This is a genomic window from Micromonospora sp. AMSO1212t, from assembly GCF_008868145.1.
Lineage (GTDB): Bacteria > Actinomycetota > Actinomycetes > Mycobacteriales > Micromonosporaceae > Micromonospora > Micromonospora tulbaghiae.
The window spans coordinates 1-45,461 of record NZ_WBKS01000037.1 but is presented as its reverse complement, the minus strand read 5'-3'; the positions used below and the strand labels follow the sequence as shown (position 1 = coordinate 45,461).

General features: G+C 70.8%; 48 protein-coding genes, 1 tRNA gene and 1 pseudogene. 29 read left to right on the top strand and 21 right to left on the bottom strand.

Annotated elements, in window-relative coordinates; translation table 11 throughout:
• Positions 1–353, top strand: a 353-nt coding sequence (locus F8279_RS12775; protein ID WP_192580687.1) for a cellulose binding domain-containing protein, incomplete at its 5' end; no start/stop codon positions are given.
• 53 nt (positions 354–406) lie between these two features.
• Here F8279_RS12775 and F8279_RS12770 read toward each other — a convergent pair.
• From F8279_RS12770 to F8279_RS12760, 3 genes are all read right to left on the bottom strand, one after another.
• Positions 407–1,081 (bottom strand): NADPH-dependent F420 reductase, encoded by a 675-nt coding sequence (locus tag F8279_RS12770; protein WP_151500042.1) that lies wholly within the window; start codon positions 1,079–1,081, stop codon positions 407–409.
• Positions 1,082–1,093: 12 nt separating this feature from the next.
• Positions 1,094–1,492, bottom strand: a complete 399-nt coding sequence (locus tag F8279_RS12765) for an ester cyclase (RefSeq protein WP_151500041.1) — start codon at positions 1,490–1,492, stop codon at positions 1,094–1,096.
• A gap of 70 nt (positions 1,493–1,562) precedes the next feature.
• A complete protein-coding gene (locus tag F8279_RS12760) occupies positions 1,563–2,249 on the bottom strand; it encodes an SDR family NAD(P)-dependent oxidoreductase (protein ID WP_151500040.1) in 687 nt (228 codons plus the stop codon).
• A 116-nt stretch (positions 2,250–2,365) separates the two neighbouring features.
• Between F8279_RS12760 and F8279_RS12755 the strand changes: the two genes are divergently transcribed.
• Complete coding sequence (locus F8279_RS12755; RefSeq protein WP_151500039.1) at positions 2,366–3,001, top strand: TetR/AcrR family transcriptional regulator; 636 nt, start codon at positions 2,366–2,368, stop codon at positions 2,999–3,001.
• Positions 3,002–3,029: 28 nt separating this feature from the next.
• On the opposite strand, the gene F8279_RS12750 is transcribed toward F8279_RS12755, so the two are convergent.
• Both F8279_RS12750 and F8279_RS12745 read right to left on the bottom strand, forming a co-directional pair.
• On the bottom strand, positions 3,030–3,329 hold the full coding sequence (locus F8279_RS12750) for a hypothetical protein (RefSeq protein ID WP_151500038.1): 300 nt from the start codon (positions 3,327–3,329) through the stop codon (positions 3,030–3,032).
• Positions 3,326–4,048: a CHAT domain-containing protein gene (locus F8279_RS12745; protein WP_192580686.1), complete on the bottom strand. Its 723-nt coding sequence runs from the start codon at positions 4,046–4,048 to the stop codon at positions 3,326–3,328. The genes F8279_RS12750 and F8279_RS12745 overlap by 4 nt, the downstream gene beginning before the upstream one ends.
• 190 nt (positions 4,049–4,238) lie before the next feature.
• Here F8279_RS12745 and F8279_RS12740 point away from each other — a divergent pair, with 190 nt between their 5' ends.
• The 9 genes and pseudogenes from F8279_RS12740 to F8279_RS12700 all read left to right on the top strand — a co-directional run bounded on the left by F8279_RS12740 (position 4,239) and on the right by F8279_RS12700 (position 13,866).
• Entirely contained in the window at positions 4,239–4,880 is a 642-nt protein-coding gene (locus tag F8279_RS12740; RefSeq protein ID WP_151500036.1) for a hypothetical protein, read from the top strand.
• A gap of 22 nt (positions 4,881–4,902) precedes the next feature.
• Positions 4,903–5,628 (top strand): hypothetical protein, encoded by a 726-nt coding sequence (locus F8279_RS12735; RefSeq protein WP_151500035.1) that lies wholly within the window; start codon positions 4,903–4,905, stop codon positions 5,626–5,628.
• A gap of 70 nt (positions 5,629–5,698) precedes the next feature.
• Positions 5,699–6,415, top strand: coding sequence for a VWA domain-containing protein (locus F8279_RS12730; RefSeq protein ID WP_151500034.1), 717 nt, complete (start codon positions 5,699–5,701; stop codon positions 6,413–6,415).
• A complete protein-coding gene (locus tag F8279_RS12725; RefSeq protein WP_175438604.1) occupies positions 6,405–7,292 on the top strand; it encodes a protein phosphatase 2C domain-containing protein in 888 nt (295 codons plus the stop codon). The genes F8279_RS12730 and F8279_RS12725 overlap by 11 nt, the downstream gene beginning before the upstream one ends.
• Positions 7,289–8,803, top strand: a complete 1,515-nt coding sequence (locus F8279_RS12720; RefSeq protein ID WP_091414947.1) for a hypothetical protein — start codon at positions 7,289–7,291, stop codon at positions 8,801–8,803. The genes F8279_RS12725 and F8279_RS12720 overlap by 4 nt, the downstream gene beginning before the upstream one ends.
• Before the next feature lie 22 nt (positions 8,804–8,825).
• A complete protein-coding gene (locus F8279_RS12715) occupies positions 8,826–10,307 on the top strand; it encodes a DUF4407 domain-containing protein (RefSeq protein ID WP_151500033.1) in 1,482 nt (493 codons plus the stop codon).
• A gap of 11 nt (positions 10,308–10,318) precedes the next feature.
• A complete protein-coding gene (locus F8279_RS12710; protein ID WP_151500032.1) occupies positions 10,319–11,896 on the top strand; it encodes a hypothetical protein in 1,578 nt (525 codons plus the stop codon).
• 142 nt (positions 11,897–12,038) lie between these two features.
• Positions 12,039–12,689, top strand: a pseudogene (locus F8279_RS12705) (sporulation protein); the annotation flags it as partial.
• A gap of 244 nt (positions 12,690–12,933) precedes the next feature.
• A complete protein-coding gene (locus tag F8279_RS12700) occupies positions 12,934–13,866 on the top strand; it encodes a cation diffusion facilitator family transporter (protein ID WP_091414957.1) in 933 nt (310 codons plus the stop codon).
• A gap of 99 nt (positions 13,867–13,965) precedes the next feature.
• On the opposite strand, the gene F8279_RS12695 is transcribed toward F8279_RS12700, so the two are convergent.
• Entirely contained in the window at positions 13,966–14,523 is a 558-nt protein-coding gene (locus F8279_RS12695) for a MarR family winged helix-turn-helix transcriptional regulator (protein WP_091414961.1), read from the bottom strand.
• A gap of 133 nt (positions 14,524–14,656) precedes the next feature.
• Here F8279_RS12695 and F8279_RS12690 point away from each other — a divergent pair, with 133 nt between their 5' ends.
• Both F8279_RS12690 and F8279_RS12685 read left to right on the top strand, forming a co-directional pair.
• The gene (locus F8279_RS12690) at positions 14,657–15,589 is read left to right on the top strand and encodes an NADP-dependent oxidoreductase (protein ID WP_091414965.1); all 933 of its coding nucleotides are present in this window, start codon (positions 14,657–14,659) and stop codon (positions 15,587–15,589) included.
• A 63-nt stretch (positions 15,590–15,652) separates the two neighbouring features.
• The gene (locus F8279_RS12685; RefSeq protein ID WP_151500031.1) at positions 15,653–16,741 is read left to right on the top strand and encodes an alkene reductase; all 1,089 of its coding nucleotides are present in this window, start codon (positions 15,653–15,655) and stop codon (positions 16,739–16,741) included.
• A gap of 70 nt (positions 16,742–16,811) precedes the next feature.
• Here F8279_RS12685 and F8279_RS12680 read toward each other — a convergent pair whose 3' ends face one another.
• Positions 16,812–17,648: an LLM class flavin-dependent oxidoreductase gene (locus F8279_RS12680; protein WP_151500030.1), complete on the bottom strand. Its 837-nt coding sequence runs from the start codon at positions 17,646–17,648 to the stop codon at positions 16,812–16,814.
• A 919-nt stretch (positions 17,649–18,567) separates the two neighbouring features.
• Between F8279_RS12680 and F8279_RS12675 the strand changes: the two genes are divergently transcribed.
• From F8279_RS12675 to F8279_RS12665, 3 genes are all read left to right on the top strand, one after another.
• Positions 18,568–18,864 (top strand): helix-turn-helix domain-containing protein, encoded by a 297-nt coding sequence (locus F8279_RS12675; protein ID WP_091414976.1) that lies wholly within the window; start codon positions 18,568–18,570, stop codon positions 18,862–18,864.
• Between the two features lie 365 nt (positions 18,865–19,229).
• Positions 19,230–19,433 carry a cold-shock protein gene (locus F8279_RS12670; protein WP_043326981.1) on the top strand — a complete coding sequence of 68 codons (204 nt, stop codon included), beginning with the start codon at positions 19,230–19,232 and terminating at the stop codon, positions 19,431–19,433.
• 355 nt (positions 19,434–19,788) lie between these two features.
• A tRNA-Arg gene (locus F8279_RS12665) sits at positions 19,789–19,864 on the top strand.
• Between the two features lie 263 nt (positions 19,865–20,127).
• Here F8279_RS12665 and F8279_RS12660 read toward each other — a convergent pair.
• From F8279_RS12660 to F8279_RS12650, 4 genes are all read right to left on the bottom strand, one after another.
• The gene (locus tag F8279_RS12660; RefSeq protein WP_192580685.1) at positions 20,128–21,366 is read right to left on the bottom strand and encodes a Clp protease N-terminal domain-containing protein; all 1,239 of its coding nucleotides are present in this window, start codon (positions 21,364–21,366) and stop codon (positions 20,128–20,130) included.
• Between the two features lie 277 nt (positions 21,367–21,643).
• A complete protein-coding gene (locus tag F8279_RS12655) occupies positions 21,644–22,306 on the bottom strand; it encodes a DUF6882 domain-containing protein (protein ID WP_091414982.1) in 663 nt (220 codons plus the stop codon).
• Positions 22,307–22,415: 109 nt separating this feature from the next.
• Entirely contained in the window at positions 22,416–22,589 is a 174-nt protein-coding gene (locus F8279_RS30275; protein WP_013283846.1) for a hypothetical protein, read from the bottom strand.
• A 288-nt stretch (positions 22,590–22,877) separates the two neighbouring features.
• Positions 22,878–23,963 (bottom strand): family 43 glycosylhydrolase, encoded by a 1,086-nt coding sequence (locus tag F8279_RS12650; protein ID WP_225853251.1) that lies wholly within the window; start codon positions 23,961–23,963, stop codon positions 22,878–22,880.
• A gap of 229 nt (positions 23,964–24,192) precedes the next feature.
• Between F8279_RS12650 and F8279_RS12645 the strand changes: the two genes are divergently transcribed.
• Complete coding sequence (locus F8279_RS12645; RefSeq protein ID WP_091414991.1) at positions 24,193–24,969, top strand: HAD-IIB family hydrolase; 777 nt, start codon at positions 24,193–24,195, stop codon at positions 24,967–24,969.
• Between the two features lie 120 nt (positions 24,970–25,089).
• Positions 25,090–26,877, top strand: a complete 1,788-nt coding sequence (locus F8279_RS12640) for an adenylyl cyclase (protein WP_151500028.1) — start codon at positions 25,090–25,092, stop codon at positions 26,875–26,877.
• Positions 26,878–26,924: 47 nt separating this feature from the next.
• On the opposite strand, the gene F8279_RS12635 is transcribed toward F8279_RS12640, so the two are convergent.
• Both F8279_RS12635 and F8279_RS12630 read right to left on the bottom strand, forming a co-directional pair.
• Positions 26,925–27,515 carry an ATP-dependent Clp protease proteolytic subunit gene (locus F8279_RS12635; protein WP_018788935.1) on the bottom strand — a complete coding sequence of 197 codons (591 nt, stop codon included), beginning with the start codon at positions 27,513–27,515 and terminating at the stop codon, positions 26,925–26,927.
• Between the two features lie 126 nt (positions 27,516–27,641).
• Positions 27,642–28,283 (bottom strand): helix-turn-helix domain-containing protein, encoded by a 642-nt coding sequence (locus F8279_RS12630; RefSeq protein WP_091414998.1) that lies wholly within the window; start codon positions 28,281–28,283, stop codon positions 27,642–27,644.
• A gap of 155 nt (positions 28,284–28,438) precedes the next feature.
• Here F8279_RS12630 and F8279_RS12625 point away from each other — a divergent pair, with 155 nt between their 5' ends.
• Positions 28,439–29,452, top strand: a complete 1,014-nt coding sequence (locus F8279_RS12625) for a TrkA family potassium uptake protein (RefSeq protein WP_151500027.1) — start codon at positions 28,439–28,441, stop codon at positions 29,450–29,452.
• Positions 29,453–29,477: 25 nt separating this feature from the next.
• Here the strand turns inward: F8279_RS12625 and F8279_RS12620 are convergent, their stop codons facing one another.
• Positions 29,478–29,960 (bottom strand): MarR family winged helix-turn-helix transcriptional regulator, encoded by a 483-nt coding sequence (locus F8279_RS12620; RefSeq protein WP_192580684.1) that lies wholly within the window; start codon positions 29,958–29,960, stop codon positions 29,478–29,480.
• Between the two features lie 86 nt (positions 29,961–30,046).
• Here F8279_RS12620 and F8279_RS12615 point away from each other — a divergent pair, with 86 nt between their 5' ends.
• Positions 30,047–30,694 (top strand): FMN-dependent NADH-azoreductase, encoded by a 648-nt coding sequence (locus tag F8279_RS12615; protein ID WP_151500025.1) that lies wholly within the window; start codon positions 30,047–30,049, stop codon positions 30,692–30,694.
• Between the two features lie 80 nt (positions 30,695–30,774).
• Here the strand turns inward: F8279_RS12615 and F8279_RS12610 are convergent, their stop codons facing one another.
• From F8279_RS12610 to F8279_RS12600, 3 genes are all read right to left on the bottom strand, one after another.
• On the bottom strand, positions 30,775–31,809 hold the full coding sequence (locus F8279_RS12610) for a 2-oxoacid:ferredoxin oxidoreductase subunit beta (protein ID WP_151500024.1): 1,035 nt from the start codon (positions 31,807–31,809) through the stop codon (positions 30,775–30,777).
• Positions 31,802–33,649 (bottom strand): 2-oxoacid:acceptor oxidoreductase subunit alpha, encoded by a 1,848-nt coding sequence (locus F8279_RS12605; protein ID WP_151500023.1) that lies wholly within the window; start codon positions 33,647–33,649, stop codon positions 31,802–31,804. The genes F8279_RS12610 and F8279_RS12605 overlap by 8 nt, the downstream gene beginning before the upstream one ends.
• A gap of 196 nt (positions 33,650–33,845) precedes the next feature.
• On the bottom strand, positions 33,846–35,258 hold the full coding sequence (locus F8279_RS12600; protein WP_151500022.1) for a hypothetical protein: 1,413 nt from the start codon (positions 35,256–35,258) through the stop codon (positions 33,846–33,848).
• A gap of 125 nt (positions 35,259–35,383) precedes the next feature.
• Here F8279_RS12600 and F8279_RS12595 point away from each other — a divergent pair, with 125 nt between their 5' ends.
• Positions 35,384–35,761, top strand: coding sequence for an NADH-quinone oxidoreductase subunit A (locus tag F8279_RS12595; protein ID WP_030501070.1), 378 nt, complete (start codon positions 35,384–35,386; stop codon positions 35,759–35,761).
• Positions 35,762–35,778: 17 nt separating this feature from the next.
• On the opposite strand, the gene folP is transcribed toward F8279_RS12595, so the two are convergent.
• Positions 35,779–36,648: a dihydropteroate synthase gene (gene folP, locus F8279_RS12590; RefSeq protein WP_151500021.1), complete on the bottom strand. Its 870-nt coding sequence runs from the start codon at positions 36,646–36,648 to the stop codon at positions 35,779–35,781.
• 152 nt (positions 36,649–36,800) lie between these two features.
• Between folP and F8279_RS12585 the strand changes: the two genes are divergently transcribed.
• The 4 genes from F8279_RS12585 to F8279_RS12570 are packed head-to-tail and all read left to right on the top strand — an operon-like array spanning position 36,801 to position 39,217.
• Positions 36,801–37,439 (top strand): DivIVA domain-containing protein, encoded by a 639-nt coding sequence (locus tag F8279_RS12585; RefSeq protein WP_151500020.1) that lies wholly within the window; start codon positions 36,801–36,803, stop codon positions 37,437–37,439.
• Complete coding sequence (locus tag F8279_RS12580) at positions 37,436–37,936, top strand: SRPBCC family protein (RefSeq protein WP_091415024.1); 501 nt, start codon at positions 37,436–37,438, stop codon at positions 37,934–37,936. Before F8279_RS12585 ends, F8279_RS12580 begins: the two co-directional genes overlap by 4 nt.
• Before the next feature lie 36 nt (positions 37,937–37,972).
• A complete protein-coding gene (locus tag F8279_RS12575) occupies positions 37,973–38,557 on the top strand; it encodes a DNA-3-methyladenine glycosylase I (protein ID WP_151500019.1) in 585 nt (194 codons plus the stop codon).
• 36 nt (positions 38,558–38,593) lie between these two features.
• Complete coding sequence (locus tag F8279_RS12570; protein ID WP_151500018.1) at positions 38,594–39,217, top strand: hypothetical protein; 624 nt, start codon at positions 38,594–38,596, stop codon at positions 39,215–39,217.
• 22 nt (positions 39,218–39,239) lie between these two features.
• Here the strand turns inward: F8279_RS12570 and F8279_RS12565 are convergent, their stop codons facing one another.
• On the bottom strand, positions 39,240–40,031 hold the full coding sequence (locus F8279_RS12565) for an enoyl-CoA hydratase/isomerase family protein (protein ID WP_151500017.1): 792 nt from the start codon (positions 40,029–40,031) through the stop codon (positions 39,240–39,242).
• Positions 40,032–40,034: 3 nt separating this feature from the next.
• On the bottom strand, positions 40,035–40,853 hold the full coding sequence (locus tag F8279_RS12560; protein ID WP_151500016.1) for a PaaX family transcriptional regulator C-terminal domain-containing protein: 819 nt from the start codon (positions 40,851–40,853) through the stop codon (positions 40,035–40,037).
• Positions 40,854–41,043: 190 nt separating this feature from the next.
• Here F8279_RS12560 and F8279_RS12555 point away from each other — a divergent pair, with 190 nt between their 5' ends.
• On the top strand, positions 41,044–41,211 hold the full coding sequence (locus tag F8279_RS12555; protein WP_013283866.1) for a DUF3117 domain-containing protein: 168 nt from the start codon (positions 41,044–41,046) through the stop codon (positions 41,209–41,211).
• 145 nt (positions 41,212–41,356) lie between these two features.
• The gene (locus tag F8279_RS12550; RefSeq protein ID WP_151500015.1) at positions 41,357–42,835 is read left to right on the top strand and encodes a M17 family metallopeptidase; all 1,479 of its coding nucleotides are present in this window, start codon (positions 41,357–41,359) and stop codon (positions 42,833–42,835) included.
• A gap of 33 nt (positions 42,836–42,868) precedes the next feature.
• On the opposite strand, the gene F8279_RS12545 is transcribed toward F8279_RS12550, so the two are convergent.
• Complete coding sequence (locus tag F8279_RS12545) at positions 42,869–43,519, bottom strand: O-methyltransferase (protein WP_151500014.1); 651 nt, start codon at positions 43,517–43,519, stop codon at positions 42,869–42,871.
• A gap of 212 nt (positions 43,520–43,731) precedes the next feature.
• Between F8279_RS12545 and F8279_RS12540 the strand changes: the two genes are divergently transcribed.
• Together F8279_RS12540 and F8279_RS12535 are read left to right on the top strand one after the other, a co-directional pair.
• A complete protein-coding gene (locus F8279_RS12540; protein WP_192580683.1) occupies positions 43,732–45,030 on the top strand; it encodes a S1C family serine protease in 1,299 nt (432 codons plus the stop codon).
• Between the two features lie 72 nt (positions 45,031–45,102).
• A partial coding sequence (locus F8279_RS12535; protein WP_151500012.1) for a preprotein translocase subunit TatB occupies positions 45,103–45,461 on the top strand: 359 nt, incomplete at its 3' end.

Genomic DNA, 45,461 nt, shown 5'->3' with positions numbered 1-45,461 from the left:
CCACCGCGCCGCCGACGACTGCGCCGCCCACCACGGCCCCGCCGACCACGCCGCCGCCGACCGGTAACGGCTGTTCCGCGTCGGTCGCGATCAACCAGTGGAACGGCGGCTTCACCGCGAGCGTGAACGTCACCGCGGGCTCCGCGGCCATCAACGGCTGGACCGTGACCGTCGCGCTGCCCGGCGGCGCCGCGATCACCAGCACCTGGAACGCCCAGGCCAGCGGCACCAGCGGCACCGTCCGGTTCACGAACGTGGGCTACAACGGGCAGGTCGGTGCCGGCCAGACGACCAACTTCGGCTTCCAGGGCACCGGCACCGGCCAGGGCGCGACCGCGACCTGCGCCGCCTGACCGGACCCGACGCCGGGGCCCGGCGCGGAGGAACGCCCTCCGCGCCGGGCCTCTCACTTCCCCGCTGCTGTCCGCAACGGAGTCACGGACCGCCGCGCCCTCCTCAGGTTGAGCGCCAGCTCCTCGCGGTTCTGGTGCGCGTGGCGGATCCACGCCGGCTGGCCCGGGCCGGTGCGCCAGGACTCGCTCAGCGGACTGTTGTCCACAGTGTCGAAGCCGAACCGGTCGTACAGCCGCGTCACCAGTTCGACCGCCTCCGGGTGGTCGCTGGAGACGGACAGCGCCAGCCGGTCGGGCGCGCCGGCAGGCCGGGCCGAGGTGAGCAGCCGGGGCGCCTGGATATGGGTGAACGCCTTGGCGACCTTCGACGTGGGGAGCTGTTCCTGGCGCAGCTCGTGGACCGTCTTCTCACCCGAGTCGAGGACCGGGATGTTCCCGTCCCGCCAGACCATGTAGTTGTTCGTGTCCAGCACGACCTTGCCGGCCAGCTCCTCGACCGGCATGTCGTTCACGACCTTGAGCGGCACGGCGACGATCGCGAAGTCGCCCGCTGCCGCCGCCTCCGCGGCGTACGCCGCCCGCGCCGACGGCCCGAGTTCGGCCACGAGGTCAGTCAGCGTGTGCGGCCCCCGGGAGTTGGCGATCACGACCGCGTATCCGGCCGCTACCGCCGCGCGGGCGAGCTGGCTGCCGACCTCACCCGCGCCGATGATGCCGATGGTTGTCATCGTCGGTGTCCGTCAGCGGGCGGCGGTGAGCTGCCGGAGCATCTCGGCCGAGTCGTGCAGGGCGGTCATCTGCACGAACCGCCCGTCGCTGACCTTGTAGATGGCGTACTCGACGATCTCGAACGAGGCGCCGGAGGGCGGTACGCCCAGCCACTCCTTGACCGGCGTGCCGTAGTTGATCGCGCGGACGGCGATCCGGTCGCGGTCGAACAGCAGTTCCTCGACCTCCCAGCGGAGGTCCGGAACGGCGTCCACGTCATGCTTCTGCACCGCGATCACGTCGTCCCGGGTGCCCGGCTTGCCGTTCAGCATCACCTTGTCGTTGATGAACTCGTCCATGCCGTCGAACTCGTGGGCGTTGAGCGCGGCGACGTAGCGCAGGTACCAGTTGCGGAGATCGTTCTGAGTCATGTCACTGTCCTCTGATGTGCGGATGATGCGCGGATGATGTGCGGCCCTCGGCCGAGGTCGCGGCGGACGGCTACCAGCTCAGGGGCCCGGAGTCGTCCTGGAGGGTTCCGGTCGGGCCGTCGGGGGGAAGCGTCGCCAGGCGTACGACAGTCCTGGCGCTCTCCGCCGGGGTCCTGCCGCCGCCGATCGCGGCGGTCAGGTCGGTGGCCGTGTAACCCGGCTCGACCGCGTTGAACTTGATCCCCGGCTGGGACTTGGCGTACTGGACGGTGATCATCGTGGCGGCGGACTTCGACGCCGAGTAGAGCGGCGACGTCAGGGTGAACTCCGGCCGGTCGGGGTTGCTGACCGCCCAGAAGGAGCCGGCGCTGCTCGACACCGTGACCACGGTCGGATTGGACGACCTGCGCAGCAACGGCAGCGCCGCCTCCGTGACGCGGACGATCCCGACCACGTTGGTGTCGAAGACGCGCAGGGCGGTCGGCCCGTCGACGACGCCGTTCTCGGCGATGCCCGCGTTGTGGACGAGGACGTCCAGCCGCCCCTCGTCGGCGTCGACTGTGGCCAGCGCCTTGGCCACCGAGGCGTCGTCGGTCACGTCGAGCGGCACGAATCGTGCTCCCAGGGCCGAGGCGGCCTCCTCGCCTCGCCCGGTGTCGCGCGCTCCGACGTAGACGACGTGCCCCAGGTCGAGAAGCTGTCTGGCGGTCGCGAAACCGATGCCCTTGTTCGCGCCGGTGATCAACGTGACGGTCATGATCTTCCCTCGTGTCGCAGTTTTGTACTGATCGGTTCGTGGATCACCGTAGCAGCTTTCTGTACCGATCGGTTCGTGGCTTGGGTCACTTCTGTACCGAGCGGTATAGTCGAGGCATGGGCACTGAGACTCCGACCCCGGGACGGCCGCGGGCCTTCGACGAGCAGACGGTCCTCGACCGGGCCGCCGAGGTCTTCTGGCAGCAGGGCTACGAGGGCGCGTCGCTGAGCTCACTCACCAAGGCGATGGGCATCAACCGGCCGAGCCTGTACGCCGCGTTCGGCAGCAAGGAAGAGCTGTTCAAGCGGGCCTTCGACCGCTACCACGAAACCAACCTCGCGAACGCGCGCGCCGCCCTCGAACAACCGACCGCGTACGCCGCGATCGAAGCCTTCCTGCGTGCCAGCGCCGACAACCTGACCGCGGGCGGCCACCCCGCCGGCTGCCTCTCCATCCAGGGCGGCCTGGCCTGCTCCCCGGAGAACGCCCGCATCTCCGAGATCCTCGCCGCCGGCCGCGCGGCCACCGAGGCCGCGCTCGAAGCGCGGCTGTCCCGCGCGGCGAAGGAGGGGGATCTCCCGGACGGCCTGGACAGCCGGGCGCTCGCCCGTTTCGTGATGGCGCTCAGCGAGGGGCACGCCGTCCACGCCGCGGCCGGCGCGAGCCGCGAGGACCTTCAAGCCTCCGTCGACGTCGCCATGCGGGCCGTCGCGGCACTCCACCCCGGTTCCGCGCCGGCGGCGTCCGCGTAGTCGATGTCGGCCTAAGTTCTGGGTGGACTCAGAAGCGACGGCGGACCCATCTGCCGATCATTCCTAGCGTGAACAGCAGCATGAACAGGAACGTGCCTGCGCGCCAGTTGTCGCCGCTGGTGTTCCGCCCGGTGTAAGCCGACATCCCGTAGAAGAAAAAGATCACGTTGGCCGGCAGGACGACCAGTAGCGCCTTGGTGTCGAGGTGCGGCCCGCGCTTCTGCGCAAGGTTGTTGTTGATGTTGATGTTTCCGGTCTGCGTGGCGTAGACGTTGCCCGAGTTGGTGTTGATGTTCTGGCCCGGGGTTCCCTGCTGACCGGAACTCATTGCGACCTCACCATCAGGTGCGGTGCGGCGCCCGGTCGTGCCACCAGTTCGGCGATGCGCGGATCGGCGGCGCCGTTCACGCCCAGCATGGCGGCCGCCTGCTTGAACGCCTGCGGAACGGTTCGGCCGAACCCCAGAGCGGAATAGAAGGAAGCGGCGAATGCGATGGCATCGTCGTCGGGGACGGCCGCGTTCATGCCGACGACGTAGTCGACGTATCGACTGATGGCCTGTACTGCGGTGGCGGAGTGACAGGCGTTGACGACGACGACCCGAAGGTTGTCGCTCGTGGCGTGGAAGAGCTCCGCGAGAGAGGCGAGGCTGACCGATCGGGCGATGCCGTCGTCTGCAGACAGCAGGATCTCCCCGCTGCGATCACCGTGACCGCTGAAGTGGACGATGTGCGGGCGGTGCTGATTGAGGTACTGAAGGAGATCCATCGGACGGACCGCCCAGCAGGTGATGAGTTCGAACACCTCCCGGTCACGGGAGAGGCGTAGGCGCTCCGTGATCTGCCGCGCCTCCTCGTCGATGGCCAGCCGGGCGGTGGCCAGGGGATTCGCGGCGAGCATGAGGATCCGGATCCGGATCCGGTCGTCGGGAGACGCCGTTTCGTGAATGTTGACGTCGCCGGTCTGCGTGGCATGGACGGAACCGCTGTTGGTGCTGACGTGCTGGTGCCAGCCGGTGCCGGCGACCGACTTCTTCGCGTCCCTCATGCGCTGCCACTCCATCATGATCTGTCGACGTCGGATGACGGCGACGTGCCGTCGGCGGCTGTGGGCAGCCCACCGCCCTGGCTGTCCCTACGGCTACTACTGACGGACAGCCGTCCGTCAGTAGTAGCCGTGCGATGCCTGTCAGGTCCGACGCCGACGCCGCCTGCCGGCCCTCATTTGGAGCTATGCCATGGCTGAAGTGCGCCGCAGGATCTACGTGACCTCGCCCGGCTACGACGACATCGGGCGGGTGTTGAAGTCGATGGGCGTCGGATACCAGAGCTTTTCGGGTTCGTACGACTGTTCACTCTTGTTCGTCAACTGCGGCACCCCCGACGCGGTGGATCCCCGCAAGCTGGCCGAGTTCGTCGACGCCGGCGGCTGTCTTTACGCGTCCGACCTCGCCGGCGACTTGTTGGGGCTCGCGTTCCCGGAGCTCTTCGTCTTCGCCGGACGCGGCGGTGGGACTGGCGAGATAGACGCCCTCGTTGTCGATCGGGAACTGCGCGAGATATCCGGTCGCATGATCAGGATCAGGTTCGACATGGGCAGCTGGAAGGTCCTGCGCCACTGCCAGGGCCACGCCATCATCCGGTCGGCCAACCCGGGCGAGTACGCCGATCTCCCGATCATGGTTTCGGTTCGCTGTGGTCGCGGGACGATTTTCTACACCTGCTTCCACAACCGGTCCCAGCAGTCGGTCGAGGAACAGCGCATCCTCCAGTTGCTGGTGCTCAAGCAGATCGGCCTCACCGAGGGTTCCAGTGTTGAGCAGGTCGGCCGATCGCTCGGTGTTCAGGTCAACGAGTTTCGTCGCGACTTCAGGAGCTGATGCGGCGGTGGGGAGGAGGGAGATGTCTCAGGCGGTCGAAGGGCAGGTCGTGATGCCCTTCTACGTCCTCTGCGACGTGTCGGGTTCGATGTGGGCCGACATGCCGGCACTGAACGCCGGCCTTGCCCAACTGCGTCAGGCCATCATGCGCGACCCGGTGGTCGACGACCTGGCGATGATGAGCGTCATCGCCTTCGCTGACACGGCTCATACAGTCGTACCGCTGAGCTTCCCCAGCCAGGTGGAGTCGCCGACCCTCGTATCCGGGGGTCTCACCAACTTCGGGCCGGCCTTCCGCGAGTTTCACCGGGCCTTCGAAGCGGATCGGATCCGCTTGAAGAGCGAAGGGAAACGGATCTTCCGTCCGTGCGTGTTCTTCCTCACCGACGGTGAGCCGACCGACGGCGATTACGCGCAGGTCTTCTCGTCGCTGCTGCGCTATGACGTGGTCACCAAGCAGGGCAACCCGCGGTATCCGTATGTGACCGCCTTCGGCTTCCGCGAGGCAACGGCGGAGACCATGCAGACCCTGACGTACCCGGACTTCGGCGAGAAGCGTGGCCGCTACTTCCTGGCCCGGGAGGGCGCCGTGGTCTCGGAGATCCTGAGCGCGATCGCCGGCGCGATCGCCGGCGCGATCGCCACCTCGGTCGTCGGCTCAGCGCTGAGTACCGGCAGTGGCAAAGCCCAGTACATGCCGCCCGCGAAGGACTCTGTCGGCGGCATGAAGGGCAGCCTCATCCGCTGAGGGGCGGGCTGTCCGTCAGGGAGGAGCAGGCGGGATTCCGCCGTCCCCCAAGACCATCGGAGGAGAAGCCATGTCCGAGCGGGCCACCGAGGGGCAGGTAGTGATGCCCTTCTACATCGTCTGTGACGTGTCCGGATCCATGTGCGGCGACATGGCCGATCTGAACGCAGGAGTCACCGGTCTGCGCCAGGAGATCATGAAGGACCCCGTCGCCGACGACCTGGCGATGCTCAGTGTCATCGCGTTCGACGACACCGCCCGCACCGTGATGCCCCTCAACTTCCCGAGCGCGATGGAACTGCAGACCCTGAACTGTGGTGGCCTGACCAACTACACAGCTGCCTTTCAGGAGTTCCACCGGGCATTCGAGGCCGATCGGGTCCGGCTGAAGAGCGAAGGCAAGAGGGTCTTCCGTCCGTGCGTCTTCTTCCTCACCGACGGCGAGCCGACGAGCAGGGACCACCTGCAGGTCTTTCAGCAGCTGCTCGGGTACGACCCGGTCACGAAGCAGGGGAACCCCCGCTACCCGTACGTCACGCCGTTCGGATTCCGTAGCGCGACGGAGGAGTCGATGAAGGCCCTCGCCTACCCCAACTTCGGTGAGAAGAAGGGACGCTACTTCCTGGCGAAGCAGGGCGCATCGGTCCCGAGCCTGCTCAAGGCCATCTCCGGAATGATCGGCACCTCGGTGCTCTCCTCCAGCCTGAGCGGCACTGTCGGGACGTTCCAGTACACCCCGCCGGCCACCGACGCGTCGCCGGAACTGGAGGGCAGCTTTGTCGACTGACGTGTGGCGGCGCACCGAGACGCCCGGGGCGAAGCCGTACGTGATCGGCGATCCGGGCCGTGCCGCCACCCAGCTGGAACCCGGCCCGCCCACACGCTTCCCGGACTCGGCCGATCATGAGCTGAGCGAGTGTCGAGTGCCAGGCGCACAGGTCCGTGCCGCCAGCGTACGAGGAATCCTGCACCGCTATCGCAATCAGCCGCGGCAGGACCGCTTCTCCGTGGTCTTCGACCCGCCCACGATGACGCTGGTCGTTACCGTCTGCGACGGCGTCGGGCAGTTCCCCCTGTCGCAGGAGGCGGCCGGGTTCGCGGCGGCCGACGTACCTCGCGCCTACCTCCGTCACGGTGACTGGCAGATCGCCGTGACCGAGGTCAACGAGCGTCTCAAGGACTTCGTGGCGACGGCAGGGAGCCGTCCGCACCTCGATCACGTCCCTGATGGCGTCCGGATGGCGACAACCCTCGTGGCTGCGGCGATATGTCTCGATCCGGACGCACGGCACGTCTCCGTCGCCTGGACCGACGACTCGTCGGCCTGGTTACTGGCCGACGGCCGGTGGCGGAATCTGACGCACGATCCGGCCGCCGGCGATGACGACAACGGCTTGCACTCCGGCCGGGTCAGGGCACTGCCGCACGCGGATCCCCGGCTCAGGACGGCCGAGCACCTCCTCGGCGACGGACCGATCTTCCTCATGACCGATGGCGTCGGCGTCCCGCTCGAGGGCTCCGTGCAGGTGCGTGAGACCCTCGCCGGCTGGTGGGCCACCGCCCCCGACGTCTTCACCTTCGCTCAGCAGGTCGGCTTCGCGCGGAAAGGCCACATGGACGACCGCACCGTCGTCGGTGTCTGGTTCGAGGCGAGCCGGCCGTGATCCGCATCGACAAACGCCGGTTGGGCACACTCAAGCCGCTCGGCCAGGGCGGGATGGCACAGGTGTATCTCGTCGGTGACCACATTCCTGAGGTGCCGGGCAGGCTCGCGTTCAAGGAGCTGTTGCCGTCCGTCGACGCGAAGAACCGTGGACCGATGCTCAGCACGATGCGGCAGGCTGTTGCGCTGCGTGACGCGATGAGCCCGGCGGAGCAGGCCGAACTCGACCTCCTCACCGTGTGGCCGCTGGCCATGGTTCATGAGAGGGGCACCGACGTGGGCATGCTCATGCGGTGCCTCCCCGACGACTTCTTCATCGACGCCAATGGCGGACGCCGGGTCTTCGAGTTCCAGTTGCTCGGCGCCGACCCGAGCCAGGCCAAGGCAAACGGCTTCGACAAGAGCCGCGCGCCGGCCGACAAGGACCTGGTCCGCCTGGCGTTGATGGCCCGCCTCGCGTACGCGATCGAAGTGATTCACCGGCCACGCGGTGGCCGGCATCTCGTCTACGGCGACATGAACCTGCGCAACGCCGCCGTGGCCACCGATCCGCCACGCATCCTGCTGATGGACTGCGACGGGGTGGCCGACGCCGCCGACGCCAACCGGATCCAGCCGCACACACCGTTCTTCGTGCCACCGGAGGTGCGGAAGAAGCAGCAGAAGCTGCAGGACCAGCTCACCGACGTCTACAAACTCGCACTGTGCGTGATCCGGGGCCTCGCCACCGGGCGCGGCTCAACCCAGCTGGACGACCCGGCCAGCCCGCTCGTGCCCGCGGGCCTGCTCGACCAGATCGGCATCGACCTGCTCAACCGCGCGCTCAGCGAAGACCGTGCCCAGCGGCCGACCGCGCAGGAGATCAAGGAATACCTCGTCGGCCGGGTGCTCGATCTCGCTGACCCACCGACACTGCTGTCCGCGGCGCTCAGCACCGACGTGACGCTGCGTGGTTCCGAGGTCTTCGTCCGCTGGCAGCACAAGGGCGGGAAATCGGTCCGCATATTCAGCGATGTCAACAACTTCTCCGTCGGGGATCTCGACCCCGACGGCTACCCGAACGGCTATCCGATCAAGCCTCCTACGGCGTGCGAGATCCGGGTCGCAGTCGTCAACGACCACGGCGAGGACGAAGGACCGGCGGGCCGGCTGCACTACTACGAGATGCCACCGGTGCAGGTCTCGGTCAACCCGCCGGCAGTCGTGCTGCCGGACCTGCCCGTGATGCGGCTGCCTCGTACACACGCAGAGCTTCCGCCGTATCCACTGCCCGCGGCGGACGTCGTTCCGCTGCCACCGTTGCACTGGCCGCAGGTGCCGCCGGTTGACCTCGCGCCGGCTGTGCCTGAGGCGCATACATCGAAGCAGCTACGGGACGTGATCGGGAGCGCCTACCGCGCCGCCGACGTCGGGGTCGACGCCGCGATCCGCGAAATGCTGCGGCGCACAGCACAGAAGCTTCGTGCGGATTCCAAGCAGAAGGCCTCTGCCAACGCTTTCCCTCCCCCGTGAAGACCTTGAAGGACTGATACAGATGCAGAGATCCAGCACATTTCTGGCTCGCCTCGGCGGTGCCGACCCGGGCGTGCTCGCCCGCGCCAAGCAGATCAGCCGAGGCGGCGTGGCCAAGGACCAGGCCCGCTTCGTGGCGCTGGGACTCGTGCTGCTCGCCACTGCCGGCCTGGCCGTGGTGTCGATGGCCTTCGCGATGACCGACGGGCTGCGCGTCGGTGTGGCCGGCGCGGTGCTCATCGGCATCTTCTGGGGCGTGATCATCCTGGTCGTCGACCGTGCGCTGATCCTCAGTCTGAAGCCGACCGGCAGCAAGTGGTTGCTTTTCTGGATGGTCCTGCCGCGGATTCTCATGGCGGCTCTGCTCGGCCTGGTCATCTCGACTCCGCTGACGCTGCGCATCTTCGCCGACGAGATCGAACAGCAGATGACCCTCGACAACATCAGGAAGGCGGAGGGTGCGTCGATCGTACTGGCCGAGGGAAACCGCCAGAAGGAACTGGCGGATCTCAAAGGGGAGATCACGAAGTACGAGCGATACCTCGCCGGCGAGGTCGCAGTCAGCTCACCCGTCCTGGCCGCCGCCGAGGCGGAGCACAAGCAGGCTACGACCGACTACCAGACGAAACAGGCGAGCGCAGAGAAGGCGTGGGCTGCCTGGCGGTGCGAACTCGACGGCGAGCTCTGTGAAGCCGGCAGCGGCAAACGGGGCGACGGCCCGCGCGCCAGTGCGCTGCGGCGGGAGTACGACCGCAAGGAGAAGGACGCGACAGCGGCCCGGAAGCTCGTCCAGACGAAGCTCGCAGCCCTGGAGAAGGCCCGGGCGGAGTTGCGCCAGGACAGCAGTCGGACGGTCTCCGAGGCGCAGGACGAGGCCAAACGAGTGCTTCCGGGCCTGCGCCAGCAGCGCGACATCCTTCAAGCTGCGATCCAGAGTGACTTGGACACGAGCAACAAGGAAGCCGCCGACAACACCGGGCTGCTGGCACGCCTGGCCGCGTTGGCTCACCTGGGGGACGAGAACGGCTGGGCAAAGCTGGCTCATCTGCTGGTAGCCGCACTGTTCTTCATGATCGAGCTACTGCCTGTCGCGATCAAGTCGCTGTCCATTCTCGGTCCACCCAGTGCCTATGACCAGATCGACGAACTCGACACCAAGGAGGTCGTCAAGGCAGCAGGACGGCAGGAGTACATCGACAAGGATCTGGAGAAGCGCAAGAAGCGGATTGCTGAGGCGGTCCATGACGAGGTCGAAGCGGTGATGCTCGAACTCGCCACTGACCAGGTCGAAGCGTGGAAGCAGAAGGTGAGACAGATGTCTGTCCAGCCGCCCCGGAGCACCGGCAAGGGCAGTGGCCTCCTCTGGCCCGGCAACGGCCAGCCTGCACAGGCCACCGGATCGGGCGCGCCGTCGGCCCGGGCCACCGTCACGGGTCGACGTTCGGCGGCAGCGAGGGTCGCTGCCGCGCTGAACCTGCCCCCGTCGGCCAAGCGCCCGTCATGAGCTCCGTCGGCATGACCCCGTACTGGCCCGCGGAGGAGGACTGGGCCGGCTTCCTGGTGGTGATCGTTCCCGTCGGTCCGCTGCCGCTGCCCGCCGACGAACTGTGCCGGCAGGTGCAGGCGCAGATCGATGCCGACCCCGTACTCTACGACCTGGTCACGGTGCGGCTCGCTCCCCGTTTCAAGCTCACACCGGAGTGGGACCGCGCCTTCGTGAGGACTGTGGTCGAGGCAGCGATGCCGGCAGGCCACTTCTTCGCGCCGCGGGGCGTCATCGGGTTGGTTGTGGTGTCCGACGACCGGGAGAAGCTCCGCAACGTCTTCGACAGCCTGCGTGATCTGCCACCCAGCAGACGTCTGTGGGCGCGGATCTTCGGCACCGGCGTACGGGACTCCCGCAACGGCAGCTCGCCGACCGCCGCCGGAAGAGTCGCGAGCACTGTCAACACACTCATCGAGATGTACGACGAGCAGCCGCAGATCGCCCTGAACGAGTCAACGTTCCTCGGTCGGGTCGGCGCTCTGATCGAAGAGGGTTACCTGAGCCCTTCGGCGCTCGGTCCCGAGCCGTCCCCGGCCTCGGCTTCGGCTGCGGGGCCGGTGTCGGCTCGAGAGCGACCGGGGCCGGTCGTCGAGTCGCCGCGCGCCACCGCGTCGGCACCCGTAGTCGAACGGCGGCCAAGTGTCGTACCGGCTCCCGACCCGGTGCCGGCGGATGTGCGAACCCCGGCCGCCCGGAACGCGGGGGCGGCGAAGAAGCCCATGCTGGAAGCGGTGATGTACGACGGCTCCGAGATCGTGGCCGTGGACCAGCGCACACCGATCCAACGCCTGACCGGTCGGCAGCAGACGGATGCCGCCTGCATGGACGAGCTTCATCGGGGCGGAACGGCGGTCGGGCTCGTCCATCTCGTCTTCGTTCCGGACGACGGTGTCGTGCCCAGGCGGGTGACGAAGCGGCGCAACGAGGTTGCTCTGGAGCTCGATCAGCTGTTGGATTCCGTCGAGCTCGACGTGGCGAGCGGCCAGCCGAGCCGCATAGCAGTCGAAGTCCTCTCGGCGACCAATCCGTTGCAGAAACACGGCGTACTGCGCGTTGCGGGCACCATCACCGAAGTCGCGCTGCCAAAGGTGAAGATCGAGTACTTCTCGATGGCCGACATCGTCGAGCCGCTGCTCGACGCGGCGGGCCGAACCTCACGTGCACTACACGCCCGCGGAGTGCAGGTCGTCAGCCAACACTTCGTCTTCCTGGCTGCGATGAGGTTCCCGGCCGACGAGGCGACCGAGGACGACTGGGTCAGACTGCTCGACCACGGCCGAGTCACATGGGTCGACTTCAGCCCGACCGGAGGACGTCAGGCGCTGCACCCGATGCCGCCGTCGCCGTTCGGCCTGCATGTGCTGACCGACAAGGAGGACGTACTGGCGGTGATCAAGGAGCAGTCCGGAGTCATGTACCGGTATGCGCAACGGCTACCCACTCAGGCGGCTCCGCGCGACACGTCTGAGCGCGACGGACACGAGCCGATCGCCTCGACGGCCAGTGGCCGGCGCTGGTGGCGATTCGGCAAACGGCCGGGTGAATGAGGACCTTCCTCAACACTCGTGCCTGAGAGTCACCCCGTGAACGCACTCAGCTACTTCCCAGGTGGTGTTGGTAGCTTCCCGGGTTGACGGCCTCCATTATGGACGTCGTTGATCCCGTTGCGACACAAGGGATTCGCGTGACGGGCAGCATCTGCACGGCATGACGACGGGCCTGCGCACCGAGGTGGCGATCCGCGGCGCGGTCGACAAGGGCGACCTGGACCCGGTGTACGTGCACCCGCTGCCGGTGCAGGAGCGCATCCTCGAGGCGTTCGGCCGGCTCGGCTTCGGGTTCAAGGGCGCGGACCTGGAACGCGGGCACATCTCCGGGCTGCATCAGAGCCTGCCGTTCTACCAGGAGGTCGAGTACTACGCCGCCCCGCAGTACGCCCACGGCGTCAACGAGGTCGAGCTGACATTCGTCGCGAACGAGCACGGCGTCGACGTGGTGCTGGAGTTCGACAAGCGCGGCGGCCTGTTCGCCGGAGGCCACGACTCGTACGGCCGCTACCACGCCGCACACGCCGACGCCGATCGCGTCGACTGGGCCGCGCAGGTCGACAACTGGGTCCGCCAGGCCCTCGACGGCTACCCCGGATACGGGAACGCCGCGTACGGCCACCTCGGCGGGCACCACAAGGAGCACCACCGGGAGCATCACGGCGGCCCGGGCATGGGTGCGGTCGCCGCGGGCGTGGTCGGTGGTGCCGCCCTGGGCTTCGCCGGGGGCATGGTCGCCGACGAGGTCTTCGACCACTTCGGCGACGACGAGGGCGGCGACGAGGAGGCGTGAGCGGTGCCCGCCCGTGACCCGTACTTCCGCACCGCCAACGCCCTGGTCGCCCAGACCGGCACCAAGTAGCACCACCGCCGGCGGCCCGGGAGACTCCTCCGGGCCGCCGGACGTCGGCTCCAGCCGGTGTGGTTGGTTCCGGACGCTTCCGGGCAAGGGCTCGTCGGCACCTGTGTCGGCGGCCCGCCGGGACGCTGGCACACGAACCACCCACACCGCGACGTACGACGAGGGGAAACAGCCGATGGCGGCGGAGGGGAGCACCAAGGCCGTGGTGACGGCGCTGGTCGCGAACCTGGGTATCGCGGTGAGCAAGTTCGTGGCCGCCGGCATCACCGGGTCGGCGTCGATGCTTGCCGAGGGCGTGCACTCGGTGGCGGACTCCACGAACCAGGCCCTGCTGCTGGTCGGCGGCAAGCGCGCCCGCCGCGCCCCGACCGCGCTGCACCCGTTCGGCTACGCCCGCGAGCGCTACGTCTACTCGTTCATCGTCGCGATCATCCTGTTCACCCTCGGCGGGTTGTACGCCCTCTACGAGGGCTACCACAAGATCAGCGACCCGCACGAGCTGTCCTCGCCGCTGATCGCCGTCGCCGTCCTGCTGATCGCGATCGCCCTGGAGGGCTTCGCCCTGCGGACCGCGGTGAAGGAGGCGAACAAGGTACGCGGCAAGCGCAGCTGGGTCTCCTTCGTCCGCCACGCCCGCGCCCCGGAACTGCCGGTGATCCTGCTGGAGGACGCCGGCGCCCTGCTCGGCCTGCTGTTCGCCCTGTCCGGCGTGGGCCTGAGCGTGCTCACCGGGAACGCCCTCTTCGACGGCATCGGCACCCTGTGCATCGGCGTCCTGCTGGTCGTCATCGCCGTCGTCCTCGCCGTCGAGACCAAGAGCCTGCTCATCGGCGAGGCGGCCCTGCCCGAAGAGGTCACCGCGATCCACACCGAACTGGTCTCCACCCCCGGCGTCGACCGGGTCATCCACCTGCGCACCCTGCACCTCGGGCCGGAGGAACTCCTGGTCGCGGCGAAGATCGCCATCAGCACCTCCGACCGGGGAGCCGACGTCGCCGCCACCATCGACGACGCCGAGGCGCGGATCCGCCGGGCGCTGCCCACCGCCACGGCCATCTACCTCGAACCCGACATCGATCGGCAGCCCGCCCGCACCAGCGCCACCTGACCCGGAGGTTCGGGTCCGTGCCCGGGTCAGCGACGTCGGCGTAGCGCCGAGGGAAGCGGCGGGGACTGCACTGCCTTTGCGGGCTGACGGCGGAGCGGGTCAGTCGGCCTGGGCCGGTGTGTCCGGCGTGGACCTGGGGCGGCGCTTGCGTGGTGCGGCCGAGCGGGGCGGCAGCGCGCGCATGTGGTCGCGTACCCGGGTCATGATGTCGCCGAGGTGGCGCACGTCGTCGTCGGAGAGCGGGTTGAACAGCAGCAGCCGCGACACCTCGATGTGGCCGGGCAGGATCCGGCGGAACAGGGCGGCGCCCGCGTCGGTCAGGGCGACGAGGGTGGCTCGTTCGTCGCCGGGAGAGCTGCTGCGAGTGATCAGGCCGGCCTTCTCCAGCAGTCCGGCCTGATATGTCAGCCCGCTGCGGCTGTAGACCACGCCGTCGGCGAGCTGGGTCATGGTCAGCGGCGTCTCGGACCGCGCGAGGTTGGCCAGCAGTTGGAACTGCACGTAGCTGATGCCGCCCTCGGTGCGTAGCTGCTGCTCGACGTGGTGTTGCAGCAGGCTGACGGCCTCCAGGAGCGCGAAGTAGGTCTGCAGCTGTTCGGGGTGCAGCGGCGGCACCCCGTCGTCGCTGCCGTCCCCCGCCGTGCGGGTGGATGTCATGTGCGCACCTTACCTGCTTCGAACTCGCAGCATTGTGAGTGGTGTCACGCCTCGTCCGGCTTTGCTTCGAACTCGAAGCGACCTAGAGTCGAGTCATGCTTCGAGTTCGAAGCGATCACCCGAGGAGGACATCATGAAGGCAGTGCGCTACCACTCCCACGGCGGCAGCGACGTGCTCACCTATGAGGACACCGAACGGCCGGTGGCGGGAGCCGGAGAGGTGGTCGTCCAGGTGGCCGGCACCTCGTTCAACCCGGTGGACGTGGCGATCCGCGCCGGCTACCTGCGGGACGTCTTCCCGCTGACCTTCCCCCACACGCCGAACTTCGACGTCGCCGGAACCATCACCGAGGTAGGCAAGGGCGCCGGCAACTGGAACGTCGGTGACGCGGTCCTGGCGTTTCTGCCGATGGCCGCTCCGGGAGCGGCCGCCGAGTACGCGGTCGTCCCCGCCGATGCGCTTGCCGCCGCGCCGCGTACCGGCGAACTGGCCGACGCCGCGGCCCTGCCCTCCGCCGGCCTGACGGCCTGGCAGTCGCTGTTCGAACACGCCGGCCTGACCAGCGGGCAGCGCATCGTCGTCAACGGTGCGGGTGGCGCGGTCGGCGGATACGCCGTCCAGTTGGCCAAGCAGGCCGGTGCCGAGGTGACCGCAACCGCCAGCGCGCGCAGCCGCGACCGGCTGCTCTCCTACGGTGCCGACCGGATCGTCGACCACACCACCACCGCGCTCACCGACGTCGTGGCGGGCGAACGGTTCGACGTGGTGCTGAACCTGGCGCCCGTCACTCCCGAACAGGGCGTCGAGCTCGTGGATCTGGTCGCCGACGGCGGCGCCTTCGTGAGCACCACCGCTCCGGGCCCGGAGCAGCCCGGACGCGGCATCCGCACGGTACGGGTGTTCGTCCGCAGCGACGCCGCCCAACTCGCCCAGCTGGTGGCCCGCGTCGACGCCGGTGACCTGCGCATCGACGTCGGCCAGCGGCGGGCCCTGCGCGAGCTGGCCGCCGTGCACGACGAGTCCGAGGCCGGTCGGCTGGCCGGCAAGACCGTCCTCATTCCCTGAGTCACCCGCCCCCTTCGCGGGGCGTCTGCCACAACCCACCCCCTGTACGGAGGACAGATCACGATGACGACGGCATTCGAACCCGTCAGCCTCGCCGGCACCAAGCTGAGCAACCGGATCGCGATGGCGCCGATGACCCGCAGCCGCGCCTACGGCCCGGGCGCCGCGCCGACCGCCGACACCGCCACCTACTACGCCCAGCGCGCCTCCGCCGGCCTGATCATCACCGAGGGCATCCAGCCCTCGGTGATCGGCCAGGGCTACCCCAGTACGCCGGGCCTGCACAGTGCCGAACAGGTCGCGGCGTGGCGTCAGGTCACCGGCGCCGTCCACGCCCAGGGCGGGGTCATCTTCGCCCAGCTCATGCACACCGGCCGGATCGGTCACCCCAGCCTGCTGCCCGAGGGCCTCGTCCCGGTCGGTGCGTCACCGGTCGCCGCCGCCGGAAAGGTGTTCACCGCGCAGGGTCCACAGGACTTCGTCACCCCCCGCGAGCTGACCGACGCGGAGATCCTCACGACCATCGGCGATTTCGCCGCCGCTGCCCGCAACGCCGTTGCCGCCGGGTTCGACGGCGTGGAGGTGCACGGCGCCAACGGCTACCTGCTGCACCAGTTCCTCTCCACCAACGCCAACCAGCGCAGCGACCGCTGGGGCGGCACGGTCACCGGCCGAATCCGGCTGACCGTCGAAGTCGTCCGCGCGGTCGCCGACGCGATCGGCGCCCACCGGACCGGACTGAGGATCTCTCCCGCCAACCCGTTCAACGACATCACCGAGGACGAACACCGGCACACCTACACCGCGCTGGCCGACACTCTCGACCCGCTCGGCCCGGCCTACCTGCACATCGCCGAGGCCGACGACCGCGACCTCACCCGTGAGCTGCGCCGCCGGTGGGACGGCCCGCTGATCCTCAACCCGTTCACGCCCGGAACGGTCACCGGCCCCGAGCAGCTCGCGCTGATCGAGGAGGGCACCGCCGACCTGATCAGCTTCGGCGGCCTGTTCCTCGCCAACCCGGACCTGCCCGCCCGGCTCGCCGCCGCCGGGCCCTACAACACACCCGATCCGGCCACCTTCTACGGCGGCGACGCCCGCGGCTACATCGACTACCCCACGCTCGACGGCAGCCCGAGCGCGGTGAGCTGACCACCGCCGCCCGCAAGGCCTGCCCCGCCGGACGCTGCGGGCAGGCCTTGCCCGGAGCGACATCGGCCGGCTACCGCACCAGTGGACCGACCTGCTGTGCGGTGAACCGGACGAAGCCCTCGAGGTCGGGTTCGTCAGCGGTGGGCTGCAGGATCACGGCGTCGGCTCCGGCGTCCCGGTAGCGGTTCACGACAGCGGCGACGGCGGCTGCGTCGCCGGCCGCTGTGGCGTCCCAGCCGTCCGACTCGTCCCAGGACTCCAGCTCGCGTGCCATGCGTGCCTCGGCGTCGGGGCCGGTCGCCGCATGGACGTACACGGTGACGGCCTTGGCCGTCGACCTGACGGCGGCCACCTCCTGCGGAGGCGTGCCGGCGGTCAGCAGGATCCCGTCGGCGACCTCGCAGGCGAGAGCACGCGTCTTCGGCCCGGTCGCGCCGGCGTAGATCCGGGCCGGGCCCAGCGGCGGGTAGTCCAGCTTGACCTTGTCGAGCTTGACGTACCGACCCGACATCGTGACCGTCTCGCCGTCCAGCAGCGCCTTCAACGCCTCGACGTGCTCGCGCAGCAGCGTCAGCGGCGAGCCCACCCGCGCGCCGACCTGCTCCATCCAGTCCTGGACGCCGTGGCCCACGGTGAGCAGCACCCGGTCGGGGAAGAGCCGGTGCAACGTGGCGGCCTCCATCGCGAGTGCCGCGACGTTGCGGAACGGCACCGGCAGCAGCCCGATGCCCACCGCCAGCCGGTCGGTCCAGGCCAGTGCCGCGGCGGCGGTGGCGATGCCGCTTTCGAGGAAACAGTCCTCCCAGAGCCACAACTGGTCGAGGCCGGCTTCGTCGGCAGCGCGTGCGACGGAGCGGAGGCGTTCGGGTGGATTCTGGGGCCGGAACACCACACCGAGAGTCGTCATGACGGCCAAGCCTAGCCGCGGAGCGGCCCCGCCACCTGTGCTCGCTCGCGCTCACGGTCCGGCGCAGCCAGTGGCTGACCCGGAGGCGGATCAGTTCTGCGAGATCGAGAAGCCGAGAACCACCGTGGCCGACACCACCACGTGTCCGGGAGCGAGTGCGTGGGGCCGTACCCGCCGCGAGGGCCTCCGGAGAGCTGCGTCGTGGGCGGTGGACGCGACCAACGCGGGCCCGGGTACGTCGTCGACCGTGCGGCGGCCTTCATGGGCCGGTAGGTGGCATCGCATCGGGTCGTCGTCGCCACGGCTCGCGCCCTGCGACTCGGCGGACCAGTCATCCTGATGACCGTCGGCCAAGAAATCTAGGTTGGAACGACTAGACATCTTCCGGACTGTGGCATACTCTTCTTCGAGTCGAGAGGAAAGATCCGTCAAGACGCAGACGGACCGTCCGGCCGTGAGGACACGACGGGCGGCTAGGAGAGGAACATGCTTCACCGTTCCTCCCGAGAGCAGTAAGAGCACGTCAGTCCCGGCGTGACATACGCCGGGGTGCAGGTGGGGCCAAGGCTCTTTCAGGGCTCCAGCTGATGTTCGCCGCACGTGTCGGGGCTGTGAAGTCGCGTGGGCTCCGGCGCCGGCAGACCGTACGACAGCAAGGGAAAGAAGTAGCAGAGGAAAGGGAGGGCCATACACCGTTGGATCGCCCGCCGTCGGCCGTCATGTCAGGCCGGGCGGACACCGCAGTTTCCATCGAACGAGAGGTGGTCTCCGGTCACGCATATGCGATCCTCGCGCCCGAAGCCGTCAATGACGGCTGGTGCGGATACGACAAGCCGACGTTCCGGTCGGTAGATGGTGTTCTGACCCGTAACCCTGGGCCCCGGCGCTTGTGCGCCGGGGCCCTCGACGTGGAGGTGACATGGGGCTAAACCCCGAAGACATGTTCGGCGATGAGAACTACCCGGCCTACACCATCGGGCAGGCCGCGGAGATGCTCGGCACCACGCAGGACTTTCTGCGTCGCCTGGACGAGGCGAAGTTGATCAACCCGCACCGCTCCAGCGGCGGGCACCGCCGCTACTCCCGCTACCAGCTGCGCCTGGCCGCCCGGGCCCGCGAGATGGTCGACGGCGGCACCGCCCTGGAGGCCGCCTGCCGGATCATCATTCTCGAAGACCAACTCGAGGAAGCGCTCCGGCAGAACGAGAAGGAGTAGCCGGGGCCGCGGCGACAGGACTGACCAGCCCCACTTTTCGTCCGAGGTCGCCGGTGAGCGAGGAGCGGGCCGGCCACCAGGCGAACGTCTGGGTTCCCGCCTCGGTCCGGGCAGCCCGTCGAGGACGGTGAGGAAGTCGAGCTCAATGGCCAGGTCCACCCACCGCCATCGAACCGACGGCGGATCATGTGCTACGGTAGCCGAGTTGCAGTTTTGATTTCCGTAGACGTTTTCCGGCGCCTGGTGGGACATCTGAAACCCATTCAGGCGCTTTTCGTTTTTCGTGTCGTTTCGACGCGGGTGATCAACGCGGCGGCGTAAGGGTCCGCACAGTGCGGTCTCTAACAGCCTGCGAAGGAGCAGACATGACTACAGGTACCGTGAAGTGGTTCAACGCCGACAAGGGCTTCGGCTTCATCAGCCCGGACGACGGCGGCGCCGACGTCTTCGCCCACTTCTCCGCGATCTCGGCGAGCGGCTTCCGCAGCCTCGACGAGAACCAGAAGGTGGAGTTCGACGTCACCCAGGGCCAGAAGGGCCCGCAGGCGGAGAACATCCGCCCGCTCTGATCCAGATTTTCTGAACGGCGGCCCAACTGGTTCAGTGGGCCGCCGTTCGGCGTTTCATGCGCTCACCACGCCATCGCGAAAATCCTCTGATCGGCAGAAGGCCGGCCATCTCGGTGTGGAGCCGGCCCAGCACGAGCCGAGTGCCGCACCGCCGCCCTGGCGGTCGAGGCATGTACGGTCACAGCCAACCCAGGTCAACCGGCGCCAACGCGGGTCACTGCGGGGACCGCGGGTCGCAAACCGGGTCTCGTGTGCTCGGGCTGTGTTCCTGGGCTGGGAGAACGGCGGTCCGGTGAACGTGGGCCACTCCCTGCCACCTCAGGCGACCCCCCAGGTCGCTAGACTGTGCCCTCGCGCCCTCGTAGCTCAGGGGATAGAGCATCGGTTTCCTAAACCGTGTGTCGCAGGTTCGAATCCTGCCGGGGGCACCAGGTCAGAGCCTTGATCACCGCTGTTCCGCCTTTCCGAGCTTGCGTGCCCGATCGCCTCGCCACCTTCGCTCGGCTCGCGTCCAGGTGCTGGGCGACCTCAGCGTCCCGACCGTCGACGGCGCGGGCGTAGTGGCGAGTCGTCACGCTGGCGTTGGCGTGCCCGAGCCGGCGAGCAGCCACCAGGACGCCATGCGAGTCCGCGACCCATCTCGCGTACGTGGCCCGCAATCGCGAGGCGTCACGTCGACCAGCCGACGCTGGTGTCACTGGCCGGCCGGTGACTGCCAAGCCGCGGGTGCAGCACGAAGGTCTTGCTCGACCCGCGCTCGTACCGCCTCCGGGTTGACGTTGAGGTGGCGCAGAATGGCGGCGCCGTCGCCGGCATCGTCCTCGATCAGCGCAAGCAAGAGGTGACTGGTACCCGTGTCGGGGTGCCGGTAGGCAAGCGAGATCTCCATGGCCCGTGCCATCGCGGTGACGACGTCGGTGCCCGTGAACGGGTCGCCTGGGCGCTGACTGCTCAGTTGCTTGGTGAGCACCTCGGCCGGTGGCTCCTCGGGCCCGCCTCCCGATGCGGCCAGCGCACGGAGGCGGTCGGCATCGACACCGTGGGTGCGTAGGACGCCCGCACCTCGGTTTCGGCTGGAGTGAGTGGCCGGCACCCGGAGTCGGGCCGCTGCGAGCGTGGCGTCATGGGTGAGCATCGCGAGCAGGATGTGCAGTGGGCCGATCACGTCATGGCCGAGCCGGACTGCTTGGCGTCTCGCCTCGACGTCGACCCCCACGAGGATCGGGCCGAGGCGGCTGAGTCGAGACGCGCGCGCGAGAATCCGTCCCGCGACTCGGCCGAGTAGCGACCCAGAACCCGGCCGGATCGCCGACCTCTCGTCGTCGAGGTCCGGATAGGACTCGTCTGTCCTGCGCAGCGTCGGCTCGGTGCGCAACCGGTCAATGGCCGACAGCCGCGCGTACTCATAGGGGAAAACGTATTGGGTCCCGTCGCAGCCAGGCAGCTGCAGCATGCCGAGCACGAGATGGGACAGGCCGGCGAACGGTACACGGTTGTCGCGCGCGACGTACAGTGCGCCGGCCAGGGCCATACGAACGCCTGGCGTCCATCGTGGGCGAGGGCCCGCGTCCTGCACGTCAGAATTTCTGAGCCTCCTGTCCGGCTGGCGGTGAATTCTCCACTCGACCTCGCGCAGAGTCGCTCGCACTTCCTGGTCGAACTCGCTGACCGGCTCGGACACCAGCTCTCTGACTGTTCGCCTGGCTGGAATGCGGCGCGGATCGGCAACCATCCGCGTGAGGTTCGCACCGTTTGAGCCCGCAAGCAGCCACGGCGGGACCGACTTGGCGTACAGCGCCACCCGACACAGCAGGTCGAGGGTGCCGACGCTGCTCGCCCCACGCCGGACCGCCGCTGAATACGCCTGTAGCAACACCCTCATCGGCATCGCTCCCAGCGCGACAAACGGCGGCTGCACCTCTTGCGGCGGCATCGCTCCTCCATACCCGGGGACGCGATGGCGCGTCCACAACTGAAGGACGTGATGTTCCCTCTGCCACGGAATGTAGAACGGGCCCGCTATCAGCCCGGTGAAGGGGTGGCAGAGCTTCCGATTGAGCGCCTGACCCCGCTCTACGTCCGCCATCCAGCTCGTGCCCCTCGCGTGCAAGATCTGGCGGATGCAGCGGGCGAACGAACCTCAAGCCCGCGCGGCTCACGTCCGGTGGAACCGCGGAAGCGCTTGGCTTGTAGCTGGCACCAGATCCCGCCTACGGGCTGACCGTTCCCGACAGGTTGCTGACCCGGCCCATCGCGTCGAAGTCGACACGCAAGACCGAGCCGCCACGATCCTGTGCCGTCACCGACATGGGCGCCCGATCCAACCGCCACCCCTGCTGGTGCAGGAACGACTCGACGGCGACGCGGTGCTCCACCGGGAAGGACTGAAGCACCTGCGTCAGTACGGTCAGCACCCGCTCCGGCCGGACCGGCGCGGTGATCTGTGGCGGGGCGTCGTCGAGGTGGAAGAAGACCGCGCCGCCGTCGTACGGTCCGCGGTAGTAGCAGCGGCCGGTCAGGCCGGACGCCAGCAGGGCGAGGCGGTGTCCGTCGGCGCGCTGGAGCGGGAACGTGGGCGCGGTGAGTTCGGCGACGCCCTGGCGGTGTCCGTACTCGCGGACCCAGCCGGCGAGATGGAGCAGCGCCGGCGGGAGGTTGCTGGCCTCGTTGGCCCAGGCCCACAGCCAGGTGCCGTCGTCGTGGCTCTCGGTGCCGAGGAGCTGGATGCGGTACCGCAGGTCGTTCCCGAACGTCGCTGTGCCGTCGGGCAGGTCGAGTTGCCAGTCACGTTCGCCGAGCAGGTCGGCCAGCGCCAGTTGGCGGGCCAGGCCGGTGCCGACATGTTCGGCGAAGAGTCGTTCAAACGTCGGCATCGCCGCAGTGTGCCAGACCTTTCAGCGCGGGACGGCCCCGCGTCTGGCCAGGCCTTTCCGGACGGGACGGCCCCGCGTCCGGCCGGAGCCGGAGCGCGGGGCCGGCGGGTCAGCGGACCAGCGCTGCCACCAGCGTCCCGATGCAGGCGACGACGGCGGCGATGATCGGACTGAGCGTCTTGATGTACGCCAGGATGAGCCGGTGCCGGTCGGTCGGCTCGGCAACGGTTTCGTCCTCGTCCTCTGGTGTCTCGAAGTCTGACCCGTGAGGGATTACAGTCAACGTGACTCCTTCCGTTGCAGCGGTGGAGTCGAATGCGGCGTCCGGTGGCAGCCGGGCGCCGCCCTCTGTGTGAGGCGGCGCGTTACCGTTCGACGGTTCGAGCATCCTCCCGGCGGACAGCTAGCACAAGAGTGGGCATTTCACTGTCGGGTACCTGACAAGCAGATGCATCGCATCGAGAAAATTTCGGTGACATCTCTTGCCAAATGCAATTTTCCGTGAAGCAGTTCAACCGAGCGTGACCACGTCGAAGCGCATGGTGAGCAGGTGTGTCGTCAGGCGCGCCGGCTACGAGACGAGGAAGCCGGTGGACGGGCGGGTCAGGACGCCGGTCATCGGGAAGCGGGTGGAGCCGTTCCACCAGTGCCACACCACGCGCTCGCTGCCGTCGGCGGCGGCGAAGACGTCCATCCCGCCGGGGCCCTGGTGGTTGCCGGGCAGGCCGCGGATCGGGTTGAGTCCGGCGCTGCCGGTGAACCCGAAGAAGGGCCGGGACACGCCCTCGCGGATGGGGGTGCAGCGGGAGCCGGGCAGGGGAGTGGCGCCGCAGCGGGCGATGCCGGTGGCGTAGCGCGCGCTGTCCCAGTTGTTGCCCGAGTACATCAGATACCAGTCGCCGTCGGCGGCCTTCCACATCGACGGGTTCTCGACCACGTGGGTACCGCCGCTGGTCTTGGCGGTGTCCCAGGTGATGTCGGTGCTCTTGAGCATGTCCCGGCGGGTGTCCCAGATCGCGCGGCCCTCGCCGTCGGTGCGGACGGTGGAGATGCCGGTCTCGGCGCCGGAGGCGATGGCGTCGTCCCGGTAGGTGACGTACAGGTTCCCGCCGGCCACGAAGGGGTTGGCGTCGAGCGCCCACCGGCCGGCGTCCGGGCAGGCCCATTCGCCCTGGTTCTGGAAGGGGCCGCGGGCGCTGTCGGAGATGGCGCGACCGATGCACTTCTGGCCGGTGCCCTTGCGGGAGGCGGTGTAGAACATGAAGAACCGGCTGCCGAAGCGCGCGACGCCCGGTGCCCAGATCGCGCCGCCCGGCTCGGCCCAGGCGCCCGGGCCGGACGGCAGGGCGTCGTGCGAGGCGCAGTCGGCCATGCCGACGCTGTTGCCGGAGCCGTGGACGAGGACCGGTACGTACAGCCTGCCGGTGGCGCCGCAGCGCGCGCCGGTCCCGGCGCCGACCGTGGTGCCGTAGGTGACGTACGAGCCGTCCTTCGCCAGCAGGGTGTCCGGGTCGGCGAGCGGGAAGGTGGACGAGCTGGCCAGCGTGGACAGGTCACCGGCGGGTGTGGCCCCGGCGGGCGCCACCGCCGTCGCGGTCGCTACCAGGGCGGTGGCGGCGAGAGTGACGAGCCCTCCGCGCATGCGTAAGAATCTCACCGGCGCTCCTTCATCGATGAAAGTAATTGTCGGCCGAAGGCTATCGACGGTCGACAATCCCGTCAACGGGGGGAGCGGTGACGCCGAGAGCGGGAAGCGGGGCCGCCCGGAGACCTGCCGCGTTACGCTCCGTCGAGGGAACGTGTCACCCGCCGGGCCCTCAGGCCGGTGCCAGGACTCGTCGGTACCCTGGCAGGTCCTGGCCTGTCCGCGACGACATGAGGTATTCGTGAACGATCTTCGAGTGGTGGCGTTCGATCTCGACGACACCCTGGCGATTTCCAAGTCCCAGATCGATCGTCGGATGGCGGAGTTGCTCGGCCACCTGCTCACCGAGGTGGACGTACTGGTCATCTCCGGTGGCCGGTTCGAGCAGTTCCAGTCGCAGGTGCTCGCCCACCTCGACCTCACCGAGGAGCAGCGCGACCGGCTGCACCTGATGCCGACCTGCGGCACCCGCTACTACCGCTGGTCCGACGGGGACTGGCGGCAGGTCTACGCCGAGGATCTGACCGAGGCCGACAAGGCCCGTGTCGTCGCCGCGCTGACCGAGTCGGCACAGGCGCTGGGTCTGTGGGAGGCGAAGACCTGGGGCGACATCATCGAGGACCGGGGCAGCCAGATCACGTTCTCCGCGCTCGGGCAGTCCGCCCCGCCGGCCGAGAAGTACGGCTGGGACCCGGACGGCGACAAGAAGCGGCGACTGCGGGACGCGGTCGCGGCGAAGCTGCCCGACCTGGAGGTCCGCGGCGGCGGTTCGACCTCGATCGACGTCACCCGCAAGGGCGTGGACAAGGCGTACGGCATGCGGAAGCTGCTGGAACACCTGGACCTGAAGACCGACAACGTGCTCTTCGTGGGTGACCGCCTGGACGTGGGCGGCAACGACTACCCGGTCAAGGCGATGGGCATCCGCTCCGTCGCGGTCACCCGCTGGGAGGAGACCGCCGACTACGTCGAGAAGCTCGTCGACGACCTGGTGAAGCAGCGCGCCGAGCGCGCCTGAGCACAGCCCGACCCAGAGCCCGCCGGTTCCGGAACCGGCGGGCTCTGGCGGTATCGACGGTGATGAGGTAGGAACAGCCGAGAGAGCGCTCTCCCGTCCCATCACCGAACAGGCAGGCAGATGCGATCACCCGACCCCTCCCGCCGCCGTTTCCTCACGCTCACCGCCTCCGCGGCCTCGCTCACCGCCCTCGGCCTCCCGGCCGGCGCCGCGGCCGCGTCCCCGGCCGCGCGCCCCGCCCGCGAGCCCGACTTCGGCCCGAACGTCTTCGTGTACGACCCCAGCACGCCGGTCGAGGAGATCCAGTCCACGCTGGACCGGTTGTTCACCGCGCAGGAACGCAACGAGATGGGCTTCGACAGGTATGCCGTGCTGTTCAAGCCCGGCCGCTACGAGGTGGACGCCCGGCTCGGCTACTACACGACGGTGGCCGGTCTCGGCGCCCACCCGGACGACGTGGAGATCCACGGCGCGGTCCGGGTGGTCGGCCAGCCGGACCCGAACTCGCCCGCCGGCATCTCCGCGCTCACCAACTTCTGGCGCTCGGCGGAGAACCTCGCCGTCACCCCGACGGACTGGTCGAACCAATGGGCCGTCTCGCAGGCGTCACCGATGCGCCGGGTGCACGTCAAGGGCGTGCTGTGGCTGGAACCCGGCAACGGCGGCTACTCCAGTGGCGGCTACATCGCCGACTCCAAGGTGGACGGCATCACCATCAACGGCTCCCAGCAGCAGTGGCTCACCCGCGACAGCGAACTCGGCGGCGAGTGGACCAACGGCGTGTGGAACCAGGTCTTCTCCGGCGTGATCGGCGCGCCCGCGCAGGGCTTCCCCGACCCGCCGTACACCACGCTGCCGACCAGCCCGGTCACCCGGGAGAAGCCGTACCTGTTCGTCGACGCCCGTGGGGCCTGGCGGGTCGCCGTACCGCGCCTGCGCCGCGACACCGCCGGCACCACCTGGGCCACCGGCGGCGCGCCGGTGCCGTCGCTGCCGCTGTCCGCGTTCTTCCTGGCCCGGCCCACCGACTCGGCGAAGCGGATCAACGCGGAACTGGCCCGGGGCCGGCACCTGCTGCTGACCCCCGGCGTCTACCACCTGGACCGGGCCCTGCGGGTACGCCGCCCGGACACCGTCGTGCTCGGCCTCGGCATGCCCAGCCTGGTGCCGGACCGTGGGGACGCGGCACTGCGGATCGAGGACGTGGACGGGGTACGCGTCGCCGGGGTGCTCGTGGACGCCGGGCCGGTCGAGTCGCCGGTGCTGGTCGAGGTCGGCACCCGGCACTGCCACCGGCCGCACGCCACGAACCCGATCTCGCTCCAGGACGTCTTCTTCCGGATCGGCGGCCCGTACGCCGGGCGGGCGGTGACGAGCCTGGTGGTCAACAGCCGGCACACGCTCATCGACAACATCTGGGCCTGGCGCGGCGACCACGGCCGGGCCGGCACGATCGGCTGGACCGTGAACACCGCCGCCACCGGCGTGATCGTCAACGGCGACGACGTGACCGCGTACGGGCTGTTCGTCGAGCACTACCAGCGCTGGCAGACGATCTGGAACGGCGAGCGCGGCCGGACCGTGTTCTATCAGAGCGAACTGCCCTACGACCCGCCGAGCCAGGCGGCCTGGCGCAGCCCGACCGGCAACGGCTGGGCCTCGTACAAGGTGGCCGACCACGTCCGCACGCACGAGGCGTGGGGACTCGGCGTGTACTCGTACTTCAACCAGGGCGTGGACATCCGCTGCGACCGAGCGATCGAGGCGCCGCGCCGGGCCGGGGTGCGGTTCCACGACGCGATCACCGTGTTCCTGGACGGCAGCGGCGGCATCGAGCGCACGATCAACGAGGTCGGCACCCCGGTCGTCGGCTCGTACGGCACCAGCCCGGTGATCACCTACCCCTGACCGCGAGGGCGGCCCGGCCGGTGCGGGACCGGCCGGGCCGCGCCCGCTCACGCCGCGAGCTGGTCGACGCGGGTGAGCACCTGGTCGACGAGGCCGTACTCGCGGGCCTGCTCGGCGGTGAACCAGCGGTCCCGGTCCCAGTCGCGCTGGATCTCCTCCAGCGTGCGCCCGCTGTGCCGGGCGATCAGCTCCTGCATGGTGCGCTTCACGTGCAGCATGTTCTCGGCCTGGATGGTGATGTCCGCGGCCGTGCCGCCCATCCCGCCGGACGGCTGGTGCATCATGATCCGCGAGTGCGGCAGCGCGAACCGCTTGCCCGCCGCCCCGGCGCAGAGCAGGAACTGCCCCATCGACCCGGCCATCCCGAGCGCCAGCGTCGCCACGTCGTTCTTGACGTACCGCATGGTGTCGTAGACGGCCATCCCGGCGCTCACCGAGCCGCCGGGCGAGTTGATGTAGAGGAAGATGTCGCGCTCCGCGTCCTCGGCCGCGAGGAGCAGGATCTGCGCGCAGATCTGGTTCGCCGACGCGTCGGTGACCTCGGTGCCCAGGAAGATGATCCGCTCCTTCAGCAGCCGTTCGAAGACCCGGTCGCCGAACGCCGGCTGCCCCTCGTCGAGCATCCAGATGCCACCCATCGCCGCCCACCTCCGTGCCGCCGGTGGGCGGGGGACCGCCCGGGAACCCGGCGGTCTCCAGCGTCCGCCGGGCGCACCCACGCGGCCCAGGCTTTCTGCCGGGGGCAGATTCGCCCTGGGCAGAAGCTACGCGGCGACCGCCCGCCGCCGGCCGACACGGGCCCGCCGCCGGGCCAGCGTGACGGAGGTACGCGGACGGGGGCGGACGGCCGGGACGGAGGGAGCCGGCCAGATCCGGATGCCGCCGGCGAACCCGATCGGCGTGGCGGCGTCGAGGGCCGGCCCGAGCGGCGCCGGCCCGAGGTCCACCGGCCGCAGCACGCCGCCCAGCAGCGGCGTGGCGGTGACCGGGCGGCGGGCGACGTGCGGCCGGAGCGAGACAGCGGGCCGGCGGGTCAGGGGCGGTCGGGGTGACACGGCCGGGCGGCGCGTGACGGACAGCCGCGGCGGCCCGACCCGCAGGTGCGGCCCGGTGCGCGCGGTCGGAACCCGGTCGAACCGGGCCGCCGAGATGCCGGGGCCGACCGGCGTCGGCCGCTCCCGGCGCAGTTCGTCGCGGGCCTCCTCGAGCAGGTCGGCGAGGTGGATCCCGAGCGCGCGGCAGATCGCGGCCAGCACCTCGGAGGAAGCCTCCTTGCGCCCGCGTTCGACCTCGGAGAGATAGGGCAGGGAGACGCCGGCGGCCTGGGCCACCTCGCGCAGCGTGCGGCCCTGGCGCAGGCGGATGCGCCGGAGCACCCCGCCGATCACGCGTCGCAGCAACGACATGCCGGCCTCCTCGCGGTCACCGTCCCGGACGTCCCCATCATGCCCCGTCCACGCCTCCGGCAGCGGCCCCGCCGGGTTCGGATCGTCACCCGGCGGGCCGGATTCCCGCGTACCCGTTATCTTGTGGGCGTGCAGGTGGCGGAGCAGGACCGACGGTGATCCATTTTCCCGCGCAACGGCGGGGGCCGCTGAGCGCGCTGAGCCTGCGCCTGCTCGCCGCCCTCGGCCTGGTCTTCGCCACCGTGGCGGTGGTCTGGCTGGACCGCGACGGCTACCGCGACGTGGACGATAGCGGCCTGACCCTGCTCGACTGCTTCTACTACGTGGTGGTCTCGCTCTCCACCACCGGGTACGGCGACATCACCCCGGTCAGTCCGTCGGCGCGGCTGGCGAACGTCCTGTTCATCACCCCCGCCCGGGTGCTGTTCCTGATCATCCTGGTCGGCACCACCCTGGAAGTCCTGACCGAGCAGTACCGCACCGGCCGTCGCCTGTCGCGGTGGAGGAGAACCGTGAAGGACCACGTCATCATCTGCGGCTACGGCACCAAGGGCCGCAGCGCGGTCTCCGCCCTGCTGGAGAACGGCACGGACAAGTCCAAGATCGTGGTGGTCGAGCGGAGCGGGCCGGCGCTGCGGCAGGCCACCTCCAACGGGCTGGTGACGATCGAGGGCTCGGCGACCCGCTCGTCGGTGCTGGAGCAGGCGCACGTGCGTACCGCCAAGGCGGTCATCATCGCGACCGACAGCGACGACGCCTCGGTGCTGGTCGCGCTCACGGCCCGGCAGCTCACCGCCGGTCAGGTACGCATCATCGCGGCGGTCCGGGAGGCGGAGAACGCGCCGCTGCTCAAGCAGAGCGGGGCGCACCACGTGATCGTCTCGTCGGCCACGGCCGGGCGGCTGCTCGGGCTGTCGACCTCGGCCCCGCCCCTGATCGACGTGGTGGAGGACCTGCTCACCCCGGGGCAGGGCATGGCACTGGCCATGCGGTCGGCCGAGCGCGACGAGGTGGGCCGCTCACCGCGTGAGCTGGAGTCGCTCGTCATCGCGCTGGTCCGCCGGGGCAAGGTGGTCACGCTCAACGACCGCGCGGGCGCGGTGATCGAGACCGGCGACATGCTCGTCCACGTCCGGGACGACCGGCCGCAGGCCACCACCGCGATCTGACCCGGCCCCGCCGGGCCGCCCACGGTCAGCAGGCGCCCGGGCCGCCCTCCGCGATCACTTCCCCGCAGGTCGACGACCGGCCCTGGGTGGCCCGTCGCAGCAGGTCGTAGAGCAGGGCCCGCTCGCCGGGAGCCAGCGCGCCGAGGACCTCCTCCTCCGCACCGGCGAGCGCACACTCGGCCTCGCGTAGTCGCTTCGTGCCCGCGTCGGTGAGGCGTACCTCGTGCCGGCGGCGGTCCTCCGGGGAGCGGCGGCGCTCGGCCAGGCCGTCCGCCTCAAGGTCGTTGAGCAGCCCGACCACGTTCGTGCTGTCGATCTGGAGCGTGCCGGCCAGGGCCTGCTGGCTGATGCCGCCGGAGTCGCGCAGCACTGTGAGCGCCACCAGGTGGCGCGGGCGCAGGCCCAGCGGGGCCAGCACCGACTCCGAGCGCAGCCGCATCCGCCGGGCCAGGTGGTCGAGCAGGGGCCCGGAGCGGCGCTCGGACTCCTCGACCGGTGCGGCGGACATGTGACCCAGTTTACGCGCTCCGAGGAACATCGACCTGCTATAAATAGTTGGTCCTACACGAACGATCGTCGGAGGAGGAATTACCAATGGCACACCTACTGCACATCGACTCCAGCATCACCGGGGAACGGTCGATCAGCCGGCGGCTCACCGCCCGCGCCGCCGCCGCCTGGCGCGCCGCCCACCCGGACGGCACCGTCACCTACCGCGACCTGGGTCAGAACCCGCTGCCACACCTGAACACCGCGAGCGGCCTCGCGCGCATGGTGCCGCCCGATCAGCACACCCCCGACCAGCAGGCGTCCTGGCAGCTCACCCAGGAGGTGGTGGCCGAGGTGAAGCAGGCCGACACGGTCCTGCTCGGGCTCCCGCTCTACAACTACGGCGCGCCCAGCAGCGTGAAGTCCTGGGTCGACCACCTGATCGCCCCCGGCATCGCGTACGACCCGGTGACGAACGCCGGGCTGCTCGGCGACCGCCAGTTCGTCGTCCTGGTCAGCCGCGGCGGCGGGTACGGCCCGGGCACGCCGCGGGAGGGCTGGGACCACGCCGAGCCGTGGCTGCCGCACGGCCTCTCCCTGACCGGGCTGGAGCCGCGGTTCATCTGCGCCGAGCTGACCCTGGCCCCGGTCAACCCGGCGATGGCCGAGCTGATCCCGCTGTTCGAGCAGAGCCTCGCCGCGGCCGAGCGGACCGTCGACGAGCTGTGGGTGCCCGCCTCGGCGGCCGCCTGACCGGCCCGCGTCACACGCGAAGGGCGGGCCGCTCCGCGGGGGAACGGTCCGCCCTTCGTCCATGACGGGTCAGCGGTGGATCAGAGGATCGTCCAGGTGTCGCCGCTGCCGAGCAGCGCCGCGAGCTGCTGCTCCGGGGTCTGGTCGACGGTGGCCCTGGCGGCCGCGACCTGCTCCTGCACCACGCTGTCGTAGGAGGGGCGGTCCACCGACCGGAACACCCCGATCGGGGTGTTGCTCAGGTCCAGGCCGGGCAGCCGGGACAGCGCGAACGCGTACGCCGGGTCGGCCACCCCCGCGTCGTGCACGACGATCTCCTCGGCCGGCGTGTTCGCGGTCTCCCTGACCTCCAGCCCGAAGCCGCCCGGCGGGTGGACGACGCAGAACTGCCCGTCCTTGCCGAACGTGATCGGCTGCCCGTGCTCCAGCCGGATCAGGAAGTCGTCCCGGGTGGCCGGCTCCTTCAGCGGGTCGAACGCGCCGTCGTTGAAGATGTTGCAGTTCTGGTAGATCTCCACGAACGCGGACCCTTCGTGCTGGGCGGCGGCCCGCAGCACCGACTGGAGGTGCTTGCGGTCCGAGTCGATCGTCCGGGCCACGAACGTGGCCTCGGCGCCGAGCGCCAGCGACAGCGGGTTGAACGGGGCGTCCGCCGAGCCGGCAGGCGTCGACTTGGTGATCTTGCCGACCTCGGAGGTCGGCGAGTACTGGCCCTTGGTCAGCCCGTAGATCCGGTTGTTGAACAGCAGGATCTTCAGGTTCACGTTGCGGCGCAGCGCGTGGATCAGGTGGTTGCCGCCGATGGAGAGCGCGTCGCCGTCACCGGTGACCACCCAGACCGACAGGTCCGGCCGGGACACCGACAGGCCGGTGGCGATCGCCGGGGCGCGGCCGTGGATCGAGTGCATGCCGTACGTGTTCATGTAGTACGGGAAGCGCGACGAGCAGCCGATGCCCGAGACGAAGACGATGTTCTCCCGGGGGATGTTCAGCTCCGGCATGAAGCCCTGCACGGCCGCCAGGATGGCGTAGTCGCCGCAACCGGGGCACCAGCGCACCTCCTGGTCGGACTTGAAGTCCTTGGCGGTGAGCTTGAGGGCGACGGGCTCAGACATTCTTCAGGACCTCTTCCAGCATCGTCTCCAGCTCGGCGGCGGTGAACGGCAGGCCACGGACCTGGTTGTAGCCGATCGCGTCGACCAGGTACTTCGCCCGGACCACGTGGGCGAGCTGGCCGAGGTTCATCTCCGGCACGACCACCTTGTCGTAGCGGCTCAGCACCTCGCCGAGGTTCGCCGGCATCGGGGCCAGGTGCCGCAGGTGGGCCTGGGCCACCGAGAGCCCGCGCTGGCGCAGGCCACGGCAGGCGGCGCCGATCGGCCCGTACGTCGAGCCCCAGCCCAGCACCAGCACCCGGGCGTCACCGTCCGGGTCCTCCACCTCGACGTCCGGCACCGGGATGGTCTCGATGCGGGCCGCCCGGGTCCGCACCATGAAGTCGTGGTTCGCCGGGTCGTACGAGATGTCGCCGGTCTTGTCGGCCTTCTCCAGGCCGCCGATCCGGTGCTCCAGGCCCGGCGTGCCGGGCACCGCCCACGGGCGGGCCAGCGTCTGCGGATCCCGCAGGTAGGGAAGGAACGTGGTGCCGTCCTCGCCGTTGGGCCGCGTGGCGAACTCGACCCGCAGGTCGGGCAGCGACTCCACGTCCGGCAGCAGCCACGGCTCGGAGCCGTTGGCGACGTAGTTGTCGGACAGCAGGATCACCGGGGTGCGGTAGGTGAGCGCGATCCGGGCCGCCTCCAGCGCCGCGTGGAAGCAGTCCGACGGGGACTTCGGCGCGATCACCGCCACCGGCGCCTCGCCGTGCCGGCCGTACAGGGCCATGTTGAGGTCGGCCTGCTCGGTCTTGGTGGGCATGCCGGTGGACGGCCCGGCCCGCTGCACGTCGACGATGACCAGCGGCAGCTCCAGCGCCACCGCCAGGGAGATCGTCTCGCTCTTGAGCGCCACGCCCGGACCGCTGGTGGTGGTGATGCCGAGCGCGCCGCCGTACGAGGCGCCCAGCGCCGCGCCGACCGCCGCGATCTCGTCCTCGGCCTGCATGGTGACCACGCCGAACTTCTTGTGCTTGCTCAGCTCGTGCAGGATGTCCGAGGCCGGCGTGATCGGGTACGCGCCGAGGAACACCGGCAGCCCGGAGCGCACCCCGGCGGCCACCAGGCCCAGCGACAGCGCCGCGTTGCCGGTGATGTTCCGGTAGGTGCCCGGCCGCATCTTGGCCGGCTTGACCTCGTACCGGACGGAGAAGTCCTCGGTGGTCTCGCCGAAGTTCCAGCCGGCCCGGAACGCGGCCACGTTCGCCGCCACCAGCTCGGGGCGGGCCGCGAACTTGCGCTCCAGGAAGCGCAGCGTGGACTCGTACGGGCGGGAGTACATCCAGCTCAGCAGCCCGAGCGCGAACATGTTCTTGGCCCGCTCGGCGTCCTTCTTGGACACGTCGAGCTCGGCCAGCGCGCCGATCGTCATCGAGGTGAGCGCCACCGGGTGCACCGCGTACCCGGCGAGCGAGTCGTCGTCGAGCGGGCTGGTCGCGTAGCCGACCTTGGCCAGGTTGCGCCGGGTGAACTCGTCGGTGTTGACGATGATGTCCGCCCCGCGCGGCAGGTCGGCCAGGTTGGCCTTCAACGCGGCCGGGTTCATCGCCACCAGCACGTTCGGCGCGTCACCCGGGGTCAGGATGTCGTAGTCGGCGAAGTGCACCTGGAAGCTCGACACGCCGGGCAGGGTGCCGGCCGGAGCGCGGATCTCGGCGGGAAAGTTGGGCAACGTCGAGATGTCGTTGCCCAGTTGCGCCGTCTCCGAGGTGAACCGGTCGCCGGTGAGCTGCATGCCGTCGCCGGAGTCACCGGCGAACCGGATGACCACCCGGTCCAGCTGACGGATCTGCTTGGTCACACCCGCACCTCGCTTAACTGAGCGCCGTCGCCCTCGCCGGCCCGGCCCGCTCCGATTCTCACGTCAGAGCCTACGTCGCCACGTTAGGGCCACCTTGGTCGAGGTCCGACGTATGGGACTGGATCGGGCCGCTGTATGCCCTGCTTTGCAGCGTTTAGTACCTGGGCCCGTAACCCAGATCACCACACATCCATGATCACCGGTCGGTGATCGGGCGCTCCGGCACCGTGATGTCGCTACGGCGGCGCAGCGAACGGGTCGCCAGCGTCAGCGCGAGCACGACCAGGAGACCGGACACGGCGATCAGCGCGATGGCGGTCCGCCGGGTCGCAGTGTCGTCGCGGTCCCGCTCGCCGGCTGCCACGAGCACGCCCTGCGAGCCGGTCGGAGCGGGCGCCCCGCCGGGCGGGGTGGCGTCCGCCGCCGCGGCGCTGATCCGGAAGCTCATCTGCACCTGCCGGTCCCGCCCGCTACGCGGATCCAGCCGGCCGATCACCGCCCCGGACAGGGGAGCACGCCGCTGGGCCTCCGCCGAGGCGGCGAGCGTCAGCCGTACGGTAGCGGTCCGCCCGGCCGCCAGCACGCCCAGTTCGCAGCGGGTCCGGTCGGGGGAGACCGGGGCACAGCCGCCCTCGGTGCCGGCCGCAGTCACCCCGGCGGGCAGGAGCACCTCGATCCGGCCGGCCGCGTCGACCTTGCCGGTGTTGCCGAGCCGGACGGTGAGCGTGCTGGGCGCGCCGCTGATGTCGAACAGCACCTCGTCGGCGCGCAGCGATATGCCGGCCACCGGCGGCCCGGGCGGGAACAGCACCGCGAAGCCCTCGTCGTCGTACGCCGCGCCGGTCACACCGGGCGCGACGGCGGTGACCTGGACCGATCCGGCCAGCGGCATGGTCCGCCAGGCGTCGCCGTCGACCCGGACGCGGATGGTCGCGCTGAACCGGGCGCCCGGCTCCGCGTCCCACCCGGCGCAGCTGTGGTTGCCGCCGCCGGAAGGCTCGCAGCCCGGGGTGCCCGCGTCGGTCAGCCCGGGCGGCAGCGTGTAGCCCAGGCTGATCCGCTCGGCCCGCCCGCCGGTGTTGGTCACAGTCACCCGCAGCGTGGCCACCGTGGCGTCGGCGTTCCAGTAGGCCGGCGTGAGGACCACGTCCTCGGTGTTCACGCGTACCCCCAGGGGCCCGCCGGCCGGCTGCGCCGGCGGTGGCGGCGGGGTCTTGACCGGCGGCACGACCGGCGGGGGCGCCGGTGCCGTGGTGGCCGGCGCGGCGGTGGTCGGCGCCGGTTCGGCGGGCGCGCTCGTCGGCGGCGGGGCCGGCGAGGTGGTGACCGGGGCCGGAGGCGTGGTCGGAGGCGGTGGCGGCTCGGTGGGCGGCGGGGCCGTCACCGTGGTCGTCGGCTCACCTGTGGGCGCGGGCTCGGTCGGCTCGCCACCGGGGTCGCCGCCCGGCTCCGCGGGCTCGATCACCCGGAGCGCGGCGGCCGGCCCCGGGTGTGCGACGGCCCCGGCCGGCGCCACCGCCACCAGCGCCGCGACGAGCGCGGGCGCCAGCAGCGCGAGGGTACGGCGGAGCGCGACCCGCCGAACGGGTGCAACGCGGGCGCGGGCCATCTGTCCTCCGGGACGGTCAATGAGATCCCATTATTCGGTGATACTTGCCATCAAGCACTAGTCCTGGCAGGAAACGAATTCGTAACGTGTCCGGGACATCTGGACGGGACCGGTACGCTCCGGTCGTGACCGGATATCTCGGCTCGTACGCCACGCTCGGTCTGCTGCTGCTCGCCGCCGTGCTCTTCTTCGTGACGGCGTTCTCCGCGAACCGGGTGTTACGTCCGAGCCGGCCGGCCGAGCCGTGGGGCAAGCGGGCCACGTACGAGTGCGGCATCGACCCGGTCGGCGGCGACTGGGCCCAGATGCAGATCCGCTACTACGTCTACGCGTATCTCTACGTGCTCTTCGCGGTCGAGGCGGTCTTCCTGTTCCCGTGGGCGCTGGTCTTCGACCGGCCCGGCTTCGGCGCCACCACCGTCGTGGAGATGGGCGTCTTCGTGGCGATCGTCGCGCTCGGCATCCTCTACGCCTGGCGGCGCGGCGTCCTGCGCTGGACCTGACGCGTCGGACCGACCCGTCAGGCGAGCCCGCGCCGGGTCACCGCCGGCGGCCGGTCGCCCCGGATCGACGCCACCATGTCCAGCACCCGGCGGGTCTCGCGGACCTGGTGGGCGCGGAACACCCGGGCGCCGAGCCAGGCCGAGACCGCTGTGGCGGCGAGCGTCCCCTCCAGCCGCTCGGGCACCGGCAGGTCGAGCGTCTCGCCGATGAAGTCCTTGTTCGACAGCGCCACCAGCAGCGGCCAGCCGGTGTCGGTCAGCTCCGCCAGCCGCCGGGTGATCTCCAGCGAGTGCCGGGTGTTCTTGCCGAAGTCGTGTGCCGGGTCGATCAGGATGCCGTCCCGGCGCACACCCAGCCCGACCGCGCGTTCGGCCAGCCCGGTCACCGTGCCGACCACGTCGGCCACCACGTCGTCGAAGGCGGCCCGGTGGGGCCGGGTACGCGGGGCGAGCCCGCCCGCGTGCGAGCAGACCAGCCCGGCGCCGGTCGCCGCGGCGACCCGGGCCAGCGCCGGGTCCGCCCCCGACCAGGTGTCGTTGAGCAGGTCCGCGCCGGCCGCGACCGCCTCCACGGCCACCTCGGCACGCCAGGTGTCGATGGAGACGACCACGCCGGGGAAGGCGGACCGGACCGCCGCGATGGTGTCCACCGTCCGCCGGATCTCCTCGGCCACGTCCACCTCGTCGCCCGGGCCGGCCTTCACCCCGCCGATGTCGATGATCTCGGCGCCCTCGTCGACTGCGCGCTCCACCGCGCGCAGCGCGCTGTCCTGGGCGAACGTGGCGCCCCGGTCGAAGAACGAATCCGGGGTGCGATTGACGATCGCCATCACCACCAGCTCACCGGGGCCGAACGTCCGTCCGCCCAGCCGCAACGCCCCGGTCATGCCCGCCTCCTCGCCGCCGGACCGCACCGGCCGGTCCGACGCTATCCGGTTCCGCCCGCGCCGCCCGTGCCGGTCCCGTGCGCCGGACGCATTTACGGACCGGACGTCTCGGAGGGCTCGCCCGATCCCGGCCCGCATGCCACGATCTGTGCATGGGTGAGGTTCTGCTCCTCTTGGTCGTCGCGCTGACCGTCGCGGCTGTGGTGTTCGGGGTGACGGTGCTCGTCTCCGGCAAGGATCCGGGCCTCACGCCGGCCGAGCCGGACGGGCAGGCCGTGCCCCTGCCCGGCAGCCGTCCGCTCGACGAGTCGGACGTGTCCGACGTCCGCTTCGACACGGCGCTGCGCGGCTACCGGATGAGCCAGGTCGACGCGGCGTTGCGCCGGGCGGCGTACGACATCGGCTACAAGACCGAGCTGATCGGCGTCCTGGAGGCCGAGAACGAGGCGCTGCGGGACGGGCGCACCGAGGACGCCGACGCGCTGCGCAGGGCGCGCGAGGAGGCCGCCGCGACCCGCTCCGAGACCGAGCAGGCGCCCGACCCGTCCACCCCGGAGCCGGTGGTGATCGACCTGTCCGCGCCGGAGCCGCCGGCCCGGGCCGACACCGGCCGGCAGCCGGCCCGCACCGACGCCGACGCTCAGCCGGGCCCACCGGCCGAGGCGGGCGTGGCGGAGGCCCCCGCCGCCGCGGCGACCGAGGACACCGTCTCCCCGGCGGACGGGATCGCGGCCGGGCCGTCCGACGACGACCGGGAGCGCGGTTCGGTGGTCCGCTCGGAGTCGGCGTGACCGGCGCCGACCGGCCGGCCGACGACTTCACCGAGGCGTCCCGCCGTGGCGCCGCCGAGGTCACCGCCACGGTGATCGTCGCCGCCCCGGCCGACCGGGTGTTCGCCGCGCTCACCGCGTGGGAGCGGCAGTCGGACTGGATCCCGCTGACCCGGGTCCGGGTGGTCGAGGGCGACGGCGGCGAGGGCAGCCTGGTCGAGGCGGTCACCGCGCTCGGTCCGGCCGTGCTCCGCGACGAGATGCGGGTGGTCCGGGTCGACGCGCCGTACGAGGTCGGCGTGGTGCACTGCGGCAAGCTGCTGCGCGGCCCCGGCGTGCTGCGCTGCACCCCGATGGACCGCGACCGCACGCAGGTGGTCTGGCACGAGTGGTTCCACCTGCCGGGCGGAAAGGCCGGCCGGGTCGCGTGGCCGGTGCTCTGGCCCGGTTCGAAGTTCAGCCTCACGCAGGCGCTGAAGAAGTTCGCCCGGCTGGTCGAGCAGGGCCGCCTGCCCTGACCGGGGTTGTCGGTGGGCTGACCTACCGTGGACGCCGTGACTGACCTGGTGACCGGCGCCGACGGGCTGCCGCGCTGCGCGTGGGGAGCGAGCACCCCCGACTACGCCGTCTACCACGACGAGGAGTGGGGCCGGCCGCTGCGCGGCGACGACGCGCTCTACGAGCGGCTGACGCTGGAGGCGTTCCAGTCCGGCCTGTCCTGGCTGACCATCCTGCGCAAGCGGCAGGCGTTCCGGGACGCCTTCGCCGGCTTCCGGATCGACTCGGTGGCCCGATACGGCGAGGCCGACGTGACCCGGCTGATGGCCGACGCCGGGATCGTCCGCAACCGGGCCAAGATCGAGGCGGCGATCGCGAACGCCCGGGCCGCGTCGGAGCTGCCCGAGGGCCTCTCCGCGCTGCTCTGGTCCTTCGCGCCCCCGCCCCGGGCGGCGCGTCCCCGGTCCTTCGCCGAGGTGCCGGCCACCAGCCCGGAGTCGGTGGCGATGGCCAAGGCGCTCAAGAAGCGCGGGTTCCGGTTCGTGGGCCCCACCACCGCCTACGCGCTGATGCAGGCCACCGGCATGGTCGACGACCACCTGGCCGACTGCCACGTGAGCGGTGACCGGGCCGGGGTGTGACGGAGCGCGCCACCTCCGGCGTGATGGGATTGGGGCATGACCGACACCGAGCCGCGTACGAGCGGAACGACAGACGGTGCGACCACGACCGGCGCCTGGGCGGTGCTGCTGCCCGCCGAGCGCTTCGAGGCCGAGCGGCTGGTGCACCACGACACGCTGGAGCTGACCGGGCTGTCCGAGGCGGCCGGTCCTCGGCCCGGTGACCGGGTCGCGGTGCTCGTCGACGAGCCGCTGCGCCTGGTCGCCCTCGGCCGGGTCGCGCTCGCGTCGTCCGAGACCCGGGAGGACCCGGACGATCCGCAGTCCGACGCGGTGGCCGGGCCGCTCGTGGTCGCGTACAACCGGCGGGTGCTCGACGAGCCGGTGCCGGTCGACGGCCCGGCGCCGGACGGCCCGGTCGTGGCGCTCGACCCGGCCCGCTGGCGGTCGCTGGCCGACCGGCTCGGCCCGCCGCCCGCCCGCAGCACCTGGCTGGTCAGCCTGGACCTGCCGATCGAGGCCGCGTCGCGCGCCGAAGCGGTACGGATCTTCTGGTCCTACGTGCAGGAGCTGGGCCCACGAGAGCTTCCGGCGTTCGTCTCGCCGTACGGCGACGAGCTGGCCATGCAGGCGTTCGTGCTCGGCGTCGAGGCCAACCAGGACCCGGAGGAGGACGACTGACCTCCGGGCCCGACCGGCGCGGTCAGCGGCCCTCGAAGACCGGCTTCTGCTTGTCGACGAACGCCTTCGTGGCGGCCCGGTGGTCGGCGGTGGCGCCGCAGATCGCCTGGGCCTGCGCCTCGGCGGCCAGCGCGTCGGCGAGCGTGCCCGCGTCGGCGATGGAGAGCTGGCGCTTGATCGCCCCGTACGCGACGGTGGGGCCGGCGGCGAGCCGGGCGGCCAGTTCCTGCGCGGTGGGGAGCACCTGCTCGTCGTCGTCCACCAGCTTGGTCAGCAGGCCCAGCCGGCAGGCCTCCTCGGCGCCGACCGGCTCGGCGAGCATCAGCAGCTCGACGGCCTTGGCGTGACCGACCAGCCGGGGCAGCGTCCAGGAGGCGCCGGTGTCGGCGGCGAGACCCACCCCGGCGAACGCCATCAGGAACCGGGTCTTCGGGCCGCCGATGCGGAAGTCGGCCAGGAACGCCAGCGAGGCGCCGGCCCCGGCGGCCATCCCGCGCACCGCGGCGATCACCGGCTTGGGCAGGTTGGCCAGCCGGGCGGCGATCGGGTTGTAGTGCGCCCGCACCGTGCCCAGCGGGTCGGCGTCCGAGGTCTCCAGCGTCCGCACGTGCTCGCGCAGGTCCTGCCCGGCGCTGAACGAGCCGCCCGCGCCCGCGAGCACGACCGCCCGGCAGGACCGGTCGGTCTCCAGCTCGGCCAGCGTGTCCCGGAGCGCCTCCTTGAGCGCCACGTCGAGCGAGTTCATCGCCGTCGGGCGGTTCAGCGTCAGGGTGACGACGGCGTCGGTGCGGTCGACGAGCAGCGGCTCGGTCACGTTCTAACGACCCTTCTGTCGGGCGAGGCGGTTGCCGGCGTCGAGGCACTGCTCGACGTACCGGTCGGCGGCGGGCCGGAGCCGGGCCGCGTGCCGGTCGAAGAAACTGGCCGCGCTGGTGCCCGGCCAGCGCTCGGGCAGCAGTGCCGGGGGCAGTTGCGGATCCCGGAACAGGAACGTACGCCATGCGTGCACGAGCCGGAACCGGGCCGCGTACGCGTCCTCGTCGCCGCTGCGCACCGTGACGCCGGAGAGCAGCGGCTTCTGCTCGGCGACGAAGCGCTCGTACGCCCGGCCGATCTCGGCCAGGTCCCAGGCGCGGCGGACCACGCCCATCGCGCCCGGTGTGCCGGCCGCGTGCGCGGCGGTGAACCGCTCGTAGCGCACGCCCGCCTCGTCGAGCAGCAGATCGACGTCCTCACCCGGGCGGGTCGCCACCCAGGTGCAGTCGTCGAGCGTGCCGTAGCCGAGGAAGGCGAGGTTCGCGGCGAGCCGCTGCCGGTCCCGGCGGGAGGAGGGCGCGGTGAGCACCAGGAGATCGAACCGCCCGTCCCAGCTGTGCCGCCCGGTCCGGTAGATCCGGGACGCCGCCTCGTCGAGTCGACGAGCCGCCTTCGGGGTGATCGAATATCCCGGTCCGGACGCGAGCCGGAGCGGTTCCAGCCAGCCCTGGCGGACCATCCGGGAGACCGCGGTGCGTACCGCCGGTGGGGCGATCCCGAGCGGGGCGAGCAGCTTGACCAGGGCGGCGACCGGTGCGCGGCCACCCCGGGCCCGGAGGTGGTCGCCGTACAGGTCGAAGAGTGCCGACCGTGCCTGCATGACCGCACATTGTGACAGGCCTATCCAAGATAAGCTAGATGCTGTTACATCAATGCTGCTTCGGTTTGGGTCCGGCGGTGTTCATCAGGGAAAATCGTTGGTCGAGCCTTCCGCGACGGTTGCGGATGGCGATGGCGAAGTGGCTGTGGGGCAACTCACCGACCCTGGTGTAGGTCTGAGGGGAGACAACATGGCGGCGATGAAGCCGCGGACGGGCGACGGTCCGCTGGAAGTCACCAAGGAGGGCCGGGGCATCGTCATGCGAGTCCCGCTGGAGGGTGGTGGCCGGCTCGTCGTCGAGATGACTCCCGACGAGGCCACCGCGCTCGGTGACGCGCTGAAGGCGGCTGCGGGCTGATTCGAGGAGGGTCCCGCGCGGCGTCCGCCGCGCGGGCGGTTCGTCCTACCCTGAGCCACCGGCATGCCCGGTGGCTCAGGGTCTTTCCTCGACGGGTGCGTGGTGAAATGTGCCCGTTCAACCCATTTCGGAGGTACGGTCCAGCGTGCTGGTCATTCGTCTGGTGAGTGGGCCCGCGGGGCCCGACGCTCTCGTCCTGCCCGTCCGTCCCGGAGGGTCGGACTCGCCGGACTCCTCGACCTCCACCGCGGCACTGGTCCCCACTGCCGGGCCGACCGGCGACGACGTCCGGACCGAGGCTGCCGCCGTCCTGCCCGCCACCCGGCTCACCGGCGCGGCCGGCGAGGTACGCGAGCACCTGCGTCCCGGTGGCTCCCCGGTGCGGCTGTGGCTGCTGGGCGTCGGCGACGGCGACGAGCGCGACTGGCGCACCGCGGGAGCGGCGCTGGCCCGCGCGGCGAAGGATGAGACGCAGATCACCATCGCGCTTCCCACCGAGGCGACGGCGGCGCTACGCGGCCTCGCCGAAGGGCTGCTGCTCGGTTCGTACCGCTTCCGCCTCACCGAGGCCGGCAAGCGGTCCTCCCTGGCCGAGGTGGCGGTGCTCGTCGACGACCCGGACGGTCTTGCCGGCACGCTCGACGCCGCCCGGGCCACCGCCGAGACGACCCGGCTCGCCCGGGACCTGACCAACATGCCCTCGTCCACCAAGAACCCGGAGTGGTTCGCCGCGCAGGTGGCCGAGGCCGCGTCCGGGCGTCCCGACCTGCACCTGCGGGTACGCGGCCCGGAGGAGCTGGCGGCCGAGGGCTTCGGCGGTCTGCTGGCCGTCGGAGGCGGCTCCGCGGCCGGCCCGCGTCTGGTGGAGCTGGACTGGCGGCCGGAGGGCGCGCGTACCCACGTGGTGCTCGTCGGCAAGGGCATCACGTTCGACACCGGCGGCATCTCGATCAAGCCGGTGCCGGCCATGAAGCTGATGCGCAAGGACATGGCCGGGGCCGCCGCGGTGATCGCCGCGACGCTCGGCGCCGCCGAACTGCGCCTGCCGGTACGGGTCACCACCCTCGCCCCGCTCGCCGAGAACATGGTCAGCGGTTCGGCGTTCCGCCCCGGCGACGTGATCCGGCACTACGGCGGGCTGACGAGCGAGAGCACCAACTCCGACGCCGAGGGCCGGCTCGTGCTCGCCGACGCGCTGGCGTACGCGGCCCGCGAACTGAAGCCCGACCTGCTGATCGACCTGGCGACGCTCACCGGCGCGAACGCCGTCGCCCTGGGCAAGCGGCACGCCGCGCTCTACAGCGAGAACGACACGCTCGCCGCCGGTCTGCTCGACGCGATCACCGCGGCCGGCGAGCGGGCCTGGCGGATGCCGCTCGCCGACGACTACGTCGAATACCTGGCCAGCGAGATCGCCGACCTGCACAGCTCCCCGGCGCAGGGCGCCGGCTCGGTGGTCGCCGCGCTGTTCCTGCGGGAGTTCACCGGCGACCTGCGGGACCGGTGGGCACACCTGGACATGTCCGCGCCGTCGTGGTCCGACGACACGCACGGCGAGCTGGTCAAGGGCGCGACCGGCTGGGGCGTGCGCGGGCTGCTGCGCTGGCTGGCGACGCTGGGCTGACGTTCCGGCGTGCGCCGCACGCCGGGCTGACTGTCAGGCCTTCACGGCGGCCAGCAGGCCGTGGCCGACCGGCAGCAGCGCGGGCACCCAGTGCTCCGACTCGCGGATCGCCTTGATCGTCTCCCGCACGGTGACCGTCTCGACGTCCCGCGCGGACGGGTCGCCGATCCGGCCGGCCGCGAGCGCGCCGTTGAGCGCGAGCACGCCGCCGGGGCGCAGCAGCCGCAGCGCCGCGTCCACGTACGCGGCGAAGCCGGTCGACACCGCGTCCACGAAGACCAGGTCGTAGGCGCCGTCCGCGAGCCGGGGCAGCACGTCGAGGGCCCGGCCGGTGATGATCCGGGTACGCCCCGACGGAAAGCCCGCCTCCTGGAACAGCCGCCGGGCGATGCGCTGGTATTCGACCTCGACGTCGATCGTGGTGAGCACACCGTCGGGGCGCATGCCGCGCAGCAGCCACACGCCGCTCACCCCGGTGCCGGTGCCGATCTCCACCACCGCCCGGGCGTTACCGGCGGCGGCGAGCAGCCGCAGCGCGGCACCCGACCCGGACGTGACCGCCTCCACCCCCACCTCGTGGGCGAGGGCGCGGGCCGTGCGCAGCACGAGATCCTCGGTGACGAAAGACTCGGCGAAGTGGAGCGCCTGGGCCGTCGAACTGCCGTGACCGGCGACCGTGGCGATGGGACACCTCCGAGGGGCGGACTGGTGCGAGGGGCGGTATGCACTGTGAGCGTAGAGGCGGGCCGGTACCGGCGCAGCCGCGAGTCCGCCGTCGAGTGCTCACGGACGGCAACCCCTGACCCCGTTCGCGCCATCCGTGTAATCCTGGATGTGTCCCGCGCGTCACTGTCGTCCGGCTCCGCCGGCCGCCGGCGCGGGGCCAGCGGGACTAAGTGGGAGGCACCGACGTGACCGACGGCTGGGACTGGCGGCGGCCCGGCGGATCGCCGGCACCGGGTGGGCCGGGACGACCGCCGCAGGACGCCCCCGGTCAGGCGACGTCGCCGTGGTGGTCCGACGCGCTGGCCGACCCGTGGCGCGACCCGTACGCGCCCGCCGCCGTGGTGGTCCCGGCGGCGCCGACGCCCGGGGCGGGGGAGCCGGAACCGGTCACCGACCCGGACCTGCCGACCCGGCCAGGGCTGCGCCAGGTGGTGCTGATCTCCCTGGTCACGGCGCTGCTGGCCGGTTCCCTGGGCAGCGCCCTGACGTACGCCTTCCTGCGCGGCGGTGACGTGCCGACGATCGGCGCGCAGACCGGGCAGGCCCCGGCGCTGGCCCAGCGCAAGCCCGAGTCGCTGGCCGGGGTGGCCGAGCGGATCCTGCCCAGCGTGGTCACGATCCGGGTGGTCAGCCTCGGCGGCACCAGCGAGGGCTCCGGCTTCGTGGTGACGAGCGAGGGCCACATCGTCACCAACGACCACGTGGTCGCCGACGGGCCCGGCAAGGCCACTGTCGTGTTCAACGACGGCAGCACCGCCGCCGGCACCGTGGTCGGGCAGGATCCGGAGTCGGACCTCGCCGTGATCAAAGTCTCGCGCAGCGGGCTGACCCCGGTGCAGTTCGGCGACTCCGACGCGCTCGCCGTCGGTGACCCGGTGCTCGCCATCGGGTCGCCGTTGTCGCTCGCCAACACCGTCACCGCCGGCATCGTGAGCGCGCTGGACCGGACCATGCAGGCCGGCGAGCCGGGCGGGCCGACCCGCTACTACGCGGCGATCCAGACCGACGCCGCTGTCAACCACGGCAACTCCGGCGGTCCGCTCGTGGACGGCGCCGGCCGGGTGGTCGGGGTGAACTCCACGATCAAGTCGTTGGTGGCCGACGGGCAGGAGGCGGGCAACATCGGCCTCGCGTTCGCCATCCCGATCAACCAGGCGAAGCGGATCACCGAGGACATCATCGGCACCGGCAAGGCCCGTCGTACGGTGATCGGCGCCCAGGTGGGCGGCACCGGCGCCACCGGCGGCGGGGTACGCCTCAACGCGGTCGAGCCGGCCGGCCCGGCGGCGGCGGCGGGACTGCGTACCGGGGACGTGGTGCTCCGGCTGGACGGCCGTCCGATGACCGATCCGACCGACCTGGTGGCCCTGGTGCGCAAGTACGCGCCCGGTTCGGTGGTGACAGTCGAGTACCGGCGCGGGTCGGCCCGGCAGAACGCGTCGGTGACGCTCGCCGCTGATGCGAAGTAAGCATCGCTCACCCCCTCCCCGACGGGCACCTGACGTGCGTAGTCTTGCCCTGACGCGGACGAGGAGGCCGGAGTGTTCGAGAACCTGAACTGGTGGGAGATCGGCGTCCTGCTGCTCCTGGCGCTGTTGATCTTCGGCGATCGGCTGCCCAACGTGATCAACGACGGTCTCCGGATGGTCCGTAACCTGCGCAACATGGCGCGCAACGCCACCGGCGACCTCAGTCGCGAGCTGGGCACGGACATCCAGCTGGAGGATCTGCACCCCAAGGCGTTCATCCGCAAGCACCTGCTGAGCGAGGACGACGAACAGGCGATCCGCAAGCCGCTCCAGAGCATGTACGACAACCTGCGCTCGGACGTCACAGGCGTGCACGACGAGTTGAAGGACGTGGCCAGGGCCGCCGACCTGCGCACCCCCAGCGTGGCCAC

Coding starts and splice junctions, on each gene's coding strand:
- F8279_RS12715 (WP_151500033.1), top strand. CDS start 8,826: ATGCAGAGATCCAGCACATTTCTGGCTCGCCTCGGCGGTGCCGACCCG.
- F8279_RS12615 (WP_151500025.1), top strand. CDS start 30,047: ATGGCACACCTACTGCACATCGACTCCAGCATCACCGGGGAACGGTCG.
- folP (WP_151500021.1), bottom strand. CDS start 36,648: ATGACCGGGGCGTTGCGGCTGGGCGGACGGACGTTCGGCCCCGGTGAG.
- F8279_RS12680 (WP_151500030.1), bottom strand. CDS start 17,648: ATGACGACTCTCGGTGTGGTGTTCCGGCCCCAGAATCCACCCGAACGC.
- F8279_RS12670 (WP_043326981.1), top strand. CDS start 19,230: ATGACTACAGGTACCGTGAAGTGGTTCAACGCCGACAAGGGCTTCGGC.
- F8279_RS12660 (WP_192580685.1), bottom strand. CDS start 21,366: ATGCCGCCGCAAGAGGTGCAGCCGCCGTTTGTCGCGCTGGGAGCGATG.
- F8279_RS12635 (WP_018788935.1), bottom strand. CDS start 27,515: ATGGGTGGCATCTGGATGCTCGACGAGGGGCAGCCGGCGTTCGGCGAC.
- F8279_RS12770 (WP_151500042.1), bottom strand. CDS start 1,081: ATGACAACCATCGGCATCATCGGCGCGGGTGAGGTCGGCAGCCAGCTC.
- F8279_RS12695 (WP_091414961.1), bottom strand. CDS start 14,523: ATGACATCCACCCGCACGGCGGGGGACGGCAGCGACGACGGGGTGCCG.
- F8279_RS12600 (WP_151500022.1), bottom strand. CDS start 35,258: ATGGCCCGCGCCCGCGTTGCACCCGTTCGGCGGGTCGCGCTCCGCCGT.
- F8279_RS12620 (WP_192580684.1), bottom strand. CDS start 29,960: ATGTCCGCCGCACCGGTCGAGGAGTCCGAGCGCCGCTCCGGGCCCCTG.
- F8279_RS12745 (WP_192580686.1), bottom strand. CDS start 4,048: ATGAGGGACGCGAAGAAGTCGGTCGCCGGCACCGGCTGGCACCAGCAC.
- F8279_RS12630 (WP_091414998.1), bottom strand. CDS start 28,283: ATGTCGTTGCTGCGACGCGTGATCGGCGGGGTGCTCCGGCGCATCCGC.
- F8279_RS12755 (WP_151500039.1), top strand. CDS start 2,366: ATGGGCACTGAGACTCCGACCCCGGGACGGCCGCGGGCCTTCGACGAG.
- F8279_RS12740 (WP_151500036.1), top strand. CDS start 4,239: ATGGCTGAAGTGCGCCGCAGGATCTACGTGACCTCGCCCGGCTACGAC.
- F8279_RS12675 (WP_091414976.1), top strand. CDS start 18,568: ATGGGGCTAAACCCCGAAGACATGTTCGGCGATGAGAACTACCCGGCC.
- F8279_RS12585 (WP_151500020.1), top strand. CDS start 36,801: ATGGGTGAGGTTCTGCTCCTCTTGGTCGTCGCGCTGACCGTCGCGGCT.
- F8279_RS12640 (WP_151500028.1), top strand. CDS start 25,090: ATGCGATCACCCGACCCCTCCCGCCGCCGTTTCCTCACGCTCACCGCC.
- F8279_RS12700 (WP_091414957.1), top strand. CDS start 12,934: ATGGCGGCGGAGGGGAGCACCAAGGCCGTGGTGACGGCGCTGGTCGCG.
- F8279_RS12730 (WP_151500034.1), top strand. CDS start 5,699: ATGTCCGAGCGGGCCACCGAGGGGCAGGTAGTGATGCCCTTCTACATC.
- F8279_RS12685 (WP_151500031.1), top strand. CDS start 15,653: ATGACGACGGCATTCGAACCCGTCAGCCTCGCCGGCACCAAGCTGAGC.
- F8279_RS12735 (WP_151500035.1), top strand. CDS start 4,903: ATGTCTCAGGCGGTCGAAGGGCAGGTCGTGATGCCCTTCTACGTCCTC.
- F8279_RS12655 (WP_091414982.1), bottom strand. CDS start 22,306: ATGCCGACGTTTGAACGACTCTTCGCCGAACATGTCGGCACCGGCCTG.
- F8279_RS12555 (WP_013283866.1), top strand. CDS start 41,044: ATGGCGGCGATGAAGCCGCGGACGGGCGACGGTCCGCTGGAAGTCACC.
- F8279_RS12760 (WP_151500040.1), bottom strand. CDS start 2,249: ATGACCGTCACGTTGATCACCGGCGCGAACAAGGGCATCGGTTTCGCG.
- F8279_RS12690 (WP_091414965.1), top strand. CDS start 14,657: ATGAAGGCAGTGCGCTACCACTCCCACGGCGGCAGCGACGTGCTCACC.
- F8279_RS12560 (WP_151500016.1), bottom strand. CDS start 40,853: ATGCAGGCACGGTCGGCACTCTTCGACCTGTACGGCGACCACCTCCGG.
- F8279_RS12570 (WP_151500018.1), top strand. CDS start 38,594: ATGACCGACACCGAGCCGCGTACGAGCGGAACGACAGACGGTGCGACC.
- F8279_RS12710 (WP_151500032.1), top strand. CDS start 10,319: ATGACCCCGTACTGGCCCGCGGAGGAGGACTGGGCCGGCTTCCTGGTG.
- F8279_RS12765 (WP_151500041.1), bottom strand. CDS start 1,492: ATGACTCAGAACGATCTCCGCAACTGGTACCTGCGCTACGTCGCCGCG.
- F8279_RS12750 (WP_151500038.1), bottom strand. CDS start 3,329: ATGAGTTCCGGTCAGCAGGGAACCCCGGGCCAGAACATCAACACCAAC.
- F8279_RS12610 (WP_151500024.1), bottom strand. CDS start 31,809: ATGTCTGAGCCCGTCGCCCTCAAGCTCACCGCCAAGGACTTCAAGTCC.